The organism is Kitasatospora sp. P5_F3 (assembly GCF_054049135.1).
Genome location: NZ_JBFUMY010000017.1, coordinates 1 through 57,416, shown reverse-complemented (window position 1 = coordinate 57,416; position 57,416 = coordinate 1). Strand labels below are relative to the sequence as shown.

Genomic DNA, 57,416 nt, shown 5'->3' with positions numbered 1-57,416 from the left:
CCGGCCTCCGCCTTGGCCAGCAGGCCGGCCACCGAGGCGGCCGAGGCGGGCTCCACGAAGACACCCTCCTGCGCGGCCAGCAGGCGGTAGGCGGACAGGATCTGACGGTCCGTCACCTTGTCGATCAGGCCGCCCGACTCGTCCCGCGCGGCGAGCGCGTAGTCCCAGGAGGCCGGGTTGCCGATCCGGATCGCGGTGGCGATGGTCTGCGGGTTGAGCACCGGGGCGCCGTCCACGATCGGGGCCGAGCCGGACGCCTGGAAGCCCCACATCCGCGGGGTGCGGTCGGCCAGACCGTCCTTGGCGTACTCGGTGTAGCCCCTCCAGTAGGCGGTGATGTTGCCCGCGTTGCCGACCGGGAGGACGTGGATGTCGGGGGCGTCGCCGAGCATGTCGACGATCTCGAAGGCGGCGGTCTTCTGGCCCTCGATCCGGACCGGGTTCACCGAGTTGACCAGCGCCACCGGGTACTTCTCGGAGAGTTCACGCGCAAGGGTGAGGCAGTCGTCGAAGTTCCCGTCCACCTGGAGGATCTTCGCGCCGTGCACCAGCGCCTGGCCCATCTTGCCGAGCGCGATCTTGCCCTGCGGCACCAGCACGGCGCAGACCATGCCCGCGCGCACCGCGTACGCGGCGGCGGAGGCCGAGGTGTTGCCGGTGGAGGCGCAGATGACGGCCTGGGCGCCGTCCTCCTTGGCCTTGGAGATCGCCATCGTCATACCGCGGTCCTTGAAGGACCCGGTCGGGTTGGCGCCCTCGACCTTGAGGTAGACCTCACAGCCGGTGCGCTCGGAGAGCACCTGGGCGGGGACGAGCGGCGTGCCGCCCTCGAGCAGGGAGACCACGGGGGTGGCGGCGGAGACCGGCAGCCGGTCGCGGTACTCCTCGATGAGGCCGCGCCACTGGTGGGTACGACCGCTCTGGATGACGGCGTTCATGGTGCTTCCTACTCCCCTTCAACCCGCATGATGCTGGCCACGTCCCGCACGCTGTCCAGCGCACGGAGCTTGTCGACCGTCGCCGACAGGGCGGCGTCGGTGGCGCGGTGGGTGACCACGACGAGCGAGGCGTCGCCGTCGCGGCCCTGCTGGCGCACGGTGTCGATGGACACGCCGTGCTCGGCGAAGACGGAGGCCACCTGGGCCAGCACGCCCGCGCGGTCGTCCACGTCCAGGCTGACGTGGTACCGGGTGATCACCTGGTCCATCGGCTTGGCCGGGAGCTGGGTGTACACCGAGTCGCCGGGCCCGGTGGTGCCGTTGACCTTGTTGCGGCAGACCGCGACCAGGTCGCCGAGCACCGCGGAGGCGGTCGGCGCGCCACCGGCGCCGGGGCCGTAGAACATCAGCCGGCCGGCCGCCTCGGCCTCCACGAAGACCGCGTTGTACGCCTCGCGGACCGAGGCCAGCGGGTGGCTCAGCGGCAGCATCGCGGGGTGCACCCTGGCGGTGACCGACTCGCCGTCGGCCGCCCGCTCGCAGATCGCCAGCAGCTTGACCACGCAGCCCATCTCCTTGGCGGAGGCGATGTCGGCGGCGGTCACCTCGGTGATGCCCTCGCGGTAGACGTCCGCGGCGGTGACCTTGGTGTGGAAGGCGATCCCGGCCAGGATGGCGGCCTTGGCGGCGGCGTCGAAGCCCTCCACGTCGGCGGTCGGGTCGGCCTCGGCGTAGCCGAGCGCGGTGGCCTCCTCGAGCGCCTCGGAGTACCCGGCGCCGGTGGAGTCCATCTTGTCCATGATGAAGTTGGTGGTGCCGTTGACGATGCCGAGCACCCGGTTCACCTTGTCCCCGGCGAGCGACTCGCGGAGCGGGCGGAGCAGCGGGATGGCACCGGCGACGGCGGCCTCGTAGTACAGGTCCACGCCCGCCTTGGCGGCGGCGGCGTGCAGCTCGGCACCGTCCTTGGCCAGCAGCGCCTTGTTGGCGGAGACCACCGAGGCGCCGTTCGCGAAGGCGCTCAGGATGAGGTGTTTGGACGGCTCGATACCGCCGACGACCTCGATCACCACGTCGATGTCACCGCGGTTCACCAGCGCCTCGGCGTCGGTGGTGATCAGGTGCTCGGGGACTCCGGCGCGGGCCCGGCCGGCCCGGCGGACCGCGACGCCGACGAGCTCGACCGGAGCGCCGATCCGCGCGGCGAGGTCGGCGGCGTCCGTCGTCATGATGCGCGCCACCTCGGAGCCCACCACACCACAGCCCAGCAACGCCACCTTCAGCGGGCGCGTACGCATCATCCGACTCCGCTCTGCTTTCTCGGGTTTTCCGCGGGCTGATTGGTCAGCGGTATTCGCCGCCCGCAGGGTATTCGGTCTGTACCAGTCTCCGGGACCAGCCGCACGAATCTATGGCTGGTCCATCATCTGAGACGAGAATTTCCTCATCCGAGATCGAGGCGCAGGAGATCCTGCTCCGTCTCACGGCGGACGATCACCCGGGCCGCACCGTCCAGGACGGCGAGCACGGGAGGCTTGAGGGCGTGGTTGTAGTTGCTCGCCATCGAGCGGCAGTACGCGCCGGTGGCCGGGACCGCGATCAGGTCACCCGGCGTCAGGTCGGCGGGCAGGAAGGCGTCCCGGACCACGATGTCGCCGGACTCGCAGTGCTTGCCGACCACCCGGACCAGCATCGGCTCGGCCTCGCTGGTGCGCGAGACGAGGGCGACGGAGTACTCGGCGTCGTAGAGCGCGGTGCGGATGTTGTCCGACATACCGCCGTCGACGCTGACATAGGTGCGCAGGCCGTCGAGCGGCTTGATCGTACCGACCTCGTACAGCGTGAACGCGGTCGGGCCGACGATCGCCCGGCCGGGCTCGACGCTCAGGCGCGGTGCGTTCAGACTGGCTGCGGCGCACTCCCGGCGGACGATCTCGGCCAGCGAGGCGGCGATCTCGGCGGGCTCGCGCGGGTCGTCCTCGCTGGTGTACGCGATGCCCAGGCCGCCGCCGAGGTCGATCTCCGGCAGCTCGACCCCGTGCTCGTCCCTGACCTGCACCAGCAGCCCGACCACCCGGCGGGCGGCCACCTCGAAGCCTGCCGTGTCGAAGATCTGCGAGCCGATGTGCGAGTGGATGCCGCGCAGTTCGAGGCTCGGGTGCGCGAGGGTGCGGCGGACCGCCTCGGCCGCCCGGCCGCCGCTCAGCGACAGGCCGAACTTCTGGTCCTCGTGCGCGGTGGCGATGAACTCGTGGGTGTGCGCCTCGACGCCGACCGTCACCCGGATCAGCACCGGCTGCCGGACCCCCTGGGCGGCCGCGATCGCGGCCAGCCGGTCGATCTCCTGGTAGGAGTCGACCACGACGTGCCCGACGCCCGCCTTGACCGCCTGCTCCAGCTCGTCCGGCGACTTGTTGTTGCCGTGCAGCGCGATCCGCTCCCCCGGCATCCCGGCGGCCAGCGCGACGGCCAGCTCGCCCGCGCTGCACACGTCGAGGTTGAGCCCCTCCTCGTGCAGCCAGCGGACGATCGCCTTGGAGAGGAACGCCTTGCCCGCGTAGTAGACGTCCGCGCCTTCGCCGAAGGCGTCCCGCCAGGCCCGGGCCCGGGCCCGGAAGTCGGCCTCGTCCATCACGTACGCCGGGGTGCCGTACTCGGCGGCCAGCGTCTTGACGTCGATGCCGCCGACGGTGGCCACGCCGTCGGCGTCGCGGGCGACCGTACGGGACCAGACCTTGGGGTCGAGCGCGTTCAGGTCGCTCGGCGGGGCCAGGTAGCGGTGACGTGTCCTGACGGACCGTCACCGCCCCCGGGGCGCTTGGGGGTTGGCGACTACATCCGCTCGGGCGTGGATACGCCCAGCAGCGTGAGCCCGTTGGCGATGACCGTGCGCGTGGCGTCGGCCAGCCAGAGCCGGGCGTGCGTCAGGTCGGTGACCGGCTCGTCGCCCTTGGGCAGGATCTGGCAGTGGTCGTAGAACCGGTGGTAGTCGCCGGCCAGATCCTCCAGATAGCGGGCCACGTGGTGCGGCTCGCGGTGCTCGCCGGCCTTGGCCAGCACCCGGGGGAACTCGCCGAGCTGGCCGAGCAGGGTGGACTCCCACTCGGTGCTGAGCAGCTCCGGCTTGAAGTCGGCGGACTTGGTGATGCCCCGCTCGGCCGCCTTGCGCTGCACGCCGCACATCCGGGTGTGCGCGTACTGCACGTAAAAGACCGGGTTCTCGTTGGCCTGGCGGGTCAGCAGGTTGATGTCGAGCGTGATGGTGGAGTCGGTGGACGAGCGGGCCAGGGTGTACCGGGCTGCGTCCACGCCGATCCAGTCGATCACGTCGTCGATGGTGATGATGTTGCCGGCCCGCTTCGACATCCGGACCTCCTCACCATCCCGGACCATCTTGACGAACTGGCCGATCTTGACCTCGATGTTGCGGTCCATGTCGTCGCCCGCGCAGGCCGAGATGGCCTTCAGCCGGTTGACGTAGCCGTGGTGGTCCGCGCCGAGCATGTAGACCGAGACCTCGCTGCCCCGGTCCCGCTTGCTCAGGTAGTACGCGGCGTCGGCGGCGAAGTAGGTGGTCTCGCCGTCGGCCTTGACCAGCACCCGGTCCTTGTCGTCGCCGAAGTCGGTGGTGCGCAGCCAGATCGCACCCTCCTGGTCGAAGACGTGGCCCTGCTCGCGCAGCCGCCCGATCGCCTTCTCGACGGCGCCGGAGTCGTGCAGCGACTTCTCCGAGAACCAGACGTCGAAGTGGGTGCCGAACTCGTCCATCGAGCGCTTGATCTCGGCGACCATCAGCTTGAGGCCCTCGACCCGGAAGACCTCCAGCTGCTCGGCCTCGGGCAGGTCGAGCACGCCCGGGACGCCGGCCACCAGCGCCTTGGCGATGTCGACGATGTACTCGCCCACGTATCCGTCGGCGGGCGCGGGCCGGCCGTTCGCGGCGGCCTGCAGGGAGGCGGCGAACTTGCCGATCTGCACGCCGGCGTCGTTCAGGTAGTACTCGGTGGTGACCTCGGCGCCGGTGGCCCGGAGCACCCGGGCCAGCGAGTCACCGACGGCCGCCCAGCGGACGCCGCCGATGTGGATCGGTCCGGTCGGGTTGGCGGAGACGAACTCAAGGTTGATCTTCAGACCCTTGAGCGCCTCGTTCCGGCCGTACGCCGGGCCGGCCTCGACGATGGTGCGGGCCAGCTCACCCTGGGTGGCGGCGTCCAGCGTGATGTTCAGGAAGCCGGGGCCGGCGATGTCGACCTTGCTGACACCGGCGATCTCTCGCAGGCGGGCGGCCAGGCTCTCCGCGACGGCTCGCGGCGGCTTGCCGGCCGCCTTCGCGAGCTGGAGGGCCACGTTGGTGGCGTAGTCGCCGTGGTCCCTGTTCTTGGGCCGCTCGATCGTCACGTGCTCGGGCACGGCGACGGTCAGCTCGCCCGCCTCTACGGCGGCGCTCACTGCGGCCTGGACTGCCTGGGAAAGCTCTGCGGGTGTCACGGGCCCCAGCCTAGGCGAGAGGCGGTACACGGCCGCACCTGGTTTACCCGTTGAGACGGGCGTGCCGCGGCTTTCCGGTGTCGATGTTCGCTCTGGGCGAACGTCAGCCGCTCTCCCCCAGCTCCGAACCGAAGCCGCCACTGAACCCGCCGCCGAACCCCCCACCGAACCCGGAGCCGAACCCGCTGCCGAATCCGTAGGCGAAGCGCTGCCGCGGGGCGTCCCGTCCGCTCAGCAGCATCAGCCGCCGGACCAGCGCCACCAACTCCGCCGGGTCGAACGGCTTCCCGAGGTACCCGTCCACCCCGACCGACTCGCCCTGCCGCAGCTCGGCCGGCGCACACGCGCTCACGATCGCGATCGGTAGCCGCCTGGTCGCCGGGGCCGCCCGCAATCGGGCCGCCGTCCGCAGGCCGTCCAGCCTCGGCATCATCACGTCGAGTGTCACCACGTCAGGAGCCACCCGGCGGACCACCTCCAGGCACTCCGCGCCGTCGGCAGCCGTCACCACCTCGAAGCCCTCGAGCTCCAGGTTGACTCTGATCAGCTGGCGGATCACCTCGCTGTCGTCCACCACGAGGACCCGCCCGGGCGCTCCGGACACCTCACCGAGGGTAGCCGCGCTCCCGCCCACCCGTCCGGCCTTTCCCCACTTCCGTTCGCACCGGCCCGACCCACCCCCGAAACCCGTGCACGGACCACTCCCCCGGCCTGGTAATGTTCTCCACGTCGCCACCACGGGACACCATGCAGGCCCCCGTAGCTCAGGGGATAGAGCACCGCCCTCCGGAGGCGGGTGCGCAGGTTCGAATCCTGCCGGGGGCACTTCGCAAGAGGTGCTGAAGAGGCCCAAGTTGACCACTGGTCAGCTTGGGCCTTCGTCATGTCCGGGGTGCGGTCGAGGCGGGGCGGCCGAGGCGGTGCGGTCGCGTGCGGGGCCGGGTGGTCAGCCGGTGGTCACGTCCGTGAAGAGGGCGGCCAGGGTGTCGTCGAAGTGGGCGCCGTAGGAGATGTCCTCGGTGGCGCCGCCCTCCTCGAAGCCGCCGATCACGCCGATGACGCGGCCGGTGGCGGCTTCGATGAAGGGGCCACCGCTGGTGCCACCGGGGAAGTCGGGGCAGGCGATCCGGCGTTGGTGGGCCGACTGGGCGGTGGTGGCGTTGGTACAGACGATGGGGGCGTCGCTGCGGCTGGGGTAGCCGTACAGGCGGGCGGTGGTGGTGAGGGAGGTGTTGTAGGCGATCGGGTTGCCGCCGACGACCGCCTGGACGGTGCGGCCGGTGGTGTCGGGGGCGATCTCCAACAGGGCGTAGTCCTCGTCCGGGTCCTGGTCCTGCTGCCAGCCCTCGGTGGTGTGGACGGCGGTGACCTGCCAAGTCCCGTACGGGCGGGTCCCGTTGCGATAGCCGGGGGCGAAGGTGACACCGCTCGCGGTGGACAGGCAGTGCGCGGCGGTGAGGACGAAGGTGCCGCTCGGGCTGGCCACGACGCTCGCCGTGCAGAAGTGGTGGCCGTCGGAGAACAGGGCGCCGACCCGGGCGGATTCGGTGCTCACCGGGGCGGTGGCGGTGGTGCCGGGACCGGACGAGGGGGACGCCGACGGGGAAGGCGCGGGCAACGGGGTCGGGACGGAGGGCGCGGTGGCGGTGGCGGTCGGGGTCTTCCTGGTGGCGGACGGGGCGGCGGCCGACGCGGTGGCCGAGGGGGAGGCGACGGCGGTCGGGCCGGGTTCGTCCGGGGCGTCCACGGGCACCGGGGCAGCGGGTGGGGCGGTGACCGAGGGGGTCGGATCGGCCGTGGGGGCAGCGGCGACCACGCTCTCGGCCACCGGGGGGACGGCGGCGGGGACGGCAGTCGGCCCGGCCGTCTCGGCCGAGGCCGGAGCGGTGGGCCGGGCGGCGACCGGCGAGACGGCCACCAGGGCGGCGATCACGGTCACGATCGCGAGTCGGTGCGCGGTGGTCATGCAGGTGCTCCCAACGTCGCGGTCACCCCGTACGGTTCGGTACGACTATGGGCCGCCCAGCTGGAGATCGGGTGAGCTTTCGCTGGGAGTGCGGTGAGAGTTCCGGGGAGTTTGCCCGGCTGACGCCCCGTCGGACCGCCTGCCGACGGCGGGTCAGTCCGCCTCCACGATCCGACCGTCGTGCAGCGAGACCACCCGGTCGGCCTGGGCCATCAGGGTCGGGTCGTGGGTGGCGACCAGGGCGGTGACGCCCTGGGAGTGCACCACGGCGCGGAGCAGTTCCATCACGGCGAGGCCGGTCTCGGAGTCGAGCTGTCCGGTGGGTTCGTCGGCGATGATCAGCGCGGGGTCGTTGGCCAGCGCGCGGGCGATCGCGACCCGCTGCTGCTGGCCGCCGGAGAGTTCGGCGGGCCGCTGCTCGGCGTGGTCGGCCAGGCCGACCAGGGCGAGCAGGGTGCGGACCCGCTCCTCGCGTTCGGCGGCGGGGAGCTTGCGCAGCCGCATCGGGACGCCGACGTTCTCAGCGGCGGTGAGCACCGGCAGCAGGCCGAAGGACTGGAAGACGAAGCCGATCCGGTCCCGGCGCAGCGCGAGCCGGCCTGCCTCGTCGAGCGCGGAGAGGTCGTTGCCGTCCAGCGAGATCCGGCCACTGGTGGGGGCGTCCAGGCCGCCGACCAGGTTGAGCAGGGTGGTCTTGCCGGAGCCCGACCGGCCCTTGAGCGCGGTGAGTTCACCCCTCGCGGCGGTGAAGGAGACCCCGCGCAGCGCGTGCACCGTACGCGGTTCGGTACCGAAGCTGCGGCGAAGATCCTCGACCACGACCATCGGCGATTGAGTGTCCGTCATCAGTGCTGTCCCCCGTGGACGATCCGGTGTGAAGATGCTCGATTCTGCGCAGCTCGGACATGGTTCGCGCAAGGCCCTTCCACTTGCTGTTCGAATCTGACAGAGTCGTCCGCTATCCGGTACAGGGCGGCCGGAACGGGGGGAAGACACATGCTCGGCTTTGTCCTGCGTCGGCTGCGCGGTCGGCTGCCACTCGCAGCTGCGGTGCTGTTCACCGTACTGATCACCACGACCGTGCTGACCACGCTGGTGGCGTTCAACCGCACCGTCGCCGAGGCCGGTCTACGGCGAAATCTGGACGGCGGCTCCAGGGTCGGCGTGCTGCTGAGTGCCGACCACGCGCTGGACACCAGGGCCGTGGACGACGCCGGGGTCACCGCCTTCGGCGCGGAGCTCTTCGACGGGCTGCCGGTCACCGTGCAGAGTCTCGCCCGCAGCCGCTCGTACGGACTGCCGGGTGCGCCGGGCCCCAGCCGCGAGGTGGATCTGACCGTGCTGGCCGCACTGGACCGGAGCCGGCTGCGGTTGACGGCCGGTCAGTGGCCGGCCGCCGACGGAACCGTCCAGACCGCCGTCCCGCAGAGCACGCTCTCCCGGCTCGGCCTGACCGAAGCCGCACTGCCCGCCCAGGTCACCCTGTCCGACCGGTACGGCGGCGCCCCGCTCACCATCAGGGTCACCGGGGTCTACCAGGCCGCCGACCGCGATGCGCCCTACTGGCGGCTGGACCCGCTCGGTGGCCGCGAGATCCAGGTCATGGGCTTCACCACGTACGGGCCGATGCTGGTCGACGACGGTGTGTTCAGGTCCGGCCTGCTGACGCAGGGCAGCCGGGGCTCGCTGCTGACCGCCGACTTCACCACCGCCGACCCGGAACGGGTCGAGCAACTCAGGGCCAGGGCCGCCCAGTTGCCCGATCTGCTCAAGCAGCACCTCCCCGGCACCCAGGTGCAGACCGAACTGCCCGCCCTGCTGGCCGAGTTGCACTCGGCGACGCTGGTCACCAAGTCCACCCTGCTGATCGGGGCGCTCCAGCTGGCGGTACTGGCCGGGGCTGCCCTGCTGCTGGTGGTGCACCTGGTGTCGGAGCGTCAGGTCCGGGAGAACGCCCTGCTCACCGCGCGCGGCGCGACCCGGCGCAGGCTGGCGGCCTGGACGGCCGTCGAGGCGCTGCTGCTCGCGCTGCCCGCCGCCCTGCTCGCCCCGCTGCTGACCGGGCCGCTGCTGCGGCTGCTGACCAGCTACGGCCCGCTGACCGGGATGCCACTGGACCATGCCGACACCGCCGTCCGCTGGCCGGTGGCCGGGGCCTGCGCGCTGGTCTGTGTCGCGCTCACCGCGCTGCCCACCGTGCTCCGGGGCGACGGCGGCCGGGTGGTGTCCCGCCGGCAGGCCGTGGTCAGCACCGTCGCCCGCTCCGGCGCCGACCTGGCGCTGCTCGCCCTGGCCGTGGTCGCGTACCAGCAGCTCGGTGCCCGCACCGGCGGCCTCTCGGTGGACGCCGACGGGCAGTTGGGCATCGACCCGGTGCTGGTCGCGGCGCCCACCCTGGCACTCTGCGCCGGGACCCTGCTGGTGCTCCGGCTGCTCCCGTTCGCCGCCCGGCTCGGGGCCCGGCTGGCCGCCCGGGGCCGTGGCCTCGGCCCGGCGCTGGGCGGCTGGCAGCTGGCCCGCCGCCCGGGCCGGGCGAACGGCCCGGTGCTGCTGCTGGTGCTGGCGGTCGCCACCGGCGTGCTCGCCCTCGGCCAGCACGCCGCCTGGCGCGACTCGCAGCACGACCAGGCCGACTTCGCCACGGCGGGCGGTCTGCGGATCTGGGGCTCGGCGCTGCCCACGCTGGGCCAGGGCGGCCGGTACGCGGCCCTGCCCGGCGGCGACCGGCTGCTGCCGGTGGCCCGGATCGACCAGTCCCTGCCGGGCGACCTGCCGGGCCGGGTGCTGCTGACCGACACCGCCCGCGCGGCCGGCGAACTGGCCGTCAGGCCCGACCTGTTCGACGACCGGTCGGCCGGGGAGCTGTTCGCGCCGCTGTCCGAGCCGCAGCCGGCCGGGCTCCGGCTGCCCGGGAAGCCGGCCCGGATCGACCTGACCGTGGCGGTCCAGGTCGCCGACGCCCCCATCGGGGACTGGGCCAGGTACTTCCCCGGCGCAGCGCCGGAGCCGTTGCACTCGCCCGACCTCTGGCTCCAGCTGCGGGACGGCTTCGGGGTGTCCCACCGCGTCCTGGTTCCGCAGCTGCCGCCCCGGAGCGAGCTGACCGTCTCGGTGGACCTGGGCGCGCTGACCGCCGCACCGCTCGGCGCGGTCGCCGCGCCGCTGACCCTGACCGGCTTCGAGCTGACCCACCCCACCGGTCCGCGGGAGGGCGGCGGCGAGCTGACGGTCCGTCGCCTCGCCGTCTCCGACACCGCGACCGGACCTGCCACCGCCGTCCCGGTGCCCGTCGGCGCCTGGACCGCGACGGCCGAGGTCGGCCCCCCGGTGGACATGCGCAGCGGCGCCGCCGCGGACTCGGTGCTGGCCGTCGGTTACACGCAGTCCACCAGCCCCCGCAGCATGCTGCTCGCCCCCGGCAGCACCAAGTCGGGCCCGGACGTCAACGGCCTGGCCACCCGCGCCTACCTGACGGCCGTCGGCGCCAGGGTCGGCGACCTGATCAAGGTCCAGGTCGGCAACGCCAACCTGCCGGTCCGGATCACCGGCGCGGTCGAGGCGCTGCCGGTGTACGGCACCACCGCCCTGCTGCTCGACCTGCCCCGCACCGACCGGTGGCTGAGCGACCGGGGCTCCGACCTCCCGGCCGTCAACGAGTGGTGGCTGCCCGCCTCCGGCCCCGGCGACCGCACCCCGGCCGAGGCCGCCGCCGCCCTGCGGGCCGGACCGACCGCCCAGCAGCTGACGCTCCGTGAGGAGAACACCGCCGCCCGGGTCGGTGACCCGCTGAGCGCCGCCCCGCAGAGTGCGCTGGCCGCGCTGGCGCTGGCCGCCGCCGTGCTGGCCGCGATCGGCTTCACCGCCGCCTCGGCCGCCTCGGCGAGCGAGCGGGCCGGCGAGTCGGCCGTGCTGCTCGCGCTGGGCGCGTCCCGACGGCTGCTGAACCGGACCGCCGCCGCCGAGCAGGTGGTGCTGGTCGCGATCGGCACCGCGGTCGGGCTGTTGCTCGGAGCCGTACTGGTCCACCTGGTGGTGCCCCTGGTGGTGCTCACCCCGGCGGCCCGCCCGCCGGTTCCCGAGGTCCTGGTCGGGCTGCCGCTCGGTCAGGTGCTGGCCCTGGCGGCCGGGACCGCCGCCCTGCCGCTGCTGTCCGCCTTCCTGGTCGGCGGACGCCGCCGGGACGTGGCCGCCCGGCTCCGGTTCGTGGAGGAGAAATGAGCACCCCGGCCCCCTGGGTCCGTACTCGGCTGCGCACCGCGCCGCTGGCCGCCCTGCTCACCGCCACCCTGGCACTGGCCATGGTCTTCCTGGCGGCCGCACTCCCCCGGGCGCTGGACCGGGGTGCGAACGACGCGCTGCACAGCTTCCTGGGCGCGCACGGTCCGCTCACCACCAGCGTGCGGGTCACCTCGGGCCCGGCCTCGGGCGGCGGCGACCCGGCGAAGAACCTGGACACCACCCTGGCCGAACTCACCGGCGCCGTCGGCGCGGTGCTCCCGCTCGACCCGAGCGGTCCGGTGTACGGACGCCGCGGCAACAAGACGCGTGAGCTGCGGGATCCCGGGCTGGACCGCCCGGAGGGCCTCCCGCCCGAGCTCGCCCTGCTGTACCTGCACGGGGCACAGGACCACCTCCGGCTGACGGCCGGTCAGTGGCCGGGCGGCGCTACGGAGGGGGCGCCGGTCCAGATCGCGCTGGCGGCGGGCGCCGCCGAGACCATCGGCATCAAACTCGGCTCGGTGCTCGACGGCAGCGCCGTGGGGCTGGGCCCGCAGCAGGCCCAAGTGGCCGGCCTGTACACGGTCCAGGACCCGTCCGACGTGTTCTGGGCCGGGGAGGGGTGTGCCCTCAAGGCGTGCAAGAACCTGCGCTACATGGGCCCGTGGGAGCCACCGCAGGCGTACTGGTACACCATCGCGCTGACCGGCCCGGAGGCGTTGTCCCGGATGGCCGGCTGGGGCAACGGGGACGAGGACTTTTGGCGGCTGCCGGTGCAGGTGGACGCGCTGCGGGCGGTCAAGCTCCGGCAGAACTCCTTCGACCTCGCGGCGGTCACCGCAGGACCGATCGCCGCCCGGATGACCACCAGCACCAACCGGCCCGGCCTGCGGATCAGCACCGACCTGCGGCTCCTGATCGACACCGCCCGGAAGCGGCAGTCCGCGATCGACTCGCTCACCGCGATCGGCCCGGCCGGCGCCGCCGGTGTGGCCGCCGTGGTGCTCTGCCTCGCGGCGGCACTGACCGCCGAACGGCGGACGGCCGAGCTGCGGCTGCTCCGGGCCCGTGGTGCCAGGACCGGCGGGATCTGCCGGCGGCTGCTCGGCGAGGGGGCGCTGACCGTGCTCCCCGCCGCCGGGCTCGGCGCGCTGCTCGCCTTCACCCTGCTGCCCACCCCGCGCTGGCTGACCGCCACCGTCGCGGCGGGCTCGGTCACCCTGCTCGCCCTGCTGGCCTTCCCGGTCCGGACCGCCCTGCTGCTCCGCAACCCGGCCGGCCAGGCCCGGGCCGGACGCCGCCGCCTGATGGCCGAACTCGCCGTGCTGGCCGCCACGGTGGCGGCCGCCACCCAGGTCGCCCGACGCGGGGTGGCCCCGCTCGGCGAAGGGGTGGACCCCCTGCTGGTGGCCGCCCCACTGCTGCTCGCACTGACCGGCGCACTGCTGCTGGCCCGGCTCCAGCCCGCCCTGATCGGGCTGCTGGCCCGCTGGGCCAGGCCCCGGCCCGGCGCGATCGCCTTCCTCGGCCTGGCCAGGGCCGCCCGGGGCAGCGGCCCGCGCTCGCGGCCCTCGGTGCTGCCGCTGCTCGCCCTGGTGCTCGCGGTGACCTGCGGCGCGGTCGGCGCCACCGTACTGAGCTCGGTCGCCGCCAACCGGACCACGGTGGCCCGGCACACCATCGGCGCCGACGCCGTGGTCAGCGCCCAGCTGAACGGCTCGCTGCCGACGGGCTTCGTCACGGCGGCCGGCCAACTGCCCGGGGTGGAGACGGCACTGCCGGTCTGGACCGAGGACGACGTCACCATGTCGACCGGCAACGGCGGTTCGGTCCGGGTCAACGTGGTGCTGGCCGACCCGGTCGGGTACGCCAGGCTGGCCGAGGTCGCCGGGCGGGGCCGGTTCGACCCGGCCCTGCTCACCCCCGTACCGGGCCGGCCGCTGCCCGCTCTGATCAGCAGTGACCTGCCGGAGGGCGACTTCACCCTCCGGCTGGGCGGCGGCGAGGCGGTCCCGATCCGCACCGTCGGCATCGCCGACGGCACCCCGGCCCTGAGCGGGACGGCCGCCACCAACGTGGTGCTGCCGGTCGGTCCGGCTGCCGAACTGCTGCCCCGGCTCGGCGGCCCGGACAAGTGGCTGGCCGACGGGCACCTCGACGACGCCCGACTGCGCGCGCTGGCCGAGGAGTTCCTCGGGCCCCCGGCCGTCGGCACCCGGCCGGGCCACCTGGTGCGGACCAGTGCCGGGATGGTCGCGGAGCTCGGCAGCGACCCGCTGCAGAACTCGGCCGAGCGGCTGTTCTGGGTCACGGTCGGCGCCACGGCGCTGTTCGCACTGCTCTCCGTCCTGCTGACGCTGTTCCGGGCCGGGCCCGAGCGGGCCGCGATGCTGGCCCGCCTGCGCACCATGGGCCTGCGGCCCCGGCAGGGGCTGGCGCTGATCCTGGCCGAGGCACTGCCGCAGGCACTGTTCGCCGCCCTCGGCGGGGCACTGACGGCGCTCGGCTGCATCCTGCTGCTCGGCCCGGCCGTCGACCTCTCCCCCCTGGTCGGCGCCGAGGTCCCCTCCGGGCTTCGGCTCACCGCCGCACCGATCGTCGAACAGACCCTCGGGCTGGCGCTGTTGGCCGCCCTCGCGGTGCTGGCCGAGGCCGCCGTCACCGCCCGTCGGCAGATCACCACCGAGCTACGAGCGGGAGACACCCGATGAGCACTCCGCCCACGAGCCTGGCCGAGCTCCAGCGCAAGGCGCTGGCCGCCGCCGCACCGCAGAGCGTCCGGCCGGGCCTGGCGATCAGCTGCGAGCGGCTGGTCCGGATCTTCAACGCGGACGGGATCGAGGTCCAGGCGCTCCAGGGACTCGACCTGACGGTGGACCAGGGCGACCTGGTGGCCCTGGTCGGCGCCTCCGGCAGTGGCAAGTCCACCCTGCTGAACGTGCTGGCCGGTCTGGACACCCCGACCGCCGGCGCGGCCACCGTGGCGGGCTGCGACCTGCTGACGATGACCGCCAAGGACCGGCTGCGCTACCGCCGCGAGGTGGTCGGCTTCATCTGGCAGCAGACCGCGCGCAACCTGCTGCCGTTCCTGACGGCCGCTCAGAACGTCGCACTGCCGATGGAGCTGCGCTCGGGCCACCGGGCCGCCAAGCGGCAGCGGGCCCGGGTGGCCGAGCTCCTGGAGGCGCTGGACATCGGCGAGTTGGGCCACCGCCGCCCGGCCGAGCTCTCCGGCGGCCAGCAGCAGCGGGTGGCGATCGCGGTCGCGCTGGCCAACGAACCGGCGGTGCTGCTCGCCGACGAGCCCACCGGCGAGCTGGACTCGGAGACCGCCACCGGGATCTTCGAGGCCTTCCGTACCGTCAACCGTGAACTCGGCACCACCGTGGTGGTGGTCACCCACGACCCGATGGTGGCCGGTGAGGTGCGCCGTACGGTGGCGATCCGGGACGGCCGCACCAGTAGCGAGGTGCTCCGCCGCACCGTGACCGACGAGCACGGCCAGGAGACGGTCAGCGAGCGCGAGTACGTGATGCTGGACCGCACCGGCCGGGTCCAGCTGCCCGCCAAGTTCCTGGCCGCGCTGGGCATGCAGCACCGGGTGGCAGCCGACCTGGCGGCCGATCACATCGCGCTGCACCCGGACGACACCGACTGATCAGGCGAGCCCGGCGGCCAGCTGCTGGGGCGAGATGAAGTCGGTGTGGGTGCCCACCGACGTGCAGGCGTACGCTCCGGCCACCGCACCCGCCCGGGCGCAGTCCAGTGCGGGGCGCCCGGCGAACCAACTGTGCAGGAAGCCGGTCACGTACGCGTCGCCCGCACCGTTGCTGTCCACGATCGGGCGCCCGGGGTCGACCGTCGGCAGGTGGTGGACGGTGTCCGGCTGATCCCGCGTCAGCAGGTAGCTGCCGTTGGCGCCGTCGGTGGCGGAGACCAGGGTGGCCCGGCCCTCGGCGAGGATCTGCCGCATCACCTGCTCGTGCCGGCCCCGGCAGCCCGCCACCGACAGGAACACCAGGTCGGAGTTGACCGCATAGTGCCGGTGGTGCGGGTTGACGCCGTCCCAGTCGTGCAGGTCGGTGGAGCTGGTCAGGCCGAGCCGCCGGATGTCGGCGTACATGTCCCGGTTCACGCCGGTGATGGACAGGTGCACGTGGCGGCTGCGCTCCAGGTACGGCCGGTAGAACTCGGCGGGCAGCCGGAGTTCGGCCGGGTGGCGGCCGTCGTAGAACGAGAACCGGCGGCCCTGGGCGTCCACCAGGTTGACCGAGCGCGGGGTGCCGGCGGGCGAGCGCAGGTGACTGAACGGCAGCCCCCGGCGCCGGTACTCGGCCAGGATCAGCTCGGCCTGCGGGTCCTCGCCGAGGAAGTCCAGGAAGTGGGTGCGCAGCCCGAGCAGGTGCGCCCCGAGCGCCACGCCGTTGCCGGTGTGCGCCACGTAGTCGCGGATCGGTGGGACGGACTGGGAGTCGGCGTCCGGCAGTTCGAGGCGGTCCAGCCGGACGATGGTGTCCACGCCGGTGCCGCCGACCACCAGCAGGTCGTAGTCGGTCATGGGCCGGAGTCAACCAGGGCGCCAGGACATGGGCAATCCCTTGCGGCAAGATTCCGCAAGGGATTGCAGACCGCTCAGGCCAGCATCTCCGCCGTGGCCTCGGCGGACTCCGCCTCCCCCGGCTTCGGTTTGTGGTCGATCATCAGGAAGGTGATCAGCGCCGCCGTCAGCAGGATGCACATCGCCACCACGGTCGCCACCACGTAGCCGTGCACCGCGCCGGCCGACTGGACCCCCGGGGTGCCCGCGTTCCGGGTCGCCAGGTAGGCGGCCGTGGCGCTGGCCGCGATGGTGTTGAGCAGCGCGGTGCCGATCGAACCACCCACCTGCTGAGCGGTGTTGATGATGGCGGAGGCCGCGCCGGTCTCGTACGGTGCCACCCCGAGGGTGGCCAGGCTCATGGTCGGCATGAAGACCATGCCCATGCCGAAGCCGAGCAGCAGCTCACTGGGCAGCACCACGGTCGTGTAGGAGCTGTCGACCTTCATCTGGATCAGCCAGGCCATACCGGCGGCGGCCAGCAGCAGACCGGGCACCACCAGGTTCCGGGACGGTACTCGGGTCATCAGCCGGGCGGCGATACCGGTCGAGCTGCCGATGATCGCGGCGGTCATCGGCAGGAAGGCGACACCGGCCATCACCGGGGAGTAGCCCTTGACGGCCTGGAGGTAGTAGGTGAGGAAGAGGAACAGGCCGAACATCCCGATCATCGCCATGCCGACCGCGATCGCGGCGCCGCCCCGGTTCCGGTCGCCGACGATGTGCGGCGGCATCAGCGGGTGCGTGGTCCGGCGCTCGAACAGGGCGAAGGCCGTCAGCAGGGCGGCGCCGAGCAGCAGGCAGCCGATCACCAGCCAGTCGCCCCAGCCCCGGCTGGTCGCCTGCGAGGTGCCGAACACGATGGCGAGCAGGCCGCCGCAGCCGAGCACCGCGCCCGGCAGGTCGAGCTTGATCCGGTGGCCCTTCTCGATGTGGTCGCGCGCGAGCAGGTAGTACGCGCCGATCGCCGCACCGATGGCGATCGGGATGTTGACGAACAGGCACCAGCGCCAGTTCAGGTACTCGGTGAGCAGCCCACCGGAGATCAGCCCGATCGCGGCGCCGCCGCCCGCGATGGCGCCGAAGATGCCGAAGGCGGTGGACCGCTCCTTGGCATCGGTGAAGGTGTTGGAGAGCAGCGACAGAGCCGAGGGGGCGAGCAGCGCACCGAAGGCCCCCTGGAGCGCGCGGGCCGCGAACAGCATCCAGCCCTCGGTGGCGAACCCGCCGATGGCGGAGGCGACCGCGAAGCCGAGCAGCCCGACGGTGAAGGTGCGCTTGCGGCCGAACAGGTCGCCGATCCGGCCGCCGAGCAGCAGCAGGCCGCCGAAGGCCAGCGTGTAGGCGGTGATCACCCATTGCCGGTTGGCATCCGAGATCCCCAGTGCCTGCTGGGCGGAGGGGAGGGCGATGTTCACGATGGTCGCGTCCAGCACGATCATCAGCTGGGCGATGGCGATCACGGCCAGCGCCCACCAGCGCCGGGGATCCACCGTCTGGTCTGCGGGAGCGGGTTGCTGGGACACCGATTTGCCGCCTTCCGAGAGACTCCGGGAGAGCTGTTTGGGGCAACACTCTCTCCAGGAGATCCCTCGAAAGGGCGACAAGCAACAGGTTTTAAGGGTTTATGTCCAGATTTGGACAGATCAGAGCGCGGCCAGCACCTCGACCAGGTCGTCCAGTCCCAGCGATCCCTGGGACAGTGCCGCCATGTGCCAGGCCTTCTGGTCGAAGACCTCGCCCCTGGCCCCGGCCGCCGCCCGGGCCGCCGCCCGGCCGCGCAGCCAGGCCCGCTCGCCGAGCTTGTAGCCGATCGCCTGGCCGGGCAGCCCGAGGTAGCGGATCAGCTCGCTGTCCAGGAAGTCGGCCGAGAGCCCGCAGTACCGGCCGAAGAACTCCCGGGCGTCGTCCGGCAGCATCGGCTCGCCGGGCATGAACGGGGAGTCGGCCGGGAACTCCAGGCCGACGTGCATACCGATGTCCACGATCACCCGCAGCGCCCGCATCATCTGGGCGTTCAGGTAGCCGAGCCGCTGCCCGGGGTCGGTCAGGTAGCCCAGCTCGTCCATCAGGCGCTCGGCGTACAGCGCCCAGCCCTCCAGGTTGGCACTGACCCCGCCGAGGGTGACCTGGTAGGTGGAGAGCCGGTCCGCGACGTACGTCCACTGGGCCAGCTGGAGATGGTGACCGGGCACGCCCTCGTGGTACCAGGTGGAGACCAGGTCCCAGACCGGGAAGCTGTCCCGGCCGAGCACCGGCAGCCAGGTCCGGCCCGGGCGGGAGAAGTCCAGCGAAGGGGCGGTGTAGTACGGGGCCGCGGCGCTGCCACTCGGGGCGATCCTGGACTCCACCTGGAGCAGCGGGTCCGCCAGGTCGAAGTGCACGCCCTGGAGGTCGGAGATCGCGGTGTCCATCAGGTTCTGCAGGTAGGCGCGGACGTTCTCCTCGCCCTTGATCGCCGGGCCGTCGCTCTCCAGCCAGGCCATCGCCGCCATCGGCGTGCTGCCGGGGAGCACCTTCCCGGCCTCGGCCCGCATCTGCGCGTCCAGCTCGTGGAACTGCTCCCACGCCCAGCCGTACGCCTCGTCCAGGTCCAGGTCGGAGCCGGTCCAGTAGCGCACCCAGCGGGCGTACCGCTCCCGGCCCGTGGTGTCGGGCTGTCCGGCGGCCGCCGCACCGTAGACGTCCCGAAGCCAGTCCCGCAGCTCACCGAACGACTCGGCCGCCGTGACCGCGATCGCGGTCAGCTCCGCGCGCTGCTCCTGCGGCGCGCCCTGAACGAACTCACCGAACCAGCCCCCCGGCTGATCCCCGGTCAGCCACTCCTCGATCTGGCCGACCACCGTGACCACCTGGCGCGGGCCCGAGAGCAGTCCGCGCTCGATGCCCTCGGTGAGCAGCTCACGGTACTGGGCCACCGCGACCGGCAGCCGGCCCATCCGGCGGCCGATCAGGGCCCAGTGCTCCGGCGTCTCGGTGGGCACGATGGTGAAGACCTCGCGCACTCCGTGCAGCGGCGACCCCAGGTTGCGGACCGCCCGGAAGTTCTCGCCCGCGTCGTGCACGGCGAGTTCGGCGGTCAGACGCTCGCGGAGCAGCCGGGCGCAGCGCAGCTCGGCGTCGTCCGCCGCGGCCCCGGCCGACTCGGCCGCGTCCAGCTCGGCCAGAGTGCGGCGGGCCAGCTCGGCCACCGCCTCAATGCCGGTCGGCGAGAGGTCGGGCAGTCGGTCGTCGTCGTCCGGACCGAGGCCCAGGTAGACCGCGGTCACCGGGTCGAGAGCGGCCAGCGCGTGGACGTAAGCATCGGCGATACGGCGGGGGGTGGTGCCGTCGGCAGGGGAGTTGATCAGTGCTTCAACCATTCGGCCATCCTTCCGCAGGAGGCCGGGTTTGCAAGCCCCTTTGCCTAGGCTTGTGCCGATGTACCGTCAGTTCGCATGCCGCCACGGCCTGCTCCGCCAGGCGGCCACCGGGTCCCAGGTCGGCCGCCCCCGGGCGAACCGGTAGAAGCTCAGGCCGATCAGCACCGAGCAGAAGTGCCCGAGGTCGGTGAAGGTGTGCGAGGTGACCAGCGGCAGCAGGTAGAAGAACAGCAGCCCGCCGCCGTAGAGCCAGCGCCAGCGACCGGCGAACCGGTAGGTCAGCACGCCCTCGACCCCGGCCAGCGCGTAACTGACCCCGACGTCCACGGTGGTCGCCATGTTCTCGGGCAACCGCCCCGCGTCCACGCCCCAGGCGACGATGCCCTCGCTGATGAAGGTGGCCAGCACGTGGGCGGTGAGCGCGACCGTGAGCCAGCGCCAGGTGCCCAGCCAACGTTCGACCGGCACATGGAAGATGTTGAAGATCACGAAGTAGAAGAAGAACGCCGACTGCTCGGTCCAGATCGCGCTGGCCAGCAGTGCGTGCACGGGGTGCGAGCGGAGCTGGTCGATGTTGGTGCTGCGCTTGCCCAGGAACCAGTCCAGGTTGGCCGGGTCGATCCTGGCCACCACGAAGCTGGTGAAGGCCAGCAGCAGCAGCCAGCAGTACGTGCCCGGCGCCGCCCGGATGTACCTCCAGACCGCCCGCAGCGCCCTGACCGGAAGGCTCGTGGCCACCGGCTCCTGCACGGTCTCCTGCATCTGTGCTCCCGAACGCCGCTGACATCTGGTCACATGATGGTCCGATATGCCCGTTTCAACGGACGGACCCGCCGAGCACGGCGGCAAACGGCGACCGGACGGCTACCCTGGCCGCCATGGCAGTCAGCGCAACGACCTCGTCCGATCCGGCAGCCCGGCGGCCCGGCTACCGGCGACTTCCGGTGCAGCAACGGCGCGAGCAGCTGATCGCCGTCGCCCTGGAGCTCTTCGCCTCCCGCCCGCCGGAGGAGGTGAGCCTGGACGACGTGGCCGAGGCGGCCGGAGCCTCCCGACCGCTGGTCTACCGCTACTTCGCCGGGAAGCAGCAGCTGTACGAGGCCGCCCTGCGCAGCGCCGCCGAGGAGCTCGCGAGCCGGTTCACCGTCCCGCCGGACGGCACCCCCACCGAACAGCTCTCGGCGGTCCTGGACCGCTACTTCGACTTCGTCTCCGAGCACCACACCGGCTACGGCGCACTGCTCCGCGGCGGCTCGGTGGTCGAGACCGCCCGGACCGGGGCGATCGTGGACGAGGTCCGGCGGGCCGCCCTCCGCCGGACGGTCCGTCACCTCGGGGTCCGGGAGGCCGCCGGGCCCCGGCTGACCCTGCTGGTCCGGTCCTGGATCTCGGTGGTCGAGGCCTCCGCCCTCAGCTGGCTCGACGAGGGCCGGCAGATCCCGCCCGAGTCGCTCCGCGAGTGGCTGCTCGACGAGTTCGTCGTGATGACCGCCGCCACCGCCCTGCACGACCCCCAGACCGCCGAGGTCCTCACCCGCCTCCTCGGGCAGGAGGGCCCCACCGGCCGCGCCACCGCCTTGGCGGCGAGGCTCCGGCAACTCCTCACCTGACCACTTGCGCTCCGGGCTCAGCCATCAGGGGCTCGGGGCCCTGCTGATGGGCGGCTCCGCCGCGGGGCGACGCCGACCTCGAAAAAGGTCACCCGTGCGTAGCTGGTCAGGCAATTTCGCAGCGACCCGACCGCCGGAAACGCGAGGGCGGCACGCCGTAGCGCACGGTGAACGCCTGCCGGAGGGCCTCTGCGGAGCGGAAGCCGCAGTGCACCGCCACCCTGGCGACCGGCAGCGCGGTGGTGGTCAGCAGCTGCGCCGCCGCCTCCAGCCGGGCGTCCCGGACGAACCGTCCCGGCGTCCGGCCGAGCTGCTCGGCGAACAGCCGGGTCAGCTGCCGCTCGCCGACCCCCGCGACCTCGGCCAGCGCTGCCGCGCCGAGGTCCGCCGTCAGATGGCCCGCGACGTGGTCGACCGCCCGGCGGACCGCGTCGTGCCAGGGCGCACCGGTGCTCACGTACATGCTCATCTGCGCCTGGTTGCCCGGCCGTTGCAGATAGGTGACCAGGGCTCGGGCCACCGACCTGGCCAACCCGGGGCCGTGGTCGTCGGCGACGAAGGCGAGCGTCAGGTCGAGCGCGCTGGTGACGCCCGCCGCCGTCGCGACCTCGCCGTCCCGGATGAAGATCGGCGCCGGGTCGACCTCCACCGCCGGGTAGCCGGCGGCGAGTTGGGCCGCGTAGCTCCAGTGCGTGGTGGCCCGCCTGCCGTCCAGCAGCCCGGCGGCCGCCAGCACACCGGCGCCGGTGCAGACCGAGGCCACCCGGCGGCTCTCCCTGGCCAGCCTGCGGACGTGTCCGACGATCAACGGGCTGGCCGCGGCCGCCTCGTGGCCGAACCCGCCGGTGACCACCAAGGTGTCCAGCGGCCCCCTGAGCCGCTCCAGGCTGCGGCCACCGTCCAGCGAGATCCCGGATCCGCAGCCGATCGGACGACCACCGGGGGTGGCCACCGCGATCGCGTAACGCGGTTCCGCACCAAGGCGGTTGGCCGTCGCGAAGGTGGTCGTGACGCAGGCGATGTCCAGCAGCTCCGCCGCGTCGTAGCCGACCACCACGATCTGTCGCTCCGTCATGGCACCCACCCTATGGCGGACCGACCTGCACCCCAGGATTCCGGACCTGCCGCCGCCCGGTGCTGGCCCGGCCGCCCGGGCCCGGCGGAGGGTGACGGCATGACCAAGACCATCGCTTTCGTCGTCTACCCCGGCCTCACCCCGCTCGACCTGGTCGGACCGCTCCAGGTGCTCTCGGCACTGGCCTCGCTCGACCCGTCCTACCGGGTGGTGGTGGTCGGCCACGACCTCTCCCCGGTCGGGACGGACACCCCGCTGCGGCTGGCCCCGAGTCACACCTTCGCCCAGGTGACGGCACCGGACGTGGTGCTGGTCCCGGGCGGCGCCGCACCCACGATGACCGCGCTGGCGGACCAGCACCTGCTGGACTGGCTGCGGCAGGCGGCCGGCACCGCCGAAACGGTCGCCTCGGTCTGCACCGGCTCACTGCTGCTCGGTGCGGCGGGCCTGCTGGAGGGACGGCGCGCCACCACGCACTGGGGCCTGCGCGGGCTGCTCCACAAGTTCGGCGCGACCCCGGTGGCCGAACGCTGGGTCTCGGACGGGCCGTTCCTCACCGGTGCCGGGGTCTCGGCCGGGATCGACCTGGCCCTGCACCTGGTCGAGCAGCTGGCGGGCACCGAACTCGCCCGCACCGTCCAGCTGTTCATCGAGTACGACCCCCAGCCGCCGCTCGGCGGCATCGACTGGGGGTCGGTGGACTACCCGGCCTTCGAACCGCACGCCCGCCGCATGCTCACCACCGGCCTGGCCGACCATCCGGACCTGCTGGCCCGGCTGCTCGGCTGACCCCTCCGGACATCAGCCACCAGGGGCTCGGGGAACTGCGACGCCAACCTCGTACAAGGTGATCCGTACGTAGGTGGTCAGGCACTTTCGCAGTGACCCCGGCGCCGGATCTCCTCGCAGTTCCCCGAGCCCCTGACCGTAGATGCTCGGGGACCTGCGAAAGGCTCAGGCCTTGCCGAGCACCTGGCGCTGCCGCCCGAGCCCGTCGACCTCCAGCTCGACCACGTCGTCGGGCCGCAGGAACGGCGTGCCCGGTCGGCCGAGGGTGACGCCGGCGGGGGTGCCGGTGACGATCACGTCGCCCGGTTCGAGCACCATGAACTGGCTGAGGTAGCGGACCACCTCGTACACCGGGAAGATCATCGCCGCGGTGCTGCCGTCCTGCCGGAGCTCGCCGTTGACCCAGAGCCGGAGCCCGAGCCGCTGCGGGTCGCCGACCTCGTCGGGCGTCACCAGCCAGGGGCCGAGCGGGGTGAAGGTCTCCGCCGACTTGCCCTTGTCCCACTGCCCGCCGCGCTCGAACTGGAACGCCCGCTCGGTCACGTCGTTGACCGTGGCGTACCCGGCGATCACCGTCGCCGCCTCGGCCTCGCTGTCCAGGTAGCGGGCGGTCCGCCCGATCACGATGGCCAGCTCGACCTCGTAGTCGGTCTTCTCGCCGCCACGCGGGATCAGCACCTCGTCGTACGGGCCGACCACGGTGTTGCTGGGCTTGAGGAAGACCACCGGCTCGGCCGGGATCGCGGCGCCCGCCTCCTCGGCGTGGTCCCGGTAGTTGAGACCGATCCCGACCACCTTGCCCGGACGCACCACCGGCGCGCCGATCCGCTCCCCGGCGAGGTCGGTCTCCGGGAACTCACCGGCCGCCACCGCGCGGGCCAGCTCGGCCGGGTCGAGCGCGGCCAGGAAGGCCCCGTCGATGTCCGGGGTCCGGCCGGAGAGGTCGAAAGCGGTGCCGTCCTGACCCAGCACCACAGGGCGCTCGGCGCCCTGAGGGCCGACACGGAGGAGCTTCACTGCCCATCACCACCTGGTTCGTCGCATGCCATCGAGGAGGCCGCACACCTCTCCCGTCCTATGCATCCGAGGTATATCAACCGGTCAGGCCTGCGAACCAGGGGGGACCGATCGGCCAGTTCCTATCAATTCGTCCAAGTCACCGGGGGCCGGAATCAGCGTCCCGCACTGTTGACAGCACGGCTCCCGGCTGTTGGCCGGGCTCAGCCGACCAGCAGCGCCAGTTGCCCGGTGACCGGGACGGCCTTGGGCGGCAGCTGCCCGGTCAGCCGGGCCAGGTCGCGGGCGGCGTCCTCGGCCTGCCGACCGGCGAGGCCGGTGCCGAGCACGTCACCGAGCAGCCCGACCGCCTCGGGCACCCGTCCGTCGGCGGCGAACCAGATCGCCAGGTCGTGGCAGGTCCGCAGGGTGCGCGGGTCGTGCGGGCCGCACTCGCGGGCGAACTCGCCGATCAGTGGCCAGAGCCGACGGGCCGCCTCGGCGGGTGAACCGGCCGCCCCGAGGGCCCAGGCGGCGTCGGCCCCGGCCCGGAGTTCGTCGACCCGGCCCGGCTTGATCTCGGCCAGCCGACGGGCCACCTCGCGACCGTCGGCCGGGCGGTCCGCCGGGTCCTTGGCGAGCAGGTCGAGGATCAGCCGCTCCAGCAGCAGCGGCAGCTCCGGGGCGAGCTGACGGGGTCTCGGCGGCTGGACGTCGACATGCTGGCGCATCAGCCCGACCACCGTCCCGGCGTTGAACGGCCGCTGCCCGACGCACAGTTCGTAGAGCATGCAGCCGACCGCGTACAGGTCGACCCGGCCGTCCACCGGCCCGTCCGCCCAGCGCTCGGGCGCCAGGTAGATCGGGCTGCCGATCACCGACCCGACCGTGGTCAGGCCGCCCGGGCGGCCGTCCAGCCGGGCGATGCCGAAGTCCAGCACCTTGGCGCTGCCGGAGTCGGTGATCATGATGTTCTCGGGCTTGATGTCCCGGTGCACCACGTCGGCCCGGTGGGCGGCGGCCAGCGCCACGCAGACCTGGCCCAGCCAGTCCAGCACCTGCGGCAGCCCGGGCCTGGCCTGCTTGGCCACCGCCGCCAGCGAGCGGCCCGGCACCAGCTCCATCACCAGGTACGGGCGGCCGGTCGCGGTCTCGCCGATGTCGTGCAGGGTGACGATGTGCGGGTGGTTCAGCTTGGCCACCGCCCGCGCCTCATGGCTGAACCGGGCGATGTCCCCGGCCCCGAGCTCTGCCGAGTCGGAGATCACCTTGACCGCGATCTCCCGGCCGAGCCGGGTGTCGACGGATCGCCAGACCACCCCGAAGCCGCCCCGGCCGATCTCCTCGACCAGCTGGTACTTGCCGTCCAGAATGTCGCCGGCCCGCATGTGTCCGCTCCCCCCGAGTACCACCGTGTCGCTGAGAGTCCACCACACGACGGCGACTCCGAGGGGAACAGCGGGCTACGGCTTGGTCTTCGGCAGACCGGGCGGGTTCAGCTCGGAGCTCTGCACGGCCTCGTTCTCCAGCCCCCAGCGCTTGAGCACCTGGCCGTAGGTGCCGTTCCTGACGGTCTCGCCGATGGCCTCGTGCACTGCCTTGACCAGGCCGTTGTCCTTCTTCGTGGTGGCCGCGATCTTGCCGAGCACCTCCGCCCCCGCGCCCGAGTAGGTGCCGATGATCTCGGTCTCACCGGTCTGCGCGACGTGGAAGGCGGCGGTCGGGTTCGGGCCGAGGTAGGCGTCGATCCGGCCCGAGCCGAGCGCCAGGTAGTAGTCGGAGGAGTTCTGGAAGTACTTGATGTCGACCGGCTTCAGCCCGTTTCTCAGGTTCTCCTCGTTCCAGGCGATCAGCAGCTTCTCCTGGTTGGTGCCGGAGGCCACCGCGATGGTGTGCCCGGCCACGTCCTTGGGCCCGGCGACCTTCCAGCCGGCCCCCTTCTTCGCCTCGAAGCCGAGGATGTCCAGCCGGTAGGTGGCGAAGTCGTACTTCTCCTTCCGCGCCTCCGTCACGGTGATGTTGGAGAAGCCCACGTCGTACTTGCCTGCGTCCAGGCCGACGAAGATGTTCTCCCAGGAGACCGGGCTGAGCTCGACCTTGAGCCCGAGCACGTTGCCGACCAGGTACGCGATGTCCGGCTCGGCGCCGATGACGGTCTTGTTGTCGTCGGCGTAGAAGTCCAGCGGCGGGGTGGTGCCGAGCGAGTCGACCACCCGCAAGGTGCCGCGCTTGCGGATCTCCTCCGGCACCAGCGCGGCGATCGCGTCCACCTTGGCGGTGGTCACCCGCTTCTGGTCGGCCGTCAGGTTCACCTTGGTCCCGTCCGGCGCGGTGTTGCCCTTCCCCGCGCTCAGGTCGGCGGCGGCCTCGCCGCCGCAGGCGGTGAGCAGCAGGGTGGCGGTCAGACCGGCGGCGGCGGCGACGAGGGCGCGACGGGGTAGGGACATGGCGGAGCTCCAGAGGTGTGGAAGGGAGAGGAGGGTCAGAGGACCTTGGAGAGGAAGGCGCGGGTGCGCTCGTGCTGCGGTGCGTCCAGCACGGCGGCCGGTGGGCCCTGTTCGACCACCACGCCGCTGTCCATGAAGACCACCGTGTCGGCCACCTCGCGGGCGAAGCCGATCTCGTGGGTGACCACGATCATCGTGGTGCCGGTCCGGGCCAGGTCCTTGATGACGTCCAGCACCTCGCCGACCAGCTCCGGGTCCAGGGCCGAGGTCGGCTCGTCGAAGAGCAGCACCTTGGGCTCCAGCGCCAGCGCCCGGGCGATCGCCACCCGCTGCTGCTGGCCACCGGAGAGCTGCCTCGGGTAGACCTCGGCCTTGTCGGCCAGACCGACCCGGTCCAGCAGCTCCAGCGCCTGCTTCCGGGCGACGGCCTTCGGCCGGCGCAGTGCGCTGATCGGTGCCTCGGTGACGTTCTCCAGCACGGTGAGGTGCGGGAAGAGGTTGAAGTTCTGGAAGACGAAGCCGATGTGGGTGCGCTGGCGCAGCACCTCACCCTCCTTCAGCTCGTACAGCTTGCCGCCGGAGCGGCGGTAGCCGATCAGCTCGCCGTCGATCGAGACGTAGCCCCGGTCGAGCTTCTCCAGGTGGTTGACCGCCCGCAGCAGGGTGGACTTGCCGGAGCCGGAGGGCCCGAGCACCACCGTCACCGAACCGGCGGCGACCTGGAGGTCCACGCCGCGCAGCACCTCCAACTGGCCGAAGCTCTTGTGCAGGCCCCGGATGTCCACCATCGTCGTGCCGGTCAACTGGTGCCTCCTGTGGGCGCGGTGAGTCGGGTGGCCTGGATCTGCCGGACCAGGGCGCGGGCCCGTTGCAGCGGGGTGGGCGGCGGGGTGCGCTGCGAGCCACGCGCGAAGTACCGCTCCAGGTAGTACTGGCCGACCGAGAGCAGCGTGGTCAGCACCACGTACCAGACGGTGGCCACCATCAGCAGCGGCACCACCCGGCCGGTCCGGCCGTACACCACCTGGACCTGGTAGAAGAGTTCGCCGATCGCCATCACGTAGACGATCGAGGAGCCCTTGAACAGCGAGATCACCTCGTTGCCCGCGTTCGGCAGGATCGAGCGCATCGCCTGCGGCAGCACGATCCGGCGGATCTGCCGCAGCCGGGGGATGCCGAGGGCGGCGGCCGCCTCCAGCTGGCCGGCGTCCACCGAGATCACCCCGGCCCGGATGATCTCGGCGGCGTACGCGGCCTGGTGCAGCGCCAGCCCGAGCACGGCGGCGCCGAGCGCGCCCAGCAGGTCCATGGTCTCGAAGCTCAGCACCGTCGGGCCGAACGGGATGCCGATGCCGAACCGCTTGTAGAGGTAGGAGAGGTTGAACCAGAAGACCAACTGGACGATCAGCGGGATCGACCGGAAGGCCCAGACGTAGACCCAGGCGATGGTCTGCAGGATCGGGCTCCTGGACAGCCGCAGGAAGGCCACCACCGCGCCCACCAGGAAGCCCAGCACCGTTCCGTACAGCGTCAGTTGGAGGGTGACACCGACCGAACGCAGGATGGTGTCGGTGGTCAGGAAGGCCCGGAAGGTGGGCCAGTCCCAGCCCGGGTTGGTGGCCAGCCCGTGCACGAACTGGGACACCACCACGACGGCGGCCGCCCCGGCCAGCCAGCGCCAGGGGTGCCGGGCCGGGACCACCGGCAGCGCGGCCAGGTCGTCCGCCACGACGGCGGCCGCCGGTCTCTCGGAGGTGACGGTGGTCATGACGGACCTCACGGACGCTCGGGCGGGCTGATCTCGGACGTGGTCAGGGCGGACCCGGTGGTGCCCCACTTCTGCAGGATCTTCTGGTAGGTGCCGTCCTGGATCAGCTGGTTGACCGCCGCCTGGAAGGCCGGTGCGAGCGGTGAGCCCTTCTTGAACGCGAAGCCCACGTCGAGCCGGCGGAACTCGCTCAGGAAGCGGGTGCCGGAGGCCGGCTGCGACTCCTGGTACCGCAGGCCGTTGATGGTGGACATCACCAGGTCGACCTTGCCCTGCTGAAGGCTGGTCAGGGTGGCCCCGGTGTCGGAGAAGGCCCGCACCTCGTACGGCTTCTTCCCGGCGTCGGTGCAGACGTTCTTCTTCGAGTTCAACGTGGTCTCGAAGGTGGTGCCGACGCCGGTGCCGATGGTCAGGCCGCAGAGCTGGGCGATCTCCTTGACCGGCTGCTGTGCGGTGTTGTCCCGCTTCACCGCGAAGCCCTGGCCGTCGTTGATGTAGGTGACGAAGTCGATGGTCTTCAGCCGGGCGGTGGTGACTCCGAAGTTGCCGGTGCCGAGGTCGTACTTGCCACTGTCGAGCGCGGGCAGGATGGTCTCGAAGGCAGCCTCCTCGCGCTCGATGCTGATGCCGAGCACCTTGGCCACCGCGTCGGTGAAGTCCACATCGAGGCCGGCCGCCTTCTTCACCGCCGGGTCGGGGTAGAACGCGCTCGGCGGGGTACCCGAGGAGCCGCCGAGCTTGAGCCTTCCGGCCTTCCGGGTCTCCTCGGGCAGCAGCGCGGCCGCCTTGTCCGCCTTCGGCACGGTCGAGACGACGTCCTGGGCCGCCGCCGCCAACGCGGAACTCCCGGCCGGGCCTGGTGACTTGCCCGCGCCCGAACCGCAGGCGGTGAGGACCAGCAGGGCGGCGGCGGTCAGCGTTGCGGGTGCGCGTCTCACGGGGTCGGGGCCTTTCGGGGGAGGTGCGGGGTCGGCAGGTGCTTCTCGAAGGGAAGGGGGGCGAAGACCGCCGGATCGCGGTCCAGGTCGAACAGCGGGGTGTAGCCGGTGGCCAGGTAGAGGCCCTTGGCCTCGGGCTGGCGCGGGCCGGTGGTGAGGAAGATCCGCCGGTAGCCGGCCGCCTCGGCGGCGAGCTCCAGCTCGGCCAGCATCCGGCGGGCCAGGCCGCGCCGGCGGTGCGCCGAGTGCGTCCACATCCGCTTGAGCTCGGCGGTCCGCCCGTCGTACCGGCGGTACGCGCCGCCCGCCACCGGTTCGCCGTCCGCCAGCAGGAGCAGCAGCGCACCGTCCGGAGCCTCGAACTCACTGTCCGGAAACCGGCTCATCTCCTGGTGGCCGCCCGGGCCGTAGCGGGTGACGTACTCGTGGGTGAGCTCCCGCACCAGCGGCTCCGTCAGCGGGTCAGCCAGGGTGACCCGACGGAACTCCAGCAGCGAGCTCATGCCTGCACGGCGATCAGCTGGTGCCGGTCCCGCTCCCGGTCGGCCGCTTTGGCGGCGTCGCGCTTGGCGACCTCCTCGCGGACGATCGGGATCACGTAGCGGCCGAAGTCGATGGCGTCGTCCAGCAGGTGGTAGCCCCGGGCAGAGAGGATGTCCACGCCGAGGTCGTAGTAGTCCAGCAGTGCCTGGGCCACCGTCTCCGGCGTACCGACCAGCGCGTTGGAGTTGCCCGCGCCGCCGGTCGCGGCGGCGGTCGGGGTCCACAGCGCGCGGTCGTAGCGCTCCCCGGCGGCGGCGATCTCCAGCAGCCGCTGCGAGCCGGTGTTCTCCGGCGCCCAGCCGCCTTCCGCGTCCTTCGCCCGGGGCAGCAACGAGCCCTCCGACGTACGGGACTTGATCAGGTCCACGGTACGGTGCGCCTTCTCCCAGGCCAGTTCCTCGGTCGGCGCGATGATCGGCCGGAACGCCACCTGAATGCGGGGCGTGTCGGTTCGCCCGGCGTCCCTGGCCGCCTGCCGGACCCGCTCGATCTGCTCGGCGGTTTGGGCCAGCGGCTCGCCCCAGAGGCAGTAGATGTCCGCCTCGGCGCCGCCCGCCGCGTAGGCAGCGGGCGAGGAGCCGCCGAACGAGACGTCCGGGCGCGGCTGCTGGACCGGGAAGACGTCCGAGACGAAGTCCTGGAAGCGGTAGTACTCGCCCTCGTGGTCGAACCGCTCCCGGGTGGTCCAGATCTTCTTCACCAGCGCGATGTACTCCCGGGTGCGGGCGTAGCGCTGGTCCTTGGTCAGGAAGTCGCCCTCCCTGCCCTGCTCCTGGTCGCTGCCGCCGGTGATGAAGTGCACGGTCAGCCGGCCGTCGCTGATCTGGTCCAGGGTGGCGAAGGTCTTGGCGGCGAAGGTCGGGTAGGAGACGTTCGGCCGGTGGGCCAGCAGGATCTGCAGGGTGTCCAGCTTGCTCGCCAGGAACGCGGCGGCGGGGGCCGGGTCGGGCGAGCCGGAGCCGTAGGCGAACAGCACCCGGTCCCAGCCGTACTCCTCGTGGGCGCGGGCCAACCGCAGGGTGTAGTCACGGTCGAAGGCGGCGGTGGTCCGGGCGGTGGTCTCCGAACCGTCACCGGTGGCGGCGATGCCGAGGAATTCGACGGGCATGGCGAAGGGCCTTTCGTCGTGCAGCGAGCAGGGGGCAGCGGCACCCGGGCAGGCCAACAGAGCGCGGGGAGCGAGGGTGCGAGAGGAGTGCGCGAGGGGCGCTGGGCGCGTGACGGCGCGAAGGGGGGAGGGACAGGCAGGACGGGGGGCCGGTCTGACGGCCGCGACTACCGGGTCAGGCGCAACACGCCGCCGACCACACTCGACCGAAGTCGATGTGGCCGCGCGTCACCAGGCGCTGCTGCTCGGGGTCCATGGAGGAAGTTGAACAGCGGATCTCACGGGGCGTCAACCTCTCCGGGATTCCTTCATGTTCTGTTATCAGTAGGAACGGACCGCCCTTGACAGGTGCTGTTCGTTCACGCCTACGATCGGGGGCCGGGCGCGTTGAGGGGCGCCGCCCGACGTGACGGCCCAGCCACGTCTGGAGCCGGCCCATGGCCACTGTCCTGTCCGCCCCCGCCCGCCAACAGACCGACGAGGCACCGATCGTGGCCCGCCGACGGCCAGGCCGGGCGGTCGCCTCGGTGCTCGCCCTGCTGGCCGTGGCGATGGTACTCAACTCCGTCCTGCGCAACCGGGCGTTCGGATGGGACGTGGTCGCGCAGTACTTCACCACCACCGCGATCGTGCAGGGCCTGCTGCTCACGCTCTGGCTGACCGCCGCCGTGATGGTGCTCGGCTTCGCCCTCGGCACCGTCATCGCGGTGGGCCGACTCTCCGACAATCCGGTCCTGCGGAGCATCAGTTGGGGATTCGTCTGGATCTTCCGGTCCACCCCGCTGCTGGTCCAGCTGCTGTTCTGGTTCAACATCGGCGCGCTCTACCCGACCCTCGGCCTGGGCCTCCCGTTCGGCCCGGAGTTCCTCACCGTGAAGACGGTCGACCTGTTCGGCCCGACCCTGACCGCCGTGATCGGCCTCACCCTGCACGAGGCCGCGTACGCCGCCGAGGTGGTCCGCGGCGGCATCCTCTCGGTGGACCACGGCCAGCTGGAGGCGGCCCAGTCGCTCGGCCTCGGCCGGGCCCGGGTGCTGCGCCGAATCGTGGTCCCGCAGGCGATGCGCTCGATCGTGCCAACCGCCGGGAACATGCTGATCGGCACCCTCAAGGGCACCAGCATCGTCAGCGTGCTGGCGGTCCAGGATCTGCTGTACTCGGCCCAGCTGATCTACAACCAGACCTACCAGGTGATCCCGCTGCTGCTGGTCGCCACCGTCTGGTACGTCGCGGTGACCACCGTGCTCTCGGTCGGCCAGTACTACCTGGAGCGGTACTACGCCCGGGGTGCCACCCGGGGCGCGCTGCCGCCCACCCCGCTGCAACGTGCCCGTGCCCTCTTCTCCCGGACGGCGGTGACGGGTTGAGCACCCTGGCGATCATCGGAGCAGGACCGCGCGGCACCGGGCTGCTGGAGCGGATCGCCGCCAACGCGGCCGAACTGCTGCCGCCGGAACGCCCGTTGGAGATTCACCTGGTCGACCCCCACCCGCCCGGCGGCGGCCGGATCTGGCGGCACGACCAGTCCCCGCTGCTGCGGATGAACTCGATGGCCGAGGACGTGACGATGTTCACCGACGGCTCCGCCACCATCGAAGGCCCGGTCCGCCCCGGCCCCTCGCTGGCCGAATGGGCCGCCACACCTGAGCAGTTCGCCCCGTACCGGCCGGTCACCGACCCGGCGGTCCGGGCCGAGCTGCGCTCGCTGGCACCGACCGACTTCCCCACCCGCCGGGCTCAGAGCGCCTACCTGGACTGGGTGTTCCGCCGTGCGCTGGCCGACCTGCCGCCACACGTCACGGTCACCGTGCACCGGGACACCGCCCGTTCGGTCGGCGGTCCGCCGGACGGCGCGCAGCTGGTCCAGCTCTCCGACGGCGTCCTGATCGCCGACCAGGTGGTGCTGACCCTCGGTCACCTCGGCTCGTCCCCCGACCACCGGCAGCGCGAACTGGCCGACTTCGCCGCCCGGCACGGCCGGTTCCACCTGCCGCCCGCCTTCTCCTCGGACGTCGACCTCTCCGGCGTCGCCCCGGGCGAGCAGCTGGTGCTGCGCGGTTTCGGACTGGCCTTCGTCGACCTGGTCGCGATGCTCACCGAAGGCCGGGGCGGCCGGTTCGTCCCGACGCCGGACGGACCGGTCTACCTGCCGTCCGGCCGCGAACCGGTGATCCACGTCGGCTCCCGGCGCGGCGTGCCGTACCACTCCAAAACCGGCTACCGGCTCCAGGGGCTGCCCGCCCCGCTGCCCCGGTACTTCGACGCCGACGCCGTCGACCGGGTGCTGGCCGGCTCCGGGCCGCTCGAACTCCGCAGGGACTTCTGGCCCTTGATGGCCAAGGAGATCGGCTTCGGGCACTACCACGAGCTGTTCCACGCGCACGTCGAACGGGTCCGGCTGCCCTGGGCCGAGTTCCTGGACCACTACGACCGACTGGACTGGTACTCACCCGAGCTGACCGCCCTGGTGGAGCAGGCCGTCCCCGACCCGGCCGACCGGCTCGACTTCGAAGCCCTGGACCACCCGCTCACCGACCTCCGGCTCGCCCCCGACGAGCTCCAACAGCACCTGCGCGACTACATCACGGCCGACGCCGACCGCCGCGCCGACCCCGCGCACAGCACCGACCTGGGCGCCTTCCTCGCCCTGCTCTCCCTCTTCGGCCAACTCCCCCGGATCCTGGCCTCCGGCCGGCTCACCGCCCACTCGGTCGCCACCGAACTCGACGGCTGGTGGTTCGGCTTCTTCAACTTCCTCGCCTCCGGCCCGCCCGGCTTCCGGCTCCGCCAACTGCTTGCCCTCTCCGACGCCGGGATCGTCCGCTTCCTCGGCGCCGACCTGCGGATCGAACCCGACGAACACACCGGCACCTTCGTCGCCACCAGCCCGACCACCCCCGGCCACCGGGTCCACGCCACCGCCCTGATCGAGGGCTACCTGCCCAAGCACGTGCTCTCCCGCACCGAGGACCCCGTCCTGCGCGGCCTCGCCCACAATGGCGAGCTGCTGGAGGAGTCCGGCCTGCTGACCGTCTCCCTGGCCGACGGCCGCCTGCTCGACCCGACCCTCGCCAACGCCCCGCACCCACGCCGTACCGCTCTCGGCCCGCACACCAACGGCCGCGCCTACTCCGCCTTCGCCCGACCCCGCACCAACGCCCCCGGCTTCCGCCAGAACGACGCGGCGGCCCGCAGCCTGCTCACACGACTCGGCCAGAGCAGACCTGTGCAACCGTGCGCCCTGCCGAAGCCGAGCCCCGACCCCTGCGTAAGGTGAGGCCACACCCCGTACAAGGAAGTAGGGCTGTCATGGCGAAGCAGGCGCCGCAGAGCGATCCGGCGCAGGACCGGGCCAAGGTCACCGAGCCGCAGCACGCGGCGGCCGGCCTCCCGGCCGTGGCCCACAGCCTGCGGATGGCGAACGACCAGATGAGCCCCAAGCGGGCACTGGCCACCCTGCTGAAGGTGAATCAGCCCGACGGCTTCGACTGCCCTGGCTGCGCCTGGCCCGAGCCGGGGAAGACGCACACCGCCGAGTTCTGCGAGAACGGTGCCAAGGCCGTCGCCGAGGAGGCCACCGAGCGGCGGATCACCACCGCGTTCTTCGCCGAGCACCCGGTCGCCGAGCTGGCCGAGCGGTCCGGGTACTGGCTCGGCCAGCAGGGCCGCCTCACCGAGCCGATGCTGCTCGAGGCGGGCGCGACGCACTACACCCCGGTCTCCTGGGATCGGGCCTTCGCGATCGTGGCCGAAGAGCTGAAGCAGCTCCCCACCCCCGACGCCGCCGCCTTCTACACCTCGGGCCGGACCAGCAACGAAGCTGCCTTCGCCTACCAGCTGTTCGCCCGTCAGCTCGGCACCAACAACCTGCCGGACTGCTCCAACATGTGCCACGAGTCCTCCGGTTCGGCGCTGGTGGAGACCCTCGGGGTCGGCAAGGGCAGCGTCAGCCTGAAGGACCTGTACCAGGCCGACCTGATCATCGTGGCCGGGCAGAACCCGGGCACCAACCACCCCCGGATGCTCTCCGCGCTGGAGCGGGCCAAGCGGGCGGGCGCGAAGATCGTCAGCGTCAACCCGCTGCCCGAGGCCGGTCTCGAGCGGTTCAAGAACCCGCAGAACGCCCGTGGCCTGGCCGGGGTCGGCACCAAGCTGACCGACCTGTTCCTGCAGATCAGGCTCGGTGGCGACCTCGCGCTGTTCCGGGCGCTGAACCAGCTGATCCTGAACGCGAAGGACGGCGTCGACCACGAGTTCGTCGCCGAACACTGCCTGGGCTTCGAGGAGTTCGCCGCCGAGGCGGCCGCCACCAGCCGGGCGGAGGTGCTCGCCGCCACCGGCCTGCCGTGGGAGCAGATCGAGCAGCTGGCCGAACTCACCCTCTCCTCGCAGAAGGTGATCGTCTGCTGGGCGATGGGCCTGACCCAGCACAAGCACTCGGTGCCGACCATCCGCGAGGTGGTCAACTTCCTGCTGCTGCGCGGCAACGTCGGCCGCCCGGGCGCGGGCGTCTGCCCGGTGCGCGGGCACAGCAACGTTCAGGGCGACCGCACGATGGGCATCTTCGAGCGACCCGCACCGGCCTTCCTGGACGCGCTGGGCAAGGAGTTCGGCTTCGAGCCGCCGCGTGACCACGGGCTGGACTCGGTCGACACCATCCGGGCGATGCGCGACGGCAAGGTGAAGGTCTTCTTCGCGATGGGCGGCAACTTCGTCGCGGCCACCCCGGACACCGAGGTGACCGAGGCCGCGATGCGCCGCTGCGCGCTGACCGTGCACGTCTCCACCAAGCTGAACCGCTCGCATGTGATCACCGGCGCCCGGGCACTGATCCTGCCCACCCTGGGCCGGACCGACCGGGACTGGACCGCCGCCGGCGCCCAGTTCGTCAGCGTCGAGGACTCGATGGGCATCGTGCACTCCTCGCGCGGTGGCCTCCGGCCCCCGTCCGAGCAGCTGCTCTCCGAGGTGGCCATCGTCTGCCGGCTCGCCCGGGCCGCGCTCGGCGAGGCCAACGACGTGCCGTGGGAGCAGTTCGCCGAGTCGTACGACACCGTCCGGGACCGGATCTCCCGGGTGGTGCCCGGCTTCGAGGACTTCAACGCCAAGGTCCGCCGCCCCGGCGGCTTCGCCCTGCCGCACGGTCCGCGCGACAGCCGGACCTTCCCGACCGCCACCGGCAAGGCCAACTTCACGGTCAACCCGCTGACCGCCCCCGAGGTCCCCGCCGGGCGGCTGCTGCTCCAGACGCTGCGCTCGCACGACCAGTACAACACCACCATCTACGGCCTGGACGACCGCTACCGGGGCATCACCGGCGGCCGCCGGGTGGTCATGGTCAACCCGGCCGACGCCGCCGAACTGGGCCTGACCGAGGGCGGCTACGTCGACCTGGTCAGCGAGTGGGTGGACGGCAGCGAACGCCGGGCGCCGCACTTCCAGGTGGTGCACTACCCGGTGGCCCGGGGCGGGGCGGCCGCGTACTACCCGGAGACCAACGTGCTGGTGCCGCTGGACTCCACCGCCGAGATCAGCAACACCCCGACCTCCAAGGCGGTGCTGATCCGGTTCGAGCCCGACAGCACCGACTGACCGTCAGGTCCGTCGGCCGACACTCCGGCCACGAGTGACTGATTTGTCTGATTCGCACCTAATCTGACATCAGCTCACCCCCACTGCCGGAGGTAACCCGCGCCATGGCCGACACCGTCCCGCAGCCCGACAGTGCCGACCCGGGGGCCCCGGACGGCCCGGGCGACCTCACCAAGGGACCGCCCACTCCGGCCGCCCGGCTGATTCCGCTGATCGCTCCGGCGATCATCACCGGCTTCGGCGCCAGCCTCACGCTGATCGCGGTCAGCTCGGTGGCCGGGCGACTGGAGAACCTGCTCTGGGACATCATCCCGGACGGCCTGGACATCGACGGCTTCAACCCCTGGTGGATCATCCTGATCCTCACCGTCACCGGCGCCGCCGTCGGCCTGACGGTGTGGCAGGCGCCCGGCCACGCCGGGCCCGACCCGGCCACTACCGACCTGGTCGGCCCGCCGGTGTCGCCGTACGTGCTGCCCGGGCTGATCGTGGCCACCATCCTGAGCCTGGCCGGGGGCGTCAGCCTGGGGCCGGAGAATCCGATCACGATGGTCAACATCGCACTGGCGTACTGGCTCGGACGGCGCTTCATGCCCTCGTCCGGCCCGGTGCTCTGGATCGCACTGGCCGCCGCCGGCACCATCGGCGCGCTCTTCGGCACCCCGCTCGCGGCGGCGCTGATCCTCTCCGAGATGCCCGGTCCCGGTGCGCTCTGGGACCGGCTGTTCGCCCCGCTGATCGCCGCCGTCACCGGCTCGATGACCACGCTGCTGCTGGTCGGCAACGACTTCGTGGTCAAGGTGCCCGGCTTCCCGGGCGCCCGGGTGGTCGACGTGGCGTGGGCGCTGCTGGTCGGTGCCGTCGGAGCCCTGATCGGCCTGGCGGCGGTGTACGCCTTCCCCCTGGTGTACCGGACGTTCCAGCAGATCCCGCACCCGGTCGCGATGCTCACCGTCGGCGGGCTGGTGCTCGGCGCCCTGGGTGCCCTCGGCGGCGAGCTCACCCTGTTCAAGGGCCTGGACCAGGTCAAGGACCTGGCCCTGGACTACACGCACTACGGGTTCTGGGAGCTGTTCGGGATGGCGCTGCTGAAGCTGGTCGCGGTGGTGATCGCAGCCGGCTCCGGCTTCCGGGGCGGCCGGATCTTCCCGTCCGTCTTCGCCGGGGCGGCGCTCGGCTTCGCGGTCAGCACGCTGATCCCCTCGGTGCCACCGGCGCTCGCGGTGGCCTGCGCGATCCTGGGCGTACTGCTCGCGGTCACCCGGCAGGGCTGGCTCAGCCTGTTCACCGCCGCGGTCATCGTGCCCGACCTGACGCTGCTGCCGCTGCTCTGTGTCGCGGCTCTGCCGGCCTGGCTGATCGTCACCGGCCGCCCCGAGATGCTGATCAAGCGCGCCGGGCCCGAGGCCGAGGCCGCACCGGCGTGACCGCCGCGGCCCCGCCGGGCGCCCCGGTCAGCCGGTCGTGCTCGGAGAACCCTCGTTGTCCTTCGGGTTCGTCGACACGGAGACGGAGGCGGACGCGGAGGCCGACTCCGTACCGGTCGGCGGATCCGTCGGCGAGGTGGAGCCCGAGGGCGTCCCCGTCCCCGTGCTCGGGGAGGACGTACCGGACGGCGTGTCGGTGGGCGACGGGGTGACCGGCGGCGTGCCGGTGGGCGAGGTGGTGACCGGCGGCGCGGTCGGGGTGGTCGGCGGGGCGGTGACCGGCGGCGTCGGCAGGTTCTCCGGCTTGGCCGGCTGAATCGGCGTCACCGCGTCCGCGCCCTTGGGCAGCTCGGGCACCGTCCAGCTGCCGCCCGGCTCGTCCGACACCGACTGCGGGTCGGGCCGGACCGCGCCGAGGATCGGCATCGCGCCGATCGGCGAGACCTTGATCACCGCACCGGTACGCGGCGCCTGCACCACCAGGCCGCCGCCGATGTACATCGCGATGTGGGTCGCACCGGCGTAGTAGACCACCAGGTCGCCGGGGCGGAGCTGGTTCAGCGGCACCTTGGCCAGCTCGGACCACTGGTCCTGGCTGACCCGGGGGATGTTCACCCCGGCGGCCAGCCAGGCCTGCGAGGTGAGCCCGGAGCAGTCGAACCTGTCCGGCCCGGTGCCGCCCCAGAGGTAGTCCTTGCCGAGCTGGCCCAGCGCGAAGGCGACCGCCTTGCGCCCGGCCTGCGAAGGCGTGCGCTCCCCCTTGCCCAGCGCACCCGAGGCGAGGAAGGCCAGCTGCGCCTCGTTCGCCCGGGTCTTCTCCAGCAGCTCCAGCTCACTGCGCTGGGCCCCGGTGAGCGAGCTGACCATCTGCTCGACCTCGGTCAGCCGCCGCGCCACGTCGGCCTTGGCGGCCTCCTGCTGGACGGCCAGCGCCTGGGCCTGCGCGAGGGTCGCCTCGGCCAGCTGCTGAAGCACCGTCAGGGTGGCCCGGTCGCCCTTCAGCCGGTCCAGGAACTCGCTCTGCGAGTGGCTCGCGGCGTTCAGCAGCTCGGCCACCACCACCGCTTCGTACGGAGAGTCGGTGAGCAGCAGCTCGGCGAGGTCGGACGTGTTGCCGTTCCGGTACTGGGCGGCGGCCAGCTGGGAGGCCAGGTCACTGCCGGCGTCCACGGCGGTCTGCTGACGCTCCAGCCGGGCCTTCAGGTCGGTGACGTTGGTCTGCTGGGTGGCGAGCTTGGCGACCGTCCCGTTGTACTGCTCGGTGGCCGCCTCGGCCTCCCGGTACAGCTCGTGCAGCCGGTCCAGCATCGGGCCGAGGGTGGCCTTGGCCTGGGCCAGCGGGTCCGCCCCGGGGGCGACCGAGACGGGCGGCGAGGGGGCGGCGAACGCCGTGCCCGCCGTGCCGAACGCGAGCGAGGCCAGCGCCAGCACCGCCCCGCAGCGCAGGGCGGCTCGCACCCAGGGCCGCACGCCGTTCTCCGTCGTCCGCACCCCAGCGCGCATCAGCTCGCCCCTCCCCGTAGGTCCCGACCCCTGCCAAGCCGTCCGGCCTGGCAATTCGTCCTCGATCCTGCCACGCTCCCCCCGGCTCAAGACAGAGGGTTACCGGGCAGCCTGATGAATTCTCAGCTCCGGTTCAGGTTGGATGTGAGACAGCTCTCAACAAACCATCACCAAACCGGACCTTCCCTATCAAATCGCCTGGTCAGCGGCCCCGCCTCCATGATTCTGAAGCGTACCGGCAACCTTGGCGACACTCTCGGAACCACAGCTCCCGCCTCAGTTCACCTTCCGTTCACCAACCCTCCCTACCGTCGCCGGTGACACCAGCGTCAGTCCGACAACTACGACGATTGTTTGGGTTATGGAACACATCACGTTCCTGGTGGCCGTTGTGATCATCACGGCGCTCGCCTTCGACTTCACCAACGGCTTCCACGACACCGCCAACGCGATGGCCACCTCCATCGCCACGGGAGCCCTCCGACCGAAGGTCGCGGTCACCATCGCTGCGGTCCTCAACTTCGCCGGAGCCTTCCTTTCTGTGAAGGTCGCCACCACGATCTCCGGCGGCATCGTCAACGAGAAGGTCGGCCTCCAGCCCTCGATCATCTTCGCCGCCCTGGTCGGCGCGATCCTGTGGAACCTGCTGACCTGGCTGAGGGGTCTGCCCTCCAGCTCCTCGCACGCGCTGTACGGCGGCCTGATCGGCGCCACCGTGGTCGGGGTCGGGCTGAACGGCGTGAACTTCGGCGTCGTCGTGTCCAAGATCCTGATCCCCGCCGTGGCCTCCCCGATCGTGGCCGGCCTGGCCGCCTGGGGAGCGACCAAGCTGGCGTACCGGATCACCCGCGGCGGCCGCGAGACCACCACCAACAAGGGTTTCAAGACCGGCCAGATCTTCTCGGCCTCCCTGATCTCGCTCGCCCACGGCACCAACGACGCCCAGAAGACGATGGGCATCATCACCCTGACCCTGGTCTCGGTCGGCGCCCTGCCCAAGGGCGCACTGCCCCCCACCTGGGTCATCGTCAGCGCCGGTGCGGCGATCGCGATCGGCACCTACATGGGCGGCTGGCGGATCATCCGCTCGATGGGCAAGGGCCTCACCGACATCCAGCCCCCGCAGGGCTTCTCCTCCGAGGCCGCGGCCGCCACCGTGATCCTCACCTCGTCGCACATGGGCTACGGCCTGTCGACCACCCAGGTCTGCTCGGGCGGCATCATGGGCGCCGGCCTCGGCGGCCCGAAGGCCCAGGTGCACTGGAGCATGGCCCGCCGGATGCTCTACACCTGGGGCCTGACGCTGCCCGCCGCCGCCACCGTGGCCGGTCTGGCCGCCTTCGTCGCGGACCAGGGCACCTGGGGCGTCCTGCTGGTCGGCGCCGCGCTGGTGATCGGCTCCGGCGCGATGTGGATGCTCTCCCGCCGCCAGCCGGTGCACGCCGACAACGTCAACGACAGCGACGTCACCCCGGTCGAGGTCCCGCAGGCCCCGGTCCCCACCCCCGCCTCGACCACCGTCGCGGCCTGAGCCCGGAAGGCTTCCTCTCATGAGCATGAGCATCAAGTGGGCCGCCCTGGCCGAGACCGCCGGCGTCAGCTTCGTGGTCACCGTCGCCACCGTCACCGTCTTCGCGCTCGGCATCCTGGCCCTGTCGCGACGCGAGGCCGCCCAGGAGGCCGCCGCGACCGGCACCGCCGGAGCGGGCACCGCCAACCTCGCACTGGCCGGAGCCTCGGTCTGCTTCGCCGCCTGCGCCTCGGTGGTCGGCTACGGCCTCTTCCTGATCGCCGGCTGACGCCACGTACGTAAGCCGCTGCCCTCCCCGTCCGCCAACGGGGAGGGCAGCGGCGTCTCTGCTCTCAGTCCAGGGCGAGTTCGCGCGGCTGCTCGGCCGGGGCGTCGTCCTGGGTGGTGCGCAGTGGCACCTCGCGGATCAGCAGCACCACCAGGAAGGCCAGCAGCGCGAGCGGCGCGGCGATCAGGAAGACCGTGGCGACGCCGTGGCCGAAGGCGTCGGTGACCATCGGGACCACCTGGGCGGGCAGCGTCTTCAGGTCCGGGATGCCGCCACCGGCCGCGGCGGTCGGCAGGTGGGCGGCGGCCAGACTGTCCGTCAGGTGCCGGGTGACCTGGTGCGAGAGCAGCGCGCCGAGCGCGGAGACGCCCATCGCCCCGCCCATTGTCCGGAAGAAGGTCACCGTCGAGCTGGCAGTGCCGAGTTCGTGCCGGGGCACGGTGTTCTGCACGGCCAGCACCAGGTTCTGCATGGTCAGCCCGAGGCCGACTCCGGTGACCGCCATGGCCACCGCCAGCAGCGCGTACGGGGTGTCGTCCCTGACCGTGCCGAGCAGGGTGAAGCCGACCGCGAGCAGGCCCGTACCGGCCACCAGGTACGCCTTCCAGCGGCCGTACCGGGTGATCAGCCGGCCCGCGACGGTGGAGGAGACCGCCAGGCCGAGGATCATCGGCAGGGTGAGCAGCCCGGCCATGGTCGGCGACTCCCGCCGGGCCAGCTGGAAGTACTGGCTGAGGAAGGTGGTCGCGCCGTACATCCCGACGCCGACCAGCACGCTGGCGATCGCGGCCAGCGTCACAGTGCGGTGGCGGAACAGGTCGAGCGGGACGATCGGTTCGGCCGCCCGGCGCTCGGCGAGCACGAAGAGCACGGCCAACGCGAGTCCGCCGCCGACCATCACCGCGGTCTGCCAGGAGAGCCACGGGTAGCTGTCGCCGGCCAGTGAGATCCAGATCATCAGCAGGCTGACCGAGGCGGTGATCAGCACCGCGCCGAGGTAGTCGATCTCCACCTTGCGGCGCACCACCGGCAGCCGCAGGGTCCGCTGCAGCACCACGATGGCGACCAGCGAGAACGGGATGCCGAGGTAGAAGCACCACCGCCAGCCGAGCCAGCTGGTGTCCACCACCACCCCGCCGATCAGCGGCCCGCCGATGGTGGCCAGCGCGAAGACCGCCCCGAAGTAGCCGCTGTACCGGCCGCGTTCGCGCGGCGGCACCATCGCGGCCAGGCAGATCTGGGCCAGCGCGGTGACGCCGCCCGCCCCGATGCCCTGGAGCACCCGGCAGGCGATCAGCTGGCCGGTGTTCTGGGAGAGCCCGGCCAGCGCGGAGGAGACGATGTAGATCACCAGGGCGATCTGCACCAGCAGCTTCTTGCTGACCAGGTCCGAGAGCTTGCCCCAGATCGGGGTGGCCGCAGTGAGCGAGAGCAGCGCGGCGGTGACCACCCAGGTGTACGCGGTCTGGCCGCCGTGCAGGTCGGTCAGGATGTGCGGCAGCGCGTTGGCGACGACGGTCGAGGAGAGCACCGCCACGAAGAGGCCGAGCAGCAGCCCGGAGAGGGCTTCGAGGACCTGACGGTGGGTCATCGGGGCGGGGTCTGAAGTTGTGGTCATGCGGGTCCTTCGGCCTGGATTTTTGTTGCCTTCAGCAACCATAGGACGAGATGGTTGACATAGGCAACAATCAGGGCGAGACCTCAGCTCGGCTTGGGTTCACCGATCGCGTCGTTGAACCGCTGGAGAAGATCGGCGAGTTGGGCCACGTCGGCGCTGTCCCAGCTGCCCAGCATGTCCCGGAACCGGCCCAGCCGACCGCTCCGGGCGGCCAGGTAGCGGGCCTCGCCGTCCGGGGTGAGCGAGACCAGCGAGGAGCGCCGGTCCAGCGGATCGGTCTCCCGGGTGACCAGCTCCAGCTCCTCCAGCACCTTCACCTGCCGGCTGATGGTGGCCTTGCCCACCCCGAAGTGCAGGCCGATGTCGGTCAGCCGGACCTGTCCGCGCTCCTGGATGAAGCCGAGCATGCTGTACGCCACGCCCTCCAGCGCCGGGTGCACCTGCCGGGACATCTCGGCCGCCCGCGCCCGCCCGCGCCGGAACAGCACCGAGACCTCGCGCTCCACGGCGATCAACGCCTGCTCGGCGGTCCGGTGGTCAGCTGCCCGCTCAGTCATGGCGCCAGTATCCCGCAGCCGAGCCTCCGGTGATCGACAACTGTTTCATGATATGAAGTATCCATTTTGCCCTTGTTTGTGTTCTAAGGAGAGCTTCGATGGCCGACCCGGGCCGCCAGGGATTCCTCGCGGAACTCAAGGACGCGGTCACCCCGCGCGCCGCCCTGTTGGTGATCGCGGTGCTGCTGCTGCAGCTCGGGTTCATCACCTCGTACGTGGGCGCCCTGCACCACCCGACCCCGCACGAGCTGTCGATCGCCGTGGTCGCCCCACCCCAGGTGAGCCCCAAGCTGGTCGGCGCCCTGGAGTCCGTACCGGACGACGCGGTCCGCGCCACCACCGCGACCGACCGCGAGGACGCCGTCGCCAGGATCAAGGACCAGAAGATCTACGCCGCCTGGCTGTTCGACCCGACGGGCACCCAGGACACCCTGCTGGTCGCCGACGCCCGTGGCCCGGCCGCCGCGACGGCCGCCGAGACCATCGTCACCGCCGTCGACAAGAGCCAGGGGCGGACGGTCGTGGTCGAGGACGTCGTACCGCTCGCGAAGGGCGACGCGGAGGGCCTGTCCTCCTTCTATCTGGTGGTCGGCTGGTGCGTCGGCGGCTACCTGGTCGCCTCTATCCTCGGCATCAGCGCGGGCTCCCGGCCCGCCAACCCGAGCCGCGCCGTGATCCGGCTCGGCGCGCTGGCGCTCTACTCCGTCGCGGCGGGGATCGGCGGCACGATCATCATCGGTCCCGTCCTGGGCGCGCTGCCCGGTTCCAGCTGGGGGCTGATCGGACTCGGCAGTCTGGTGGTGTTCGCGGTCGGGGCGACCACCATGGCGTTGCAGTGCCTCTTCGACGTGGTCGGGATCGGGCTGGCGGTGCTGATCTTCGTGGTGCTCGGCAACCCGAGTGCGGGCGGAGTGTTCCCGCCGCCGATGATGCCCGCGTTCTGGCGGGCGATCGGCTCCTGGATCCCGAACGGGGCCGGCACCGAAGTGGCCCGCTCCATCGCGTACTTCGGGGCGACCAACATCCTGGTCCCACTGCTCGTACTGGCCGTCTGGGCGGTCATCGGCGTGGGCGTCACCATGGCAGCGGTGATCCGGCGGCCCCGCTACGGGCGCGAGCACGTTTCAACACACGGCTGAGTTGCACCAGGGGCTCGGGGAACTGCGAGGAGATCTGGCGCCGGGGTCACAGGCAAAGTGCCCGGCCAGTTACGCACGAGTGACCCTTTTCGAGGCTGGCGTCGCAGTTCCCCGAGCCCCTGACCGTAGATGCCCGAGCCCCTGCCAAAAGGCTCAGGCGCCCGCGTAAGCGCCCGGGTCGGCGATGATGCGGCGGACCACGCCGACTGCGGCGCCGAGCAGCGGGCCCCGGCGGCCGAGCGGGGAGACGGAGAGCCAACTCTCGTCCCAGGGGCGGACGGTGACCCGGGCGGTGAGTTCGGCTCGCATGCTGGGGAGCAGCCAGTCGCCCAGCTCGGCGTAGCCGCCACCGAGCACCACGGCCTGCGGGTCGAGCAGGTTCACCGCCCCCGCCACCGCGATGCCGAGCGCCGATCCGGCGCCCGCCAGGGCGGCCAGCACCTCCGGATCCCCGGCGGCCGCCCGTTCGGCGAGCAGGGCGACCCAGTCGCCCCGGATGCCCTCCAGGCCGGCCGCCCGCAGGACGGCGGTCTCGCCGGCGTACTGCTCCAGGCAGCCCCGGGAGCCGCAGGCGCAGGGCGGGCCGTCCGGCCAGACCGTCAGGTGGCCCAGTTCGCCCGCGAAGCCCCGGGCGCCGCGCAGCAGTTGACCGCCGATCACGATCGCCGAGCCGATCCCGGCCTCGGCCGAGAGGTGGCAGAAGTCGTCGGGGCGACCCGCCAGCCAGAGTTCGGCCAGGCCGCCCAGGTTGGCCTCGTTGTCGACGCCGATCGGCAGGGCCGCCAACTCGGCGGCCCCGGCTGCCCGGAGTGCGGAGCGCAGTTCGGCGGCGGCGGGCACATCGCTCCACCCCAGGTTGGCCGCGCCCGCGATCACCCCGCTCGCCGCACCGACCAGCCCGGGCACGGCCAGCGTGAGTCCGGCGGGCCGCAGTCCGGCCTCGGTGGCGGCCCGGCGGATCAGTTCGGCCAGGTCGGCCAGCACGGCGGCCGGGGTACGGCCCCGGTTGCCGATCTCCAGCCGGTGCCAACTCCGCACCTCGCCACGGAGATCGACCACGCACGCGGCCAGGTGCTCGACCCCGATCTCGCCGCCGATCCCGGCCGGCCCGTCCGGACTGAGCGTCAGCTCGCTGCCGGGCCGCCCGACCCGGCCGTTCGGCGCGGTGGGCCCGGCCTCGGCCAGCAGCCCGGCCGCCAACAGCTCCTCGACCAACGAGGAGACCGCCGCCCTGGTCAGCCCGGTGGCACCGGCCACCGCCGCGCGGGAGCACGGCCCGGCCGCGATCTCCCCGAGCACCAGGGCCAGGTTGGCCCAGCGCATCCCCTGCTGACTCGCCGGTCCGGCCCGCACCGGCCCACCTCCTGTTCGTGCTGGCCCCGTGCCAGTTCCGGCAGCGTAACGGCCCGTACGCTCACGCCCCGAGCAACCCCCCGGCGGCCGCCAAGGTCGCACCGATCCGGTCCAGCGTGGCCTGGTCCCGCGGGACGGGGTCGAGGACCGGGCCGGCCGAGGTCCGCCAGCGGCGGGCGACGGCGGCCGGCTCCTCGCCGGTCAGCAGGGCGGCGGCCTGGGCGGCGGCGCCGAGCGCCACCAGCTCGGTGGCGGCCGGGAGTTGGACCGGCCGGCCGGAGAGGCGGCGGACGGTCTGCTGCCAGGCCCGGCCCCGGGCGCCGCCGCCGATCAGCAACAGGGGCGCGTCGGAGGGCGGTTCGGCCCCGGCCGCCAGGACCTGGTCGAGCGCGGTCAGCAGGGCGTACGCGGCGCCGTCGTACCCGGCCTGGAGCAGCTGGCCGGCGGTGGTGTCGTGGCGAAGGCCGTGCAACAGGCCGGAGGCGTACGGGAGATCGGGCGTGCGCTCACCGTCCAGGAACGGCAGGACGACGGCGCTGCCGCCGGGTTCGACGGCCTCCCGGTCCCGGCCGAGCAGGGTGGCCAGGCGGTCCACGGCCAGGGTGCAGTTGAGCGTGCAGGCGAGCGGCAGCCAGTGGGCGCCGTCCGCCGCCGCGAACCCCGCAACCACACCGGTCGGGTCGGCGGGGCGGCCCCGGGTGAGCGCATAGGCGGTCCCGGAGGTCCCGAGCGAGACCACCGGCTGACCGGGCATCAGCCCAAGTCCCACCGCGGCCGCCGCATTGTCCCCGGCCCCGACCGCCACCGACGTCCCCGTCCGAAGGCCCGCCAGGGACCTCGGGATCTCCGCGCCGTTCGCCGCCTCCTTGAACAGTGCGGCCGGGGGCAGGAACTCGACCGGCAGCCCGACGAGTTCGAGGATCTCGGCCTCGTACCCCGACGGCCCCCACCACCCCGTCCCCGAGGCGTCCGAAGGCTCCGAGACAGCCTGCCCCGTGAGCCGTTCCGTGAGGTACTCGTGCGGCAGCCGTACCGCAGCGACCCGAGCGGTCGGCCCCTGAGCGCGCAGCCAGGCCCACTTGGCGACCGTGAAGGAGGCACCCGGCACACTGCCGACCCGCCGGGCCCACTCCTCCCGCCCCAACTCCCGGACCAGCGCGGCCGCTTCGGGAGCCGACCGGGTGTCGTTCCAGAGCAGCGCGGGGTGTACCGCGGAGCCCGCCGCGTCGAGAGCGACCAGCCCGTGCTGCTGGCCCGCCACCGAGACGGCGTCGGCCCGGCCCGCCTGGCCGGTTGCGGCCACCGCCGCGCACAGGGCCTGCCACCACTGCTCCGGGTCGCTCTCCCGAGCGCCGCCGGTGCCCTGAACGCTGTGCGGGGCCCGGCCCTCGCCCAGCACCTCACCGGTCCCGACATCCACGGCCAGCGCCTTGGTCGCCTGGGTGGAGCTGTCGATTCCGATCACGATCTGCCGTGCCGCCATGCCGCCCGCCCTTCTTCGTCCTCCGCCGCCTCTTCCCGACGGCGCGCCCGGATACTAGTTTGTTTTCTGCCATGACGAATAGAGGAGAGGCCGCCTTGAGCACCCTGACCCCCACCCCCTCGGACAAGTTCACCTTCGGTCTGTGGACCGTCGGCTGGCAGGGCCGCGACCCGTTCGGCGACGCCACCCGCCCGGCCCTGGACCCGGTGGAGACCGTCCACCGCCTGGCCGAACTGGGCGCGTACGGCGTGACCTTCCACGACGACGACCTGATCCCGTTCGGTGCGGCCGAGGGCGAGCGGGACACGGCGGTGAAGCGGTTCCGGCAGGCGCTGGACGCCACCGGGCTGAAGGTCCCGATGGCCACCACCAACCTGTTCTCGCACCCGGTCTTCAAGGACGGCGCGTTCACCGCCAACGACCGCGACGTGCGCCGGTACGCGCTGCGCAAGACCCTCCGCAACATCGACCTCGCGGCCGAGCTCGGCGCCACCACCTATGTCGCCTGGGGCGGCCGGGAGGGCTCCGAGCACGGCGCAGCCAAGGACGTCCGGGTCGCGCTGGACCGGCTGAAGGAGGCGTTCGACCTGCTCGGCGAGTACGTCACCGAGCAGGGGTACGACATTCGGTTCGCGATCGAGCCCAAGCCGAACGAGCCGCGCGGCGACATCCTGCTGCCCACCATCGGCCACGCGCTGGCCTTCATCAACGAGCTGGAGTACGCGGACCGCGTCGGCCTCAACCCGGAGGTCGGCCACGAGCAGATGGCCGGGCTGAACTTCCCCCACGGCATCGCCCAGGCGCTGTGGCACGGCAAGCTCTTCCACATCGACCTGAACGGCCAGTCCGGCATCAAGTACGACCAGGACCTGCGCTTCGGCGCGGGCGACCTGCGCCAGGCGTTCTGGCTGGTGGACCTGCTGGAGAGCGCGGGCTACGACGGCCCCCGGCACTTCGACTTCAAGCCGCCGCGCACCGAGGACTTCGACGGTGTCTGGGTCTCCGCCGCCGCCTGCATGCGCAACTACCTGGCGCTCAAGCAGAAGGCGCTGGCCTTCCGGTCCGACCCCGCCGTCCGGGCCGCCCTGACCGCCTCCCGGCTGGACCAGCTGGCCCGGCCGACCGCCGAGGACGGCCTGGCCGGACTGCTCGCCGACCGGGCCGCCTTCGAGGACTTCGACCCGGTGGCGGCGGGCCGCCGGGGCATGGGCTTCGAGCTGCTCGACCAGCTCGCGCTGGACCACCTGATGGGGTCTGTCTGACCATTCGCGTCGGATCAGGCCGGGTCGTTCGGTGCGTGCGATCGGCGTGCGGCCGGGGCGCCCTCAGCGGAGCTACTTGGGTGTTTCGGCCGTGCGTCGAGCGTGCGTGCCGGGCGGGCCGGACCCGACGGGAATGGTCAGACAGACCCCATGACTCTGACCTCCCGTCACCGGCCGGCCTCCGCCCGGGGCCGGCCGGTGGGCAGCAGATCGGCCCGGTGGGTGAAGACCCACCGGTTCATCGCCCAGTACCGGAACAGCATCGCCAGGAACGTCCCGACGATCATCCCGCTGAAGAAGTCGGCAGCCTCCTCGGCGAACGCGGTGACATGCGGCTCCCGCAGGTCCAGCAGATAGCGGGAGACCACCAGCGGCGCATCGTTCACCAGCACGGCCAGCCCGCTGACCACCAGGTACAGCACCGCCTCACGCTGCCGCCCGTGCGCCCGGAACGACCACTGCCGGTTCAGCACGTACGAGACCGCCGTCGCCACCACGGTCGCGACGGTCAGCGCGACCACCGGCTTCGCCGCGAGGACGGTGTGCCGCAGCCCGAAGTTGAGGACCGTCGTGAGCAGGAAACACGTCCCGCCCACCAGCAGGAACTTCACCAGCTTGCGGTGCCGGACCAGGAACGGCCGGAGCCGATGCGGGACTCGGGACAGCACCCGTTGAGTAGGTGACGGCATTTCGGCAGTTTCGCACGGGTATATCCGATTCGGCTCCCGACAGACCCTAGCCCGCCGTGATCCGCAGCACGCCCGTCGTGGTGCCCTGCAGCACCACCCGCCCCGGCGCGATACTGCCCACCATCTGCAGCGTGTCGAAGATGAAGCCGGCCCCGAGATAGGCCGTCCGCACCGTCCGGCCGGTGGCCGGGTCGATCTCGGCGTACGAGTACGGGTCCACCGCCGAGGTGCTGTCGGTGCCCGGGATCACCGGGTTGCGCAGCACCGTCCGGAGCAGCCCGTCCGCGGTGGACAGCCTCGGCACCGCGGCCGACCTGGTCCGGTTGTCCCACTTCAGGTCGCAGCCCGACCCGTCCGCCCTGACGTCCACCCGGCTCAGCCCGCCCCGGTAGCTGTCCGAGGAGGGCACGCTCGGCCCCGCGTCCTCCGGCAGCTTCGGGTACGGGTAGCCGTAGGTACTGGCCACGAAGACCGCGTTCCCGACCGCCACCGGCGAGTTCTCGCTGCCGCTGCCGCCCGCCCTGAGCACCGGCACCGAGCAGACCTGCTCCCCGCTGCCGACCCGGTAGACCAGCAGGTTCACCGTGGGCGCGGCATTGTCCACCACGGTCAGGTAGTCGGTGCCGGTGCCGGGCCCGAAGAAGGTGGGGGTCGAACCGGTGCCCCAGCTCAGCTGCCCCGGCTTCCGGCCCGGGCCCCGGTCGTACGGCTGACGCCAGCTCACCTGCGGCGTGCCGTCCGCTCCGGCGGTCAGCAGGTAGGTGGCGTGCGTGGTGGCCACGGCCGTCCCCGCCGGGGCGGTGGAGATCGAGTTGGCCACCCGCTCACCGGCCGGCAGCGCGAGCGTCCGGACCAGGCCGGTCCGGTCGTCGGCGGTGCCGACCACCCCGGCACCGGTGGCGAACCAGACCCGGCCCTGCCAGTCCGGCGACAGCCCCGTGACGGCGTCCCCGTCCGGGACCGCCCCCGCGAGCGGCAGCCGGGAGTCGACGTACAGCTCCCAGCCGCCGGCGGCCGTACGCCGGTGCCCGATCCGCAGCAGCTCCCGGTTGCCGTCCACCGCGACCAGCCGGTCCCGGTGGTCCAGGTAGGCGTACACCCCGCCGAGCAACGAGCCCTTGGCCAGGGTCAGTTCGGCCACCGATTCACCGGTCGCCGGATCGAGCAGATGCACGGTCGGGGCCAGCCCGAAGATCTCCGTGCAGAGCGCGACCGGATAGCCGTCGGCCCCGACCAGCACGGTCGGGCAGGCGGAGGCCAACGCCGTCCGGTGCGAACGGATGCTGCCCGCACCCGGCCCCGGCAGCGGGGTCGCGTCGGACGAACCGGTGTCCCCGTGCATGGTGGCCGTACCGACCGGGCCCGCGAACGGGTTGGCGGGCGGCAGCGGGGCGTACGAGTCGGCGGCATGCGCCGGGGTCAGGGCGGTCAGCAGGAGGGCAGCCGTGGTGAGCACGGCAGCGCGAGTGCGCAGGCGCATGGGAGTCCCGTCGGAGGAGTGTGGACACAGAGGTGCACTCCGCCCGGCAGGACGAGAAACAGCCCGGCAAACACCCGGGCAGGAGGCACCGCGCTCAACAGGCGCGGCAACAGATCGCCGAACACGCACGGGCCAGGTCGACATCAAGTCGACGGCTCAGGTGTGCGTGACGGGTCATGACCCCATGCTCTCGCCCTGACAGCCCGTCACACAACCACCGTCTCACCAGCTGGCACGCGCTCAGCCACCAGGGGCTCGGGGAACTGCGACGCCAACCTCGTACAAGGTCACACCCGCGTGCATGGTCAGGCACTTTCGCAGTGACCCGCACGCCAGATCTCGTCGCCGTTCCCCGAGCCCCTGGTCTCCCATGGCCGAGCAGTTGCCTACGCAGCCACCAGCACCTCCGCGGGCTCCAACGCCAGCCGCAGCACCTCCCGGACATCCGCCACCGGGTGCACGGTCAGCCGCGCCAGCACCTCCGCCGGAACGTCGTCCAGGTCGGGTTCGTTGCGCTTGGGGATGATCACCGTGGTGACCCCGGCCCGGTCGGCCGCGAGCAGCTTCTGCTTCACGCCACCGATCGGCAGCACCCGCCCGGTCAGCGACACCTCACCCGTCATCGCGACATCCGTCCGCACCTTCCGGCCGGAGAGCAGCGAGGCCAGCGCGGTGGTCATGGTGATGCCCGCACTCGGCCCGTCCTTGGGCACGGCCCCGGCCGGGACGTGCAGGTGGATGCCGCGCTCCCGCAGCCCGGTCACCGGCAGCTCCAACTCCGCGCCGCGCGACCGCAGGTAGGAGAGCGCGATGTGCGCCGACTCCTTCATCACGTCACCCAGCTGCCCGGTCAGCGTCAGCCCGGTGGCACCGGTCTCCGCGTCCGCCAGCGAGGCCTCGATGTAGAGCACGTCCCCGCCGGCACCGGTCACGGCCAGCCCCGTCGCCACGCCGGGCACCGCGGTGCGGCGCTCGCCGGGCTCCTGGGCCGACTCGGGGGTGTGGTGCGGGCGCCCGATCAGCGCGCGCAGCTCGTCCGGACCGATCGCGGCGGGCAGCTCGCGCTCCCCGAGTTCGCTCTGCGCCGCGACCTTCCGCAGCACCCGGGCGATCGACCGCTCCAGGTTCCGGACGCCGGCCTCCCGGGTGTACTCCCCCGCGAGCAGCCGCAGCGCGCTCTCCTCGACCGACACCTCACCCACCGTCAGCCCGGCCCGCTCCAGCTGACGCGGCAGCAGGTGGTCCCGGGCGATGACGACCTTCTCGTCCTCGGTGTAACCGTCCAGCCGGACCAGCTCCATCCGGTCGAGCAGCGGCTCGGGGATGGACTCCAGCACGTTCGCCGTGGCGAGGAAGACCACGTCGGAGAGGTCGAGCTCGACCTCCAGGTAGTGGTCCCGGAAGGTGTGGTTCTGCGCCGGGTCGAGCACCTCGAGCAGGGCGGCCGCCGGGTCGCCCCGGTAGTCGGAGCCGACCTTGTCGATCTCGTCCAGCAGCACCACCGGGTTCATCGAACCGGCTTCCTTGATCGCCCGGACGATCCGCCCGGGGAGCGCCCCGACGTACGTCCGCCGGTGCCCGCGGATCTCCGCCTCGTCGCGGACGCCGCCGAGCGCCACCCGGACGAACTCGCGCCCCATCGCCCGCGCCACCGACTCGCCGAGCGAGGTCTTGCCCACCCCGGGCGGCCCGACCAGCGCCAGCACCGCTCCACCGCGACGTCCGCCGACCGAGCCCAAGCCCTGGTCGGCCCGCCGCTTCCGGACCGCCAGGTACTCGACGATCCGGTCCTTCACGTCGCTCAGGCCCGCATGGTCGGCGTCCAGCACCGCCCGCGCGCCCGCGATGTCGTACGCGTCCTCGGTCCGCTCGTTCCACGGCAGTTCGAGCACGGTGTCCAGCCAGGTGCGGATCCAGGAGCCCTCGGGCGACTGGTCGGAGGACCGCTCCAGCTTGTCGACCTCCTTGAGCGCCGCCTCGCGGACCTTCTCGGGCAGCTCCGCCGCCTCGACCCGGGCCCGGTAGTCGCCCTCCTCGTCGGCCGGGTCGCCGTTCAGCTCGGCCAGCTCCTTGCGGACGGCGTCCAGCTGACGGCGCAGCAGGAACTCCTTCTGCTGCTTGGCCACGCCCTCCTCGACGTCCTTGCGGATGGTGTCGTTGACCTCCTCCTCGGCCAGGTGGTCACGGAGCAGGGTGAGCGCGTACTCGAGCCGGGCCAGCTGGTCGGCCTCCAGCAGCACCTTGAGCTTCTGCTCGGCGGTGGCGAACGGGGCGTAGCCGATGTTGTCGGCGAGCTCGCCGACGCCCTCGATCTGGGCCACCCGGTCGACGATCTGCCAGGCGCCGCGCTTGCGCAGCCACTGGGTGGAGAGCGCCTTGTACTCCTTCACCAGCTCCGCGGCCCGCCCGGCCACCGGCAGCCCGGGGTCGGACTCGCGGAACGGGCTGGTCTCCACCCAGAGCGCCGCGCCGGGGCCGGTCGTCCCGGCGCCGATCCGCACCCGGCGGACGGCCCGGACCAGCGCGGCCGGGTCGCCGTCGGCCAGCCGGCCGACCTGTTCGACGGTGGCCAGCGTGCCGACGGCGGCGTACGAGCCGTCCAGCCTCGGCACCAGCAGGACCTGGGGCTTGGCCCCGGCGCCGACACCGGACCTGGCCGCCTCGACGGCGGCTCGCACCTCGGTGTCCGACAGGTCCAGCGGGACCACCATGCCGGGCAGGACCACCTCGTCGTCGAGCGGCAGCACGGGCAGAGTGAGCGGTGTGGACGTCGATGCCATGATCTCTCCCCAGTCAGTGAAGTTGAGTCGACCTGACTAAGGATTGGCGGACGCCGATTGTTCCCCACGCCCTGTTCGCTCTGAGCGATCGCCCAGGCCGGGGCCCTGACCTGCAGTCAGACCCGTGAGGGGACCAGCCGCTCGGCCAGCCGCCGCACCGGCAGACCCCGGTCGGAGCCCCCGCGCAGCCAGTGGCCGACGGCCACCCCGATCAGCAGCGCGGACGGGTGGCCGACCCGGCTGACGAGCTCGGACTCGGAGAGGAACTGATAGCCCGTCATCGCGACCGCACCGGCCAGTAGCACCGGACGCCCCCGCCCGGGAAGCACCGCCGCCAGCGCGCCCAAACTGGCCAGCACGCCGTAACTGACGCCGATGTCGACGCTGTCCAGCGCCTCGGGGCCGAGCCGGCCGGTGGAGACCGCGAGGCCGACCGCCGCCTGCGAGAGCAGGGTGGCCAGCACGTGCCCGGCGGCCAGTACGCCGATCGTGCGCCGGGCGCCGATCCGGCGCTCCAACGGCGCGACAGTGAGGGCGAAGGCCCAGAAGTACGGCATCCAGACCGGCCCGGCCACCCAGAGCCCGCTCAGCACCAGTGCCTGGACGGGATGGTCCAGCAGGTTGTGACCGTCCGAGCTGGAGAACGCCTGCAGGCGGTCGACCAGACCGGGCTCCCCGAAGCGCGCGAACAGCGTGGTGGCCAGCAGTACGCCGAGGTATCCGAGTGCGAGGGGGTTGCGGCGGGGCGTGGGCACGAATCTCCGCAACCGCGAACGGAGATCTGCCATTCCACCCACCACCCGACTCGTGCCACCATGTGACTTGTCGTGCTCACGGTACTTCGCAGTCCTGGGAGCGCTCTGTGAATCCGCTGTGAACTTGGTTCGAACCAGCACACCCCTTGGTCCGGACCATCCCTTTGCTTACGGACAAGTAGCCGTTGTGGTGAGGAGTCTGCCATCCCTTCGACGGCATACGCACCGTTACGGGCGATATTTTCGCCGGGTAAGGTATCGCCCCGTGCCTCACCCCCGGCAGGGTCGGCACCGGCCCACCGGCCGGTTGTGACCGGTTCACCTGCCGGGATGCTCGCGGTGTCCGTACGCTGCGAACAGAGCCGAGCGGTACACGGACCACACCCGTGTGCCCCTTCGGAGCCCGAGACCTCGGCGGACGGTCCGGGTGACCTCGACGGGCCTGACACAGGTCCGTCACGACGGAAACAAGACGACTACGAGCGGACCCCGCTGTCCCCACAGGCAGCCGGGCCGCAGCCCTGGGGGCGGTGGCGTGACCGTGACTGACATTCAGCAAGAGACCATCAACAGCAGCACTGCGGTGAGCACTCAGCGACGAGTGCTCGTCGTCGAGGACGAACCCACCATCGCGGAGTCCATCGCGGCCCGGCTCGGTGCCGAGGGATTCAAGGTGGCGGTGGCGCACGACGGCCCCGGCGCGGTCGACGGCTTCCACACCTGGCAGCCCGACCTGGTGGTGCTGGACGTGATGCTGCCCGGCTTCGACGGCCTGGAGGTCTGCCGTCGGATCCAGGCCCAGCGCCCGGTGCCGGTGCTGATGCTGACGGCCCGCGACGACGAGACCGACCTTTTGGTCGGCCTCGGGGTCGGTGCCGACGACTACATGACCAAGCCGTTCTCGATGCGCGAGCTCGCGGCGAGAGTGAACGTGCTGCTGCGCCGGGTCGAGCGGGCCCAGCAGGCCGCTCGTACGCCGGCTCTGGGCAGCCTGCGGTTCGGCGAGCTGGAGATCGACCACGTGCAGCGCCGGGTCCGGATCGGCAGTGGTGACGTCCACCTGACGCCGACCGAGTTCGACCTGCTGGCCTGCCTGGCCGCCCAGCCGCGTGCCGTGCTCACCCGTGAGCAGCTGCTCGCCGAGGTCTGGGACTGGACCGACGCGTCCGGCACCCGCACGGTGGACAGCCACGTGAAGGCGCTGCGCCGGAAGATCGGCGCCAGTTGGATCCGCACCGTCCACGGCGTCGGGTACGCCCTGGAAGCACCGCTCTCCTAGTCGAGTACGAAGCCGGGCCTCCGGGGGGCCCACGCTTCGTCAGCTCGGCCGGCGAGTCTCGCGGGGGGACGACGCAGAGGCGACATGACCTTTCCACAGCAACGCAACGGCACCTCACGAGGTGCGGTCGATCCGGCCCGCCGCGGCCTGCTCAGCCGGGCCGGCAGTCGGCTCTGGGCCGACATCAGACCACTGGACCCGGTCCGGTCGATCAAGGGCAAGCTGACCCTGCTGGTGATCGTCTCGGTCTTCCTGGCCAGCCTGATGGTGGTGGTCGCGATCCGGTCCGAGACCCAGATCCGGATCATCATGATCTTCTCGATGATCGCCTCCCTGCTCTTCATGCAGTTCCTCGCCCACGGCCTGACCGCGCCACTGCGCGACATGACCGCCGCGGCCCGGGCGATGGCCGAGGGCGACTACAGCAGCCGGGTCGACGTCAACTCCCGCGACGAGATCGGCGAGCTGGCCGCCACCTTCAACAAGATGGCCGGCGACCTGGAGGCCGCCGACCGGCACCGCCGAGAGCTGATCGCCAACGTCTCGCACGAACTGCGGACGCCGATCGCCGCCCTGCGCGCCGTCCTGGAGAACGTCGTGGACGGCGTGGTCCAGCCCGACCCGAGGACCCTCGGCGCCGCGCTGGAGCAGACCGAGCGGCTCGGCCGCCTGGTCAGCCACCTGCTCGACCTGTCCAAGCTGGACGACGGCGTGGTGCCGCTGGACGCCCGCCTCTTCGAGGTCAGGCCGTTCCTGGACGGCGTGCTGCGCGGCCTCACCGTGGACGGCGCGACGGCCGGCGGCGCGTACGGGCGCCGGGAGGACGTACGGCTGGCTCTGGAGGTCCGCCCGCCCGCGCTGGCCGCCGTGGCGGACCCGGAGCGGCTGCACCAAGTGGTGGCCAACCTGGTCGACAACGCCTGCAAGCACTCCCCCACCGGTGGCACGGTGACGGTCCGGGCGACGGCCGGCGAGGACCCGGGCGCCCTGCTGCTGGAGGTGGAGGACCAGGGCCCCGGCATCCCGGAGCAGGACCGCGGGCGGGTCTTCGAGCGGTTCGGCCGCAGCGGCACCGCCACCGCGCTGGGCCCGGGCAGCGACGGCGGCACCGGCCTCGGCCTGGCCATCGCCCGCTGGGCGGTCGATCTGCACGGCGGCCGGATCGGGGTGGCCGAGACCGCCAGGGGCTGCCGGATCGTGGTCGCGCTGCCCGGCGGGGTACCGTCCGAGCAGGAGTTGTCACCGAACTGGGACATTCCCGCGGCGGGGGCTCCAGCAGATCCGGCGCGCCTGCACTGACCTGCGGTAATGTCCTTACTTGAGGGGATTTCCACCGTTCTGGGAGGCGATCGCTTCCCCGCCGTTGGAACTTTCTAACGCACAGTTTCGGCCAAATTACGGGTCTGCACTGTGATCTGGGCGACGCCTGGCCCAGGGGGACTGCGCGATCAGTGATCGTAGGCGTAGCCTTAATCCCCGCTGTCCACCATCCCAAAAGGAAGCGGAAGAGGGCGGTTTGCCCCGTGTCGCCACACCCTGAAACCCCCGTCAGCTCGGCAAGTACCACTGGCTTCGGCCCCAACGAGTGGCTCGTCGACGAGATCTACCAGCAGTACCTCCAGGACCCGAACTCGGTTGACCGAGCCTGGTGGGACTTTTTCGCCGACTACAAGCCCGGTACCGAGGTGACTCCAGTGACCCAGGCCGCGACCCAGGTCGGCCCCACGCCGACCGCCGTTGCCGCCCCTGCCCCTGCCCCTGCTGCTGTTCAGGCGGCGCCCGCCCCCGCTGCACCGGCTGCTGCCCCCGTGGCCGCACCGGTCGCCGCGCCGGCGCCCGCGCCACTGGCCGCAGCTC

44 protein-coding genes, 1 tRNA gene and 1 pseudogene (1 of these 46 running past the window's edge) are annotated in these 57,416 nt (G+C 72.2%); 17 read left to right on the top strand and 29 right to left on the bottom strand.

What is annotated here, in order from left to right; translation table 11 throughout:
* From thrC to ACXJMZ_RS14010, 5 genes and pseudogenes are all read right to left on the bottom strand, one after another.
* Positions 1-938, bottom strand: partial view of a threonine synthase gene (gene thrC, locus ACXJMZ_RS14030; RefSeq protein ID WP_457030352.1) — the 5' portion only. 148 nt of this gene lie to the left of the window's left edge; 938 of the gene's 1,086 nt are visible here — the first part of the coding sequence; the start codon lies at positions 936-938; its stop codon lies beyond the left edge, outside the window.
* A gap of 8 nt (positions 939-946) precedes the next feature.
* Entirely contained in the window at positions 947-2,239 is a 1,293-nt protein-coding gene (locus ACXJMZ_RS14025) for a homoserine dehydrogenase (RefSeq protein ID WP_057226887.1), read from the bottom strand.
* Between the two features lie 143 nt (positions 2,240-2,382).
* Positions 2,383-3,714 (bottom strand): annotated as a pseudogene (gene lysA / locus ACXJMZ_RS14020) (diaminopimelate decarboxylase); the annotation flags it as partial.
* A gap of 56 nt (positions 3,715-3,770) precedes the next feature.
* Complete coding sequence (argS, locus tag ACXJMZ_RS14015) at positions 3,771-5,426, bottom strand: arginine--tRNA ligase (RefSeq protein ID WP_457030351.1); 1,656 nt, start codon at positions 5,424-5,426, stop codon at positions 3,771-3,773.
* Between the two features lie 103 nt (positions 5,427-5,529).
* Entirely contained in the window at positions 5,530-6,030 is a 501-nt protein-coding gene (locus ACXJMZ_RS14010) for a response regulator (RefSeq protein ID WP_457030350.1), read from the bottom strand.
* A 149-nt stretch (positions 6,031-6,179) separates the two neighbouring features.
* Between ACXJMZ_RS14010 and ACXJMZ_RS14005 the strand changes: the two genes are divergently transcribed.
* Positions 6,180-6,251 (top strand) — tRNA-Arg (locus tag ACXJMZ_RS14005).
* A gap of 121 nt (positions 6,252-6,372) precedes the next feature.
* Here ACXJMZ_RS14005 and ACXJMZ_RS14000 read toward each other — a convergent pair.
* Together ACXJMZ_RS14000 and ACXJMZ_RS13995 are read right to left on the bottom strand one after the other, a co-directional pair.
* Complete coding sequence (locus tag ACXJMZ_RS14000) at positions 6,373-7,392, bottom strand: trypsin-like serine protease (protein ID WP_457030349.1); 1,020 nt, start codon at positions 7,390-7,392, stop codon at positions 6,373-6,375.
* Positions 7,393-7,545: 153 nt separating this feature from the next.
* Positions 7,546-8,238 (bottom strand): ABC transporter ATP-binding protein, encoded by a 693-nt coding sequence (locus ACXJMZ_RS13995; RefSeq protein ID WP_457030348.1) that lies wholly within the window; start codon positions 8,236-8,238, stop codon positions 7,546-7,548.
* 150 nt (positions 8,239-8,388) lie between these two features.
* Between ACXJMZ_RS13995 and ACXJMZ_RS13990 the strand changes: the two genes are divergently transcribed.
* Genes ACXJMZ_RS13990 through ACXJMZ_RS13980 form a run of 3 tightly spaced genes read left to right on the top strand, consistent with a single transcriptional unit; the run spans position 8,389 to position 15,268 of the window.
* On the top strand, positions 8,389-11,610 hold the full coding sequence (locus ACXJMZ_RS13990) for an FtsX-like permease family protein (protein ID WP_457030347.1): 3,222 nt from the start codon (positions 8,389-8,391) through the stop codon (positions 11,608-11,610).
* On the top strand, positions 11,607-14,321 hold the full coding sequence (locus tag ACXJMZ_RS13985; RefSeq protein WP_457030346.1) for a hypothetical protein: 2,715 nt from the start codon (positions 11,607-11,609) through the stop codon (positions 14,319-14,321). Before ACXJMZ_RS13990 ends, ACXJMZ_RS13985 begins: the two co-directional genes overlap by 4 nt.
* Positions 14,318-15,268: an ABC transporter ATP-binding protein gene (locus ACXJMZ_RS13980; protein WP_457030345.1), complete on the top strand. Its 951-nt coding sequence runs from the start codon at positions 14,318-14,320 to the stop codon at positions 15,266-15,268. Before ACXJMZ_RS13985 ends, ACXJMZ_RS13980 begins: the two co-directional genes overlap by 4 nt.
* Here the strand turns inward: ACXJMZ_RS13980 and ACXJMZ_RS13975 are convergent, their stop codons facing one another.
* The 4 genes from ACXJMZ_RS13975 to ACXJMZ_RS13960 all read right to left on the bottom strand — a co-directional run bounded on the left by ACXJMZ_RS13975 (position 15,269) and on the right by ACXJMZ_RS13960 (position 20,331).
* Positions 15,269-16,168: a carbohydrate kinase family protein gene (locus tag ACXJMZ_RS13975; protein WP_457030344.1), complete on the bottom strand. Its 900-nt coding sequence runs from the start codon at positions 16,166-16,168 to the stop codon at positions 15,269-15,271.
* 74 nt (positions 16,169-16,242) lie between these two features.
* A complete protein-coding gene (locus tag ACXJMZ_RS13970; RefSeq protein ID WP_457030357.1) occupies positions 16,243-17,649 on the bottom strand; it encodes an MFS transporter in 1,407 nt (468 codons plus the stop codon).
* Between the two features lie 204 nt (positions 17,650-17,853).
* Positions 17,854-19,569 carry a DUF885 domain-containing protein gene (locus tag ACXJMZ_RS13965; protein ID WP_457030343.1) on the bottom strand — a complete coding sequence of 572 codons (1,716 nt, stop codon included), beginning with the start codon at positions 19,567-19,569 and terminating at the stop codon, positions 17,854-17,856.
* Between the two features lie 66 nt (positions 19,570-19,635).
* The gene (locus ACXJMZ_RS13960) at positions 19,636-20,331 is read right to left on the bottom strand and encodes a rhomboid-like protein (RefSeq protein ID WP_457030342.1); all 696 of its coding nucleotides are present in this window, start codon (positions 20,329-20,331) and stop codon (positions 19,636-19,638) included.
* 116 nt (positions 20,332-20,447) lie between these two features.
* On the opposite strand from ACXJMZ_RS13960, the gene ACXJMZ_RS13955 reads away from it, so the two are divergent.
* On the top strand, positions 20,448-21,179 hold the full coding sequence (locus tag ACXJMZ_RS13955) for a TetR/AcrR family transcriptional regulator (RefSeq protein ID WP_457030341.1): 732 nt from the start codon (positions 20,448-20,450) through the stop codon (positions 21,177-21,179).
* 106 nt (positions 21,180-21,285) lie between these two features.
* Here ACXJMZ_RS13955 and ACXJMZ_RS13950 read toward each other — a convergent pair whose 3' ends face one another.
* A complete protein-coding gene (locus ACXJMZ_RS13950; protein WP_457030340.1) occupies positions 21,286-22,254 on the bottom strand; it encodes a GlxA family transcriptional regulator in 969 nt (322 codons plus the stop codon).
* Positions 22,255-22,353: 99 nt separating this feature from the next.
* Between ACXJMZ_RS13950 and ACXJMZ_RS13945 the strand changes: the two genes are divergently transcribed.
* Positions 22,354-23,043 carry a DJ-1/PfpI family protein gene (locus tag ACXJMZ_RS13945; protein ID WP_457030339.1) on the top strand — a complete coding sequence of 230 codons (690 nt, stop codon included), beginning with the start codon at positions 22,354-22,356 and terminating at the stop codon, positions 23,041-23,043.
* A 165-nt stretch (positions 23,044-23,208) separates the two neighbouring features.
* Here ACXJMZ_RS13945 and ACXJMZ_RS13940 read toward each other — a convergent pair whose 3' ends face one another.
* From ACXJMZ_RS13940 to ACXJMZ_RS13905, 8 genes are all read right to left on the bottom strand, one after another.
* Positions 23,209-24,060 carry a fumarylacetoacetate hydrolase family protein gene (locus tag ACXJMZ_RS13940; protein ID WP_457030338.1) on the bottom strand — a complete coding sequence of 284 codons (852 nt, stop codon included), beginning with the start codon at positions 24,058-24,060 and terminating at the stop codon, positions 23,209-23,211.
* Between the two features lie 203 nt (positions 24,061-24,263).
* Positions 24,264-25,427, bottom strand: coding sequence for a serine/threonine-protein kinase (locus ACXJMZ_RS13935; protein ID WP_457030337.1), 1,164 nt, complete (start codon positions 25,425-25,427; stop codon positions 24,264-24,266).
* Positions 25,428-25,502: 75 nt separating this feature from the next.
* Entirely contained in the window at positions 25,503-26,486 is a 984-nt protein-coding gene (locus ACXJMZ_RS13930; protein ID WP_457030336.1) for an ABC transporter substrate-binding protein, read from the bottom strand.
* A gap of 35 nt (positions 26,487-26,521) precedes the next feature.
* Positions 26,522-27,274, bottom strand: a complete 753-nt coding sequence (locus ACXJMZ_RS13925; protein ID WP_457030356.1) for an amino acid ABC transporter ATP-binding protein — start codon at positions 27,272-27,274, stop codon at positions 26,522-26,524.
* An 11-nt stretch (positions 27,275-27,285) separates the two neighbouring features.
* A complete protein-coding gene (locus ACXJMZ_RS13920) occupies positions 27,286-28,254 on the bottom strand; it encodes an amino acid ABC transporter permease (protein ID WP_457030335.1) in 969 nt (322 codons plus the stop codon).
* Positions 28,255-28,262: 8 nt separating this feature from the next.
* A complete protein-coding gene (locus tag ACXJMZ_RS13915; protein ID WP_457030334.1) occupies positions 28,263-29,192 on the bottom strand; it encodes an ABC transporter substrate-binding protein in 930 nt (309 codons plus the stop codon).
* Positions 29,189-29,695, bottom strand: coding sequence for a GNAT family N-acetyltransferase (locus ACXJMZ_RS13910; RefSeq protein WP_457030333.1), 507 nt, complete (start codon positions 29,693-29,695; stop codon positions 29,189-29,191). Before ACXJMZ_RS13910 ends, ACXJMZ_RS13915 begins: the two co-directional genes overlap by 4 nt.
* Positions 29,692-30,843: an LLM class flavin-dependent oxidoreductase gene (locus ACXJMZ_RS13905; protein WP_457030332.1), complete on the bottom strand. Its 1,152-nt coding sequence runs from the start codon at positions 30,841-30,843 to the stop codon at positions 29,692-29,694. Before ACXJMZ_RS13905 ends, ACXJMZ_RS13910 begins: the two co-directional genes overlap by 4 nt.
* A gap of 437 nt (positions 30,844-31,280) precedes the next feature.
* Here ACXJMZ_RS13905 and ACXJMZ_RS13900 point away from each other — a divergent pair, with 437 nt between their 5' ends.
* The 4 genes from ACXJMZ_RS13900 (at position 31,281) to ACXJMZ_RS13885 (ending at position 37,862) form a co-directional block, all read left to right on the top strand.
* Positions 31,281-32,210 carry an amino acid ABC transporter permease gene (locus ACXJMZ_RS13900; RefSeq protein ID WP_457030331.1) on the top strand — a complete coding sequence of 310 codons (930 nt, stop codon included), beginning with the start codon at positions 31,281-31,283 and terminating at the stop codon, positions 32,208-32,210.
* On the top strand, positions 32,207-34,120 hold the full coding sequence (locus ACXJMZ_RS13895) for an FAD/NAD(P)-binding protein (RefSeq protein WP_457030330.1): 1,914 nt from the start codon (positions 32,207-32,209) through the stop codon (positions 34,118-34,120). The genes ACXJMZ_RS13900 and ACXJMZ_RS13895 overlap by 4 nt, the downstream gene beginning before the upstream one ends.
* A 32-nt stretch (positions 34,121-34,152) precedes the next feature.
* Positions 34,153-36,435, top strand: coding sequence for an FdhF/YdeP family oxidoreductase (locus ACXJMZ_RS13890; protein ID WP_457030329.1), 2,283 nt, complete (start codon positions 34,153-34,155; stop codon positions 36,433-36,435).
* Between the two features lie 104 nt (positions 36,436-36,539).
* Complete coding sequence (locus ACXJMZ_RS13885) at positions 36,540-37,862, top strand: ion channel protein (protein ID WP_457030328.1); 1,323 nt, start codon at positions 36,540-36,542, stop codon at positions 37,860-37,862.
* A gap of 27 nt (positions 37,863-37,889) precedes the next feature.
* On the opposite strand, the gene ACXJMZ_RS13880 is transcribed toward ACXJMZ_RS13885, so the two are convergent.
* Positions 37,890-39,365, bottom strand: a complete 1,476-nt coding sequence (locus ACXJMZ_RS13880) for a C40 family peptidase (protein ID WP_457030327.1) — start codon at positions 39,363-39,365, stop codon at positions 37,890-37,892.
* A gap of 361 nt (positions 39,366-39,726) precedes the next feature.
* On the opposite strand from ACXJMZ_RS13880, the gene ACXJMZ_RS13875 reads away from it, so the two are divergent.
* Positions 39,727-40,896 (top strand): anion permease, encoded by a 1,170-nt coding sequence (locus ACXJMZ_RS13875; protein ID WP_457030326.1) that lies wholly within the window; start codon positions 39,727-39,729, stop codon positions 40,894-40,896.
* A 19-nt stretch (positions 40,897-40,915) separates the two neighbouring features.
* Positions 40,916-41,164, top strand: a complete 249-nt coding sequence (locus ACXJMZ_RS13870; RefSeq protein ID WP_457030325.1) for a hypothetical protein — start codon at positions 40,916-40,918, stop codon at positions 41,162-41,164.
* A gap of 64 nt (positions 41,165-41,228) precedes the next feature.
* Here ACXJMZ_RS13870 and ACXJMZ_RS13865 read toward each other — a convergent pair whose 3' ends face one another.
* Both ACXJMZ_RS13865 and ACXJMZ_RS13860 read right to left on the bottom strand, forming a co-directional pair.
* On the bottom strand, positions 41,229-42,782 hold the full coding sequence (locus ACXJMZ_RS13865; protein ID WP_457030324.1) for an MDR family MFS transporter: 1,554 nt from the start codon (positions 42,780-42,782) through the stop codon (positions 41,229-41,231).
* An 83-nt stretch (positions 42,783-42,865) separates the two neighbouring features.
* Positions 42,866-43,339: a MarR family winged helix-turn-helix transcriptional regulator gene (locus tag ACXJMZ_RS13860; RefSeq protein ID WP_457030323.1), complete on the bottom strand. Its 474-nt coding sequence runs from the start codon at positions 43,337-43,339 to the stop codon at positions 42,866-42,868.
* Positions 43,340-43,437: 98 nt separating this feature from the next.
* Here ACXJMZ_RS13860 and ACXJMZ_RS13855 point away from each other — a divergent pair, with 98 nt between their 5' ends.
* Positions 43,438-44,478, top strand: coding sequence for a DUF3533 domain-containing protein (locus ACXJMZ_RS13855; protein ID WP_457030322.1), 1,041 nt, complete (start codon positions 43,438-43,440; stop codon positions 44,476-44,478).
* A 153-nt stretch (positions 44,479-44,631) separates the two neighbouring features.
* On the opposite strand, the gene ACXJMZ_RS13850 is transcribed toward ACXJMZ_RS13855, so the two are convergent.
* The gene (locus tag ACXJMZ_RS13850; protein ID WP_457030355.1) at positions 44,632-45,801 is read right to left on the bottom strand and encodes an ROK family protein; all 1,170 of its coding nucleotides are present in this window, start codon (positions 45,799-45,801) and stop codon (positions 44,632-44,634) included.
* 91 nt (positions 45,802-45,892) lie between these two features.
* Positions 45,893-47,314: a xylulokinase gene (gene xylB / locus ACXJMZ_RS13845; protein ID WP_457030321.1), complete on the bottom strand. Its 1,422-nt coding sequence runs from the start codon at positions 47,312-47,314 to the stop codon at positions 45,893-45,895.
* Between the two features lie 95 nt (positions 47,315-47,409).
* On the opposite strand from xylB, the gene xylA reads away from it, so the two are divergent.
* Entirely contained in the window at positions 47,410-48,576 is a 1,167-nt protein-coding gene (xylA, locus tag ACXJMZ_RS13840; protein ID WP_457030320.1) for a xylose isomerase, read from the top strand.
* 167 nt (positions 48,577-48,743) lie between these two features.
* On the opposite strand, the gene ACXJMZ_RS13835 is transcribed toward xylA, so the two are convergent.
* The 4 genes from ACXJMZ_RS13835 to ACXJMZ_RS13820 all read right to left on the bottom strand — a co-directional run bounded on the left by ACXJMZ_RS13835 (position 48,744) and on the right by ACXJMZ_RS13820 (position 54,280).
* A complete protein-coding gene (locus tag ACXJMZ_RS13835; RefSeq protein ID WP_457030319.1) occupies positions 48,744-49,265 on the bottom strand; it encodes a GtrA family protein in 522 nt (173 codons plus the stop codon).
* 46 nt (positions 49,266-49,311) lie between these two features.
* The gene (locus ACXJMZ_RS13830; RefSeq protein WP_457030318.1) at positions 49,312-50,745 is read right to left on the bottom strand and encodes a hypothetical protein; all 1,434 of its coding nucleotides are present in this window, start codon (positions 50,743-50,745) and stop codon (positions 49,312-49,314) included.
* Positions 50,746-51,131: 386 nt separating this feature from the next.
* A complete protein-coding gene (gene lon, locus ACXJMZ_RS13825) occupies positions 51,132-53,525 on the bottom strand; it encodes an endopeptidase La (RefSeq protein ID WP_457030317.1) in 2,394 nt (797 codons plus the stop codon).
* 116 nt (positions 53,526-53,641) lie between these two features.
* Positions 53,642-54,280, bottom strand: a complete 639-nt coding sequence (locus ACXJMZ_RS13820) for a rhomboid-like protein (RefSeq protein WP_457030316.1) — start codon at positions 54,278-54,280, stop codon at positions 53,642-53,644.
* Positions 54,281-54,821: 541 nt separating this feature from the next.
* Between ACXJMZ_RS13820 and ACXJMZ_RS13815 the strand changes: the two genes are divergently transcribed.
* From ACXJMZ_RS13815 to ACXJMZ_RS13805, 3 genes are all read left to right on the top strand, one after another.
* Complete coding sequence (locus tag ACXJMZ_RS13815) at positions 54,822-55,559, top strand: response regulator transcription factor (RefSeq protein WP_057227938.1); 738 nt, start codon at positions 54,822-54,824, stop codon at positions 55,557-55,559.
* Positions 55,560-55,643: 84 nt separating this feature from the next.
* The gene (locus ACXJMZ_RS13810) at positions 55,644-56,858 is read left to right on the top strand and encodes a sensor histidine kinase (RefSeq protein WP_457030315.1); all 1,215 of its coding nucleotides are present in this window, start codon (positions 55,644-55,646) and stop codon (positions 56,856-56,858) included.
* Between the two features lie 224 nt (positions 56,859-57,082).
* On the top strand, positions 57,083-57,416 hold a 334-nt coding region (locus ACXJMZ_RS13805; RefSeq protein WP_457030314.1), incomplete at its 3' end, for a 2-oxoglutarate dehydrogenase E1 subunit family protein.

Excerpts from the sequence above, each read along its gene's own strand:
- ACXJMZ_RS14025 (WP_057226887.1), bottom strand. The coding sequence starts at position 2,239 with ATGATGCGTACGCGCCCGCTGAAGGTGGCGTTGCTGGGCTGTGGTGTG.
- ACXJMZ_RS14000 (WP_457030349.1), bottom strand. The coding sequence starts at position 7,392 with ATGACCACCGCGCACCGACTCGCGATCGTGACCGTGATCGCCGCCCTG.
- ACXJMZ_RS13995 (WP_457030348.1), bottom strand. The coding sequence starts at position 8,238 with ATGACGGACACTCAATCGCCGATGGTCGTGGTCGAGGATCTTCGCCGC.
- ACXJMZ_RS13990 (WP_457030347.1), top strand. The coding sequence starts at position 8,389 with ATGCTCGGCTTTGTCCTGCGTCGGCTGCGCGGTCGGCTGCCACTCGCA.
- ACXJMZ_RS13985 (WP_457030346.1), top strand. The coding sequence starts at position 11,607 with ATGAGCACCCCGGCCCCCTGGGTCCGTACTCGGCTGCGCACCGCGCCG.
- ACXJMZ_RS13980 (WP_457030345.1), top strand. The coding sequence starts at position 14,318 with ATGAGCACTCCGCCCACGAGCCTGGCCGAGCTCCAGCGCAAGGCGCTG.
- ACXJMZ_RS13975 (WP_457030344.1), bottom strand. The coding sequence starts at position 16,168 with ATGACCGACTACGACCTGCTGGTGGTCGGCGGCACCGGCGTGGACACC.
- ACXJMZ_RS13970 (WP_457030357.1), bottom strand. The coding sequence starts at position 17,649 with ATGATCGTGCTGGACGCGACCATCGTGAACATCGCCCTCCCCTCCGCC.
- ACXJMZ_RS13965 (WP_457030343.1), bottom strand. The coding sequence starts at position 19,569 with ATGGTTGAAGCACTGATCAACTCCCCTGCCGACGGCACCACCCCCCGC.
- ACXJMZ_RS13960 (WP_457030342.1), bottom strand. The coding sequence starts at position 20,331 with ATGCAGGAGACCGTGCAGGAGCCGGTGGCCACGAGCCTTCCGGTCAGG.
- ACXJMZ_RS13955 (WP_457030341.1), top strand. The coding sequence starts at position 20,448 with ATGGCAGTCAGCGCAACGACCTCGTCCGATCCGGCAGCCCGGCGGCCC.
- ACXJMZ_RS13950 (WP_457030340.1), bottom strand. The coding sequence starts at position 22,254 with ATGACGGAGCGACAGATCGTGGTGGTCGGCTACGACGCGGCGGAGCTG.
- ACXJMZ_RS13945 (WP_457030339.1), top strand. The coding sequence starts at position 22,354 with ATGACCAAGACCATCGCTTTCGTCGTCTACCCCGGCCTCACCCCGCTC.
- ACXJMZ_RS13935 (WP_457030337.1), bottom strand. The coding sequence starts at position 25,427 with ATGCGGGCCGGCGACATTCTGGACGGCAAGTACCAGCTGGTCGAGGAG.
- ACXJMZ_RS13930 (WP_457030336.1), bottom strand. The coding sequence starts at position 26,486 with ATGTCCCTACCCCGTCGCGCCCTCGTCGCCGCCGCCGCCGGTCTGACC.
- ACXJMZ_RS13925 (WP_457030356.1), bottom strand. The coding sequence starts at position 27,274 with ATGGTGGACATCCGGGGCCTGCACAAGAGCTTCGGCCAGTTGGAGGTG.
- ACXJMZ_RS13920 (WP_457030335.1), bottom strand. The coding sequence starts at position 28,254 with ATGACCACCGTCACCTCCGAGAGACCGGCGGCCGCCGTCGTGGCGGAC.
- ACXJMZ_RS13910 (WP_457030333.1), bottom strand. The coding sequence starts at position 29,695 with ATGAGCTCGCTGCTGGAGTTCCGTCGGGTCACCCTGGCTGACCCGCTG.
- ACXJMZ_RS13905 (WP_457030332.1), bottom strand. The coding sequence starts at position 30,843 with ATGCCCGTCGAATTCCTCGGCATCGCCGCCACCGGTGACGGTTCGGAG.
- ACXJMZ_RS13900 (WP_457030331.1), top strand. The coding sequence starts at position 31,281 with ATGGCCACTGTCCTGTCCGCCCCCGCCCGCCAACAGACCGACGAGGCA.
- ACXJMZ_RS13890 (WP_457030329.1), top strand. The coding sequence starts at position 34,153 with ATGGCGAAGCAGGCGCCGCAGAGCGATCCGGCGCAGGACCGGGCCAAG.
- ACXJMZ_RS13885 (WP_457030328.1), top strand. The coding sequence starts at position 36,540 with ATGGCCGACACCGTCCCGCAGCCCGACAGTGCCGACCCGGGGGCCCCG.
- ACXJMZ_RS13880 (WP_457030327.1), bottom strand. The coding sequence starts at position 39,365 with ATGCGCGCTGGGGTGCGGACGACGGAGAACGGCGTGCGGCCCTGGGTG.
- ACXJMZ_RS13875 (WP_457030326.1), top strand. The coding sequence starts at position 39,727 with ATGGAACACATCACGTTCCTGGTGGCCGTTGTGATCATCACGGCGCTC.
- ACXJMZ_RS13870 (WP_457030325.1), top strand. The coding sequence starts at position 40,916 with ATGAGCATGAGCATCAAGTGGGCCGCCCTGGCCGAGACCGCCGGCGTC.
- ACXJMZ_RS13865 (WP_457030324.1), bottom strand. The coding sequence starts at position 42,782 with ATGACCACAACTTCAGACCCCGCCCCGATGACCCACCGTCAGGTCCTC.
- ACXJMZ_RS13860 (WP_457030323.1), bottom strand. The coding sequence starts at position 43,339 with ATGACTGAGCGGGCAGCTGACCACCGGACCGCCGAGCAGGCGTTGATC.
- ACXJMZ_RS13855 (WP_457030322.1), top strand. The coding sequence starts at position 43,438 with ATGGCCGACCCGGGCCGCCAGGGATTCCTCGCGGAACTCAAGGACGCG.
- ACXJMZ_RS13850 (WP_457030355.1), bottom strand. The coding sequence starts at position 45,801 with ATGCGCTGGGCCAACCTGGCCCTGGTGCTCGGGGAGATCGCGGCCGGG.
- xylB (WP_457030321.1), bottom strand. The coding sequence starts at position 47,314 with ATGGCGGCACGGCAGATCGTGATCGGAATCGACAGCTCCACCCAGGCG.
- ACXJMZ_RS13835 (WP_457030319.1), bottom strand. The coding sequence starts at position 49,265 with ATGCCGTCACCTACTCAACGGGTGCTGTCCCGAGTCCCGCATCGGCTC.
- ACXJMZ_RS13830 (WP_457030318.1), bottom strand. The coding sequence starts at position 50,745 with ATGCGCCTGCGCACTCGCGCTGCCGTGCTCACCACGGCTGCCCTCCTG.
- lon (WP_457030317.1), bottom strand. The coding sequence starts at position 53,525 with ATGGCATCGACGTCCACACCGCTCACTCTGCCCGTGCTGCCGCTCGAC.
- ACXJMZ_RS13810 (WP_457030315.1), top strand. The coding sequence starts at position 55,644 with ATGACCTTTCCACAGCAACGCAACGGCACCTCACGAGGTGCGGTCGAT.